This is a genomic window from Curtobacterium sp. UCD-KPL2560 (assembly GCF_001705035.1).
Taxonomy (GTDB): domain Bacteria; phylum Actinomycetota; class Actinomycetes; order Actinomycetales; family Microbacteriaceae; genus Curtobacterium.
Map to the genome: position 1 here is coordinate 56,353 of NZ_MCIG01000004.1, position 41,524 is coordinate 97,876.

Genomic DNA, 41,524 nt, shown 5'->3' on the forward strand with positions numbered 1-41,524 from the left:
GGGCCGCCGCACCGGACGACGCGCACACGCCCGGTGGTGCCGGCGACTCGGCCGGGAACCCGTGGGCCGGGCGGACGTTCGACCACCACGACGAGGCCTACGCCGACGACGACGGCCTGGCCGACCCCGCCGTGGTCGCCGCGGTCCTCGCGTTGCAGCAGGGCGCGTCGCAGCGGGGCGTGGTGGACGCGCTCCGCTCGGCCCGGCTGCTCATCCCGCTCGTCGCGCAGGCCGGCGACGTCGGGCACACGCCCGACGGTCGGCTCGTCGACAAGACCCAGGAGCTGTCGATCGTCACGGTCGCCGGTCCCGACGGCCGCAGCGTCATGCCGGCGTTCACCTCGGCCGAGGCGATGCGGTCCTGGGACCCCGCCGCCCGTCCGGTGCCCGCGGACTCGCGGCGCGTGGCGATGGCCGCGGCGAGCGAGGAGACGCAGCTCGTCGTGCTCGACCCGACCGCGCCGACCGAGTTCGTGCTCCGCCGGCCGGCCGTGTGGGCGATCGGGCAGGACCTGCCGTGGACGCCCTGCTTCGAGGACCCGGAGGTCGCGCAGGCGTTCGCGGACTCGATCGTCGGCGAGGACGCCGTCGCCCGTGTCGAGCTGTCGCCGGGGGACCCGCTCGGCCGGTTCGCGGGTGCCGAACTGACGGTCGGGCTCGCGCTGCGGCCGGGGCTCGACCAGACGGCGGTGCAGCAGCTCGTCGGCCGGCTGCAGGAGCGTTGGACGGCGGACGCCGTCATCGCCGACCGGGTGGACAGCATGCGGGTGGCCCTCCGCCCTGCCTGACGGCCGGCGCGGGTCGCCTCCGGTGGACGGCTCGCCCGACCGTCGGCGCGGGTCGCCTCCGGTGGACGGCTCGCCTGACCGCCGGCCGGGAGGCGCGGGTCGTCCCCGGCGGACCGGCTCTGGTCGGCAGGTGGTGCCGTCCGGTGCGCGTGCGGAAGCCCCGGCGGTGCGCCCGGCGCGGTGCCGGGTCGCCGGTACCATGACGGGGTGAGCACGAACCCGACGACCAGGCCTGGAACCGGCGATCCCGCGGTCGGCCCCACCGGCCGTCCCCGGCGCGAGTTCCCGGTGCCCGAGGAACTCGACGGCCACGGCCCGGCTCGCATCATCGCGCTGTGCAACCAGAAGGGCGGCGTCGGCAAGACCACGACGTCGATCAACCTCGGTGCGGCGCTCGCGGAGTACGGCCGCCGCGTCCTCGCCGTGGACTTCGACCCGCAGGGCGCGCTCTCCGCGGGGCTCGGGGTCCGGACCCACGACATCCCGACGGTCTACGACCTGCTGATGGGTTCCGTGAAGGACCCGAACCAGATCATCCAGCCGACGAACACGCCGGGGCTCGACGTCATCCCGGCCAACATCGACCTGTCCGCGGCCGAGGTGCACCTGGTCAACGAGGTCGCCCGCGAGCAGATCCTGGCGAGCGTCCTCCGCAAGGTCTCGAACGACTACGACCTGATCCTCGTCGACTGCCAGCCCTCGCTCGGGCTCCTCACCGTGAACGCCCTGACCGCGGCGCACGGTGTGCTCATCCCGCTCGAGTGCGAGTTCTTCGCGCTGCGCGGTGTGGCGCTGCTCATCGAGACGATCGACAAGGTGCGCGACCGGCTCAACCCGGCGCTCCGGCTCGACGGCATCCTCGCCACCATGTACGACTCGCGCACACTGCACTCGCGCGAGGTCATGGAGCGCGTCGTCGAGACCTTCGACGACCGCGTGCTCGACACGGTCATCAACCGCACCGTGAAGTTCCCGGACGCCACGGTGTCGGCGCGCCCGATCACCCAGACCGCGCCGGACCACGCCGCCGCGCACGCGTACCGGCAGTTGGCGCGGGAGCTCGTCCAGCGTGGCGCCGTCGCCTGACGCCGCCTCTGCTCGGTCGGCCGACGCGCCGGCCGGCACCACGACGGCGCCCGGTTTCCGGGTGCGGCTGCGCAACTTCGACGGACCGTTCGACCTGCTGCTGTCGCTCATCACGAAGCACGAGCTCGACATCACCGAGGTGTCGCTCGGCGCCGTGACGGGGGAGTTCATCGCCTACGTGCGCCAGGCGGAGTCGGCGGACGAGCTCGACGAGGCCAGCGAGTTCCTCGTCGTGGCCGCGACCCTGCTCGACCTGAAGATCGCCGGCCTCCTGCCGCAGGGCGAACTCGTCGACGCCGAGGACGTCGCCCTGTTGGAGGCCCGCGACCTGCTGTTCGCACGACTGCTGCAGTACCGGGCGTTCAAGCAGGCGGCCGAGTGGTTCGGCGAGCGGTGGCTGACCGAGTCCCGCCGTCACGTCCGCCGAGTGCGCCTGGAGGAACGGTTCCGCGCGCGGACGCCCGAGCTCGTGTGGACCCTGTCGGTGCAGGACTTCGCCGCGATCGCCACGCTCGCCTTCGCGCCGCGTGAGCTGCCGACCGTCGGGCTCGACCACCTGCACGCACCGCTCGTCAGCATCCGTGAGCAGGCCGCCATCGTCGTGTCGATCCTGCGGACGCGCGCCGACGAGGACGTCCCGTTCCGCGAACTGGTCGCGGGCGTCTCGGAGACGGGTATCGTGGTGGCTCGCTTCCTGGCGATCCTGGAGCTGTACCGGAACGCGTCGATCTCGTTCGAGCAGTTCGAACCGCTGGGGGAGCTGACACTCCGGTGGACCGCCGAGGACTGGTCCGACGAGAGCCTCGCCGACCTGGGAGCCGACTATGACGGATGACGCCGTGCCGCACGACGCGGCTGCCGTCGCGCGCCACGGCGGCGCCGGTGCCGAACCCGGGGGAGCGGACGAGGTCGCCGACGCCGCCGCGATCGAGCACGAGCTGCGCGCGGGGGCCGATGCCGCACCCGAGCCGGACCCCGACGAGGGCCGTCGTGCGCCCGTCGACGTCCCCGTCGACCGGCAACTCGAGGCGATCCTGATGATCGCCGACGAGCCGCAGTCGCCCGTCGCCCTCGCGGCCGCGGTCGGCGCACCGGTCCCGGTCGTGCGCCAGGCCCTCGAACGGCTCGTCGCCGACTTCGACGGCGTCGCCGGCACCGTCCGACGTGGCTTCGAGCTGCGCGAGGTCGGCGGTGGCTGGCGCTTCTACGTGCGCGAGGAGCTCGACGCCGTCGTGGAGCAGTTCGTCGAGGCGGAGCGCCCGGCGCGGCTGTCCCAGGCGGCGCTCGAGACCCTGGCCGTCGTGGCCTACAAGCAACCGATCACCCGGTCACAGATCGCCTCGATCCGGGCCGTGAACGTGGACGGCGTGGTCCGCACGCTCGTCGCGCGCGGCCTCATCGAGGAGTCGTTCACCGACGCCGAGACCGGCGCGATCAACTACATCACGTCCGGGCTGCTGCTCCAGCAGCTCGGAATCAACTCGCTCGACGAGCTGCCGCTGATCTCTCCACTCCTGGAGGACGGAACGGGCGGCTTCGGGCAGGACGAAGGGATCCCCGATGGCCGCGTTTGAGGACGGACGACGAGGTGGGCCGCGCGGCGGCTCCGCAGGACGGTCGGGAGGCGCGCCCCGCGACCGCGACGGCGGCTCCGGTCGGTCGGGTGGCCGGCCCGGTGAGGACCGTGGCGGGTACCGCGGACGCGACGAGCGGTCCGGTGGCGACCGTGGTGGGTACCAGGGTCGCGACGACCGCTCCGGCGGGGGCTACCGCGGTCGTGACGAGCGTCCCGCCGGTGGCGGGTACCGGGGTCGTGACGAGCGTCCCGCCGGTGGCGGGTACCGCGGCCGTGATGAGCGTCCCGCCGGTGGCGGATACCGCGGTCGTGACGAGCGTCCCGCCGGTGGCGGGTACCGCGGTCGTGACGAGCGTCCGTCCGGTGGTGACCGTGGTGGGTACCAGGGTCGTGACGACCGCTCCGGTGGCGGCTACCGCGGGCGCGACGAGCGTTCCGCCGGAGGTGGGTACCAGGGCCGCGACGACCGCTCCGGCGGTGGGTACCGCGGACGTGACGAGCGTCCGGCCGGTGGTGGCTACCGGGGTCGTGACGACCGTTCCGGTGGCGACCGTGGTGGGTACCAGGGTCGTGACGACCGCTCCGGCGGTGGGTACCGCGGACGTGACGAGCGTCCGGCCGGTGGTGGCTACCGGGGTCGGGACGAGCGTCCGTCCGGTGGTGACCGTGGTGGGTACCAGGGTCGGGACGACCGTTCCGGTGGCGGCTACCGCGGCCGTGACGAGCGTCCGGCCGGTGGTGGCTACCAGGGTCGGGACGACCGGTCCGGTGGTGGCTACCGGGGTCGTGACGAGCGTCCTGCCGGCGGCGGCTCCCGCGGCCGTGACGACCGTGCCGGCGGCGGCGGCGGCGACCGCGGTCGCTTCGTCGGCCGTGAGGACGACCGACGCGGTGGTGACCGTGGTGGCTTCGTGCGCCGCGAGGACGACCGTGGCGGGTACCGGGGTCGTGACGACCGTTCCGGTGGCGGTGACCGTGGTGGGTACCGGGGTCGGGACGACCGTTCCGGCGGCGGTGACCGTGGTGGGTACCGCGGCCGTGACGAGCGTTCCGGTGGCGGTGACCGTGGTGGGTACCGCGGCCGTGACGACCGCGGCGGCGACCGTCGCCCCACGGGCGGCCGCGACGACCGTCGTGACGACCGCCGGGACCCGGCCCGCGAGGACCGTCGCACGCCCGACGGGCGCCCCAGCACGGTCTGGCACAACGGCCGCCGGTACGTCGGCGGCACCACGACGGCGCGCAACGGCGACCGCCAGGGCGCCTCGGCGCAGCGCGACACCGCCCGCCGCACGACGCCGCGCCCGGAGGGCGCCCGCGACGAGCACGGACTGCCGGTCGAGGGCACGCCCGAGCGGCCGCTGATCCCGGACTGGGACGCGTCCGAGGCGACGTCGACCGCCGGGGGCGAGGCGAGCCTCCAGGCCGACGGTGAGCGCCTGCAGAAGGTGATCGCCGCTGCGGGCGTGGCGTCCCGACGCGTCGCGGAGAACCTGATCGTCGAGGGCCGCGTGACGGTCAACGGCGAGGTCGTGGACGCGCTCGGCCGCCGGGTCGACCCGGCAACCGACGAGATCGCCGTCGACGGTCTGCCGGTGCAGATCGACTCCTCGCGACGGTACGTGCTCCTCAACAAGCCGACCGGCATGGTGTCGAGCCTGCAGGACGAGCGCGGCCGACGCGACCTGTCCGAGTACGTCGACCGCTACGAGGAGCGCCTGTTCAACGTGGGTCGCCTCGATGCCGAGACGTCGGGCCTCCTGCTGCTGACGAACGACGGCGACCTGGCACACGTGCTCGCCCACCCGTCGTTCGGCGTCGCCAAGACCTACATCGCGAAGGTGCACGGCAACGTGAACCCTGCCGTCGTGCAGCGGCTGCTCGAGGGCGTCGACCTCGAGGACGGGCCGATCGCGGCGGACAAGGTGCGGCTCATCGAGTCGTCCCGCGGCGAGTCCCTGGTCGAGGTCACGCTGCACTCGGGCCGCAACCGGATCGTCCGGCGCATGTTCGAGGCGGTCGACCACCCGGTCATCGAGCTCGTCCGGCGGTCGTTCGGTCCGCTCCAGCTCGGGTCGCTGCCGATCGGCAAGACGCGCGAGCTCTCCAAGGTCGAGCTCGGGGGACTGCTCCGCATGGCCCGCGAGGCGAAGGGGACGGCGCAGGACGACGCAGACGAGGAGTCGACGGACTGACGCTCGGTAGGCTGGCGGGGTGACCGACACCCCCGCCGTGCCCGCCGACGTCGACCGACGCCTCCGCGGACCGGTCCGGATCGTCGGCGCCGGCCTGCTCGGGGCGTCGATCGGCCTGGCGCTCCGCGAGAAGGGCGTGGACGTCGTCCTCGACGACGTCTCGCCCGCAGCCCTCGCGCTCGCCGTCGACTACGGCGCCGGCCGACGCCCCGCCGACGGCGACGCCCCCGAACTCGTGGTCGTCGCGGTGCCCCCGGACGTCGTGGCGACGGTCGTCGAACGGGAACTCGCGGCCTGGCCCCGCGCGATCGTCACCGACGTCGCCAGCGTCAAGACGGGACCGCTCGAGCGGCTGCTCGCCGCCGGAGCCGACGTCGGCCGGTACATCGGCTCGCACCCGATGGCCGGACGCGAGCGGAGCGGTCCGACCGCCGCCCGCGCCGACCTGTTCGTCGGACGCCCCTGGGTGATCGCCGGGCACGACGCGATCTCCTACCAGCGTGCGGCGGTCGTCGAGGACCTCGCGCTCGACGTCGGTGCGACGGTCGTGCCGATGGACCCCGAGGCGCACGACCTCGCGGTGGCGTACGTGTCCCACGCCCCGCAGCTCGTCTCGACGCTCATGGCGGCGCGGCTGCAGGCGGCACCGGACGGGTCGCTCGACCTGGCCGGCGGCGGGGTCCGCGACGTCACCCGGATCGCCGCGAGCGACCCCGGCCTGTGGGTGCAGATCATCGGCGCGAACGCGGGGCACATCCGCCCCGTGCTCACCGACCTGCGCGACGACCTCGACCGGGTGATCGCGGCGCTCGGCGACCCGGACGCCGCGGGCGCGCCCCGAACGATCGCCGAGACGATCGCCGCCGGCAACCGCGGGGTCGAGCGGCTGCCCGGCAAGCACGGCACCACGAAGCGCTTCGCCCGGGTGGTCGTCCTCGTCGACGACACCCCGGGCCAGATCGCCGCGCTCCTCGCGTTCATCGGGGAGATCGGCATCAACCTCGAGGACATGCGCCTCGAGCACTCACCGGGCGCACCGATCGGCATCGTCGAGGTGTCGGTCGTGCCCGAGCAGGAACAGCGACTCGTCGAGGAACTCGAGGGTCGCGGATGGAGGATCGCAGCAGCATGGGCCTGAACAACGAGACGACCCCGACCGCGCACGACTCCGGCGTCACCGGCGGTCCGGACGGGCCCGACACCGGGCTGCCGACACCGGGGAACCCCACCGGGCCGCTCGGCGGCGGCGACGTCGCCGGTGGGCTGGACGGGCAGGGCGGCGGCGAGCCCGGCTCGACGAGCGCCCCGGTCCCGTCCGGGTTGCCCGCGGGTGCCTTCGTCGCGAAGACCGTCATCGCCGTCGACGGCCCGGCCGGCAGCGGCAAGTCGAGCGTCTCCCGTGCGGCCGCACGCGTGCTCGGCTTCGGCTACCAGGACACCGGGGCCGCGTACCGCGCCCTCGCCTGGCACGCGCTGCAGCAGCGCGTCGACCTGGACGACCCGGCGGCCGTCCTCGCGAGCTGGGACACCTTCGACTACGCGATCGGCACCGACCCCGACGACTACTTCGTCCGCGTGGGCGACACCGACGTGACCGACGCGATCCGCACGCCCGAGGTCACCGCAGCCGTCGCCCACATCGCGAAGCTCCCGGAGGTCCGCGAGCGGCTCGTCCAGCTCTTCCGCCAGGTCATGCGGAAGGCCGACGCGCAGGGCATCATCACCGAGGGACGCGACATCACGACCGTCGTCGCACCCGACGCCGAGGTCCGGATCCTGCTGACCGCCGACGAGTCGGTTAGGATGGCCCGACGCTCGGCTGAGGTCACGACCCAGTCGGCCGCCGAGACCTCCGCCGCACTCGCCCGACGCGACGCGGCGGACGCGAAGGTCGTCGACTTCATGAACGCCGCGGACGGTGTCACGACGCTCGACTCCACCGACCTCGACTTCGACCAGACCGTCCAGGCGGTCGTCGACCTGGCCCGAGCGGCCACGCACTGACGCGAGACCGGGCGCCGTCCGGTCACCACGACCGGGCAGCCGGTCACCAGGACCGGGCAGTCCGGTCACCAGGACCGGGCAGCCGGTCACCAGGACCGGTTCCCCGGCCACCACGGCCGGGGGACCGGCCCGGCCGGGAACGGCCACCGACACCGCGGCCCGACCGCACACGAGGAAACGACATGGCCCAACAGGACAGCCCCGACAACGACGACTTCCCGGAGTACGACGACGCCCTGGGTGAGCGGCTCGCCGGTCTCGACGAGGCCGAGGCCGACCAGCGGGCGGACGCGCTCCGCGCCGGCCTGGACGAGTACGAGCTCGACGACGAGGACGTCGCGCTCCTCGACGCCGGCACCATCGGCGAGGACGGCCTGCACTACCTGCCTGCCTACCCGGTGCTCGCGATCGTCGGACGGCCGAACGTCGGCAAGTCCGCGCTCGTCAACCGCATCATCGGTCGCCGCGAGGCCGTCGTCCAGGACGTCCCCGGCGTCACCCGCGACCGCGTCTCGTACAAGGCCGAGTGGAACGACAAGCGATTCACCCTCGTCGACACCGGCGGGTGGGAGCCCGACGCCCGCGGCATCAACGCCTCGGTCGCCGCCCAGGCCGAGGTCGCGGTCGACCTCGCCGACGCCGTCCTGTTCGTCGTCGACGTCACGGTCGGCATCACCGCGACCGACGAACACGTCGTGAAGATGCTGCGCGGCACCGACCGCCCGGTCATCGTCGCCGCCAACAAGGCCGATGACGACCGTCGCGACCTCGACGCGTTCGAGCTCTGGAACCTGGGTCTCGGCGAGCCGCACCCGGTCTCGGCGCTGCACGGCCGCGGCGTCGCGGACCTGATGGACCTCATCATCAAGACGCTCCCCGACACGTCGGCCGTCGCCAAGCAGGAGGTCGGCGGGCCCCGACGCGTCGCCATCCTGGGCCGCCCGAACGTCGGCAAGAGCTCGCTGCTCAACAAGGCGGCGGGCGAGGAGCGCGTGGTCGTCAACGACCTCGCCGGCACCACCCGCGACCCGGTCGACGAGCAGATCGAGCTCGGCGGCAAGATCTGGCGCTTCGTCGACACCGCGGGCATCCGCAAGCGCGTGCACCTGCAGCAGGGCGCCGACTTCTACGCGTCGCTCCGCACCACCGCGGCGCTCGAGAAGGCCGAGGTCGCGGTCGTCGTGCTCGACGTCACCGAACCCGTGTCGACGCAGGACCTCCGCATCATCGACCTGGTGCTCGAGTCCGGCCGGGCACTCGTCCTGGCCTACAACAAGTGGGACCTGCTCGACGACGACCGCCGCCGCTACCTGGAGCGCGAGATCGAGCAGGACCTGGCGCACGTCGCCTGGGCCCCGCGCGTGAACATCTCCGCACGCACCGGACGCCACCTCGAGAAGCTCGTCCCGGCCCTCGAGACCGCGCTCGAGTCGTGGGACACCCGCATCCCGACCGGCAAGGTCAACGCCTTCATCGCCGAGCTCGTGCAGGAGCACCCGCACCCGGTCCGCGGCGGCAAGCAGCCCCGCATCCTGTTCGGGACCCAGGCGTCGAGCCAGCCGCCGACGTTCGTCCTGTTCACGTCGGCGTTCCTCGACCCGCAGTACCGCCGCTTCATCACGCGCCGTCTGCGCGAGGTGTGGGGCTTCTCGGGTACCCCGATCAACGTGAACATGCGGGTGCGCGAGCGCCGGAAGCGCACCTGATCCGAGCGGATCCGGACGAGACACGGCGAGTGGCGGTCATCCCGTCACTCGCCGTCGTCGTCCGGGCGGCGGGCGGTGGACCGCGGTCGTCTGCGTGGTCTGCGAACGTCGGGTGCGCGGCGGACGGGAGGCGCGGTGTCGGACCGCCCCGCCGGATGCGGCACCATGGACTCGTGCGTCTCCCCGTCCTCGCCGACCGTCTGTGGTGTCGGCTGCACCTCGACCGCCTGGCCGGCGGTCGCCAGGCCGAGTACGTCATCCGCGAGGACATGCTCGCCCACCCCGACACCGTGCGGTCGTTCCGGTGGATCCGCTGGCTGCTCGTCGGTGAGACCGTCGTCGGGCTCGCCGCCATCGTGATCGCCGTGCTGCTCACCCGTGCGGGTGAGACCGTCGCATGGGCGGTGTGGTTCCGCGCGACCGTGGTGCTGCTCATCACCCTGACGCTCTACGTGTTCGCGTGGCGCGCGCAGTTGGGCTACTACTGGGCGTACCAGCGAGTGCGGCTCTTCAGCCGGATCTTCCCGATCGTGACGCTCGTCGTCGCAGCGATCCCCGGGCTCTACCCGTTCTGGATGGTCATCGAGCAGATCGTCTTCTCGCTGCTTATGATCGGGATCGGCGACGTCCTGACGAGCGACCACATGCGATCGACGTTCCCGAAGCCGGACCGCGCGCGGGTGACGGGTCGGCACTAGTCGTCGCGGAGCACGCCCGCGACGACCAGGGGACAACGGGAGCCAGGTGGGTCCGAGGCGCGCGGAGCAGGGTCGACGCATGACGAACGACACGCTCCCCGGGGGCACGTACGACCTCGGCGACCTCGAGGTCACCCGCTTCGGCTACGGCGCCATGCAGCTCGCGGGCCCGCAGGTCTTCGGACCGCCCGAGGACCGCGACGAAGCCGTCCGGGTCCTCCGCACCGCCGTCGAGCTCGGGGTCACGCACATCGACACCGCGGACTTCTACGGCCCGCACGTCACGAACGAGATCATCCGCGAGGCCCTGCACCCGTACCCGGACGACCTGCACATCGTCACGAAGGTCGGCAGTCGGCGGAACGCGAAGGGACAGTGGCCGCCGGCGCGGAAGCCCGAGCAGCTGGTCGAGGACGTGCACGCGAACCTCGAGCGTCTCGGCGTCGAGCAGCTCGACGTCGTCAACCTCCGCGTCGGCGGCTTCGACGCGCCCGAGCCCGGCAGCATCGCGCCGCAGTTCGAGGCGCTGGCCGAACTCCGGCAGCAGGGGCTCATCCGGCACCTCGGCCTGTCGACCGTCACCGGCGCGCAGCTCGTCGAGGCGCTCGCCATCGCTCCGGTCGTGTGCGTGCAGAACATGTACAACGTCGCGCAGCGAGCCGACGACGACCTGGTCGACCTGACCGCGGCCGAGGGGATCGCCTTCGTGCCCTACTTCCCGCTCGGCGGGTTCTCGCCCATCCAGTCGAGCGCGCTCGACACCGTCGCGGAGCGCCTGGGGGAGTCGCGGCTGTCGGTCGCGCTCGCCTGGCTGCTGCAGCGCTCGCCGAACATCCTGCTCATCCCGGGCACGTCGTCGGTCGAGCACCTGCGCGCGAACGTCGCCGGCGCGGGCATCACCCTGCCGGCGGACGCGCTCGCCGAGCTGGACGCCATCGGCGCCGCCTGACGCGTCGGGGGCGCGGGTGCCGGTCGCCTGCGCCGGTGTGGAACGGCCCGGCACCGACGTCCGCACAACCAGAAGCGCGTCGCACCACGCGATTCCGTGGTGCGACGTGCTCCCGGTTGTGCGGGAGCACTCCGCGCCGCGGGACGGTCATGACGGTGCGCGGGGGCGGTACGCACGGCCGTGCGGACGTCTGCACAAGCGAAAGCACGTCGCGCCACGCGATTCCGTGGTGCGACGTGCTCCCGGTTGTTCGGAAGCATTCCGCGCCGCTGAAGAGCGGGACGGCCGCCGGGCCGACGCGGGATCGAAGGACGGCGGGACGGCGGGAGCGGTCCGGCGGTCACGGGGCGGCGGTCGCCGGGCGGCGCATGCGGCCGTGCGAACGTCCGCACAAGCGAAAGCACGTCGCGCCACGCGATTACGTGGTGCGACGTGCTTTTCGTTGTTCGGGAGCATCTCGCGCCGCGGGACGGCGGGAGCCGCGCGACCGACGAGGACCGCGGGTGGCGCGCTGCCACTGGTGGCGCGCAGCCGGGACCGCCGGGCTCAGGCCACCGTCGCGAGGGCGAACGGCAGCACGGCGTCCGCTCCCGCCCGCCGGAGCTCGCGGCCCGCGACGGTCACGGTCCAGCGGCTGTCGACCAGGTCGTCGACCAGGAGCACCGGGCCCTCGTGCGCCTGCAACGCCGATGCCAGTGCGGGGTCGACCACGAACGTGTCCCAGACGCCGGACAACCGGTAGGCGCTGTTCGTCGCACCGTCCCCGCGCGGCTCACCGCCGTTGCGCCCGAGCGTCCCGAGGAACTGCAACCGCCCGATCGAGGACAGTGCCTGCGCCAGGGACCCGACGAGCTCCGGCCGGGACCGCGAGCTCATCGCGACGACGCCGGTCGGGCGCACGGCCCACGGCCAGTCCTTGAGCGCCCGGATGCAGCCGTCGACGAGTTCGCGCGACACCGGGGCGTCGGGCGTCGACGGCGAGAACAGCGCACGCAGCGGGCCGCCCCAGCCGAGGTCGGTGAGCCTGGCGACGGCACGCCCGGGTTCGACGAGTTCACCGGCCGGGATGCGGCCCTTCACCGGGACGCCGAGGGACGCCATGCCCGACGGCCACTGCGCCCGCGGTGCGATCTCCACGCCCACGGTGTCGAGCGCCGCGGCCGCTCCCGAGGCGTCGGAGTCGGACACCGCCGTCGGGAACCAGACCCCGGCGCAGTTGTCGCACCGCCCGCACGGTTCCGCCGACGGGTCGTCGAGGTCCTGCTGCAGGAGCTGCATGCGGCACGCCGAAGTCGACTCGTAGTCGAGCATCGAGGCTGCCTCGGCCTCGCGCGCCGCGGCGACCCGCTGGTACCGGGCGGCGTCGTACTCCCACGGTTGCCCGGTCGCGACCCAGCCGCCGGCGACCCGTCGCACCGCGCCGTCGACGTCGAGCACCTTGAGCAGGAGTTCGAGCGTGGACCGCTTGATGTCGACGAGCCCTTCGAGCGCGACGGTCGACATCGCCGAGTCGGTCGACAGTGCGCCGAGGACGGCGGCAGCGCGGGACTCGGTCGGCATCGACGCGCTCGCGAAGTACTGCCAGATCTCACGGTCCTCGCGCCCGGGCAGCAGCAGGACGTCGGCGTTGTCGGTGGCGCGGCCGGCGCGACCGATCTGCTGGTAGTAGGCGACCGGCGACGACGGCGCCCCGACGTGCACCACGAAGCCGAGGTCGGGCTTGTCGAAGCCCATGCCGAGCGCGCTCGTGGCGACGAGGGCCTTCAGCTCGTTGCCCTTGAGCTGCTGTTCGAGCTGCTCGCGTTCCTCGGTGTCGGTGCGGCCCGTGTACGCCCGCACCGCGTACCCGTTGTCGCGCAGGAGGCGGGCGATGTCCTCGGCCGCCGAGACGGTGAGCGTGTAGATGATGCCGCTGCCCGGCAGGTCGCCGAGGTGCGCGAGCAGCCACCCGAGCCGCTGGCGGGCATCGGGCAGGGTCAGCACGCCCAGCCGCAGCGACGACCGCGCCAGGGACCCGCGGATCGTGAACACCGGGTCGTCGGGGCCGGCGGTGAGCTGTTCGGCGACGTCCTCGACCACGCGCTCGTTGGCGGTCGCCGTCGTCGCGAGGACGGGCACCCCGTGCGGCAGCGACCGGATGAGCTCGGCGAGCCGGCGGTAGTCGGGTCGGAAGTCGTGCCCCCAGTCGGAGATGCAGTGCGCCTCGTCGACCACGAGCATGCCCATCCGCGCGATCAGCGTCGGGAGTTGTTCGTCGCGGAACCGCGGGTTGTTGAGGCGTTCCGGGGAGACGAGCAGCACGTCGACCTCGTCACGGGCGAGCGCCGCCTGTGTGTCGGACCACTCGTGCGCGTTCGCGGAGTTGATCGACACCGCACGGACGCCCGCGCGTGCTGCGGCGGCCACCTGGTCGCGCATGAGCGCCAGCAGCGGCGAGACGAGGACGGTCGGGCCACCCCCGCGGCGCCGCAGCAGCAGCGTGGCGAGGAAGTACACGGCGGACTTGCCCCACCCGGTGCGCTGCACGACGAGGGCCCGCTGCCGGTGCTCGACGAGGGCCGAGATCGCCTCGAGCTGTCCGGGGTGGAACACCGCGTCGGCGCGGCCGGTGAGCGCCGCGAGCGCCTGCTGGGCCTCGGCGGCGATGTCTGCGGAGGGCGGGGCGGTCGGTTCCATGCCCCCATGCTGTCAGGACCCGCCGACGCGACGCATGTCGCGCCTCCCGGCTGTGGACGGAACCGACCGCCCAGCGAGCTGTGGAGGACGACGCTGCCGAACCAGCAGCCGAAGCCGCGGCCGCAGCCCTCAGAGGTGGAAGCCCGCCCGCTCCAGGTCTGCCCGGAACGTCGCCGCGAGCACCTGCTGCCCCGCGACCGTCGGGTGCTCGCTGTCCGCCTGCAGCCAGTCGGCGTGCCCGGCGAGCGGCTGCCCGACGTCGATGTACGTGCCACCGACGCTCGTCACCGCCTGCTGCAGCGCCGAGCTCGTCTGGGCGACCTCGGCGGGCACGTCGCCGGGCTGGTCCCACAGGGTGCTGAGCCCGACGATCGTGGCGCCCGGCATCGCCTGGTGGATCTGCGCGACGGTCTGCTGCGTCGCCTGTGCGACGGTCGTCGGGTCGGAGTCGAAGTCGTTGTCGGAGGACTGCACGACGACGAGCTCGGGCTTCGCAGTGACGGCGCGCGGCACCAGTCCGGCGAAGTCGGTGCCGCAGTCGCCGACCGAGACGAAGCCAGCGCCGCTGCACGAGTCGTTCGCGACCTGCGCGCCGGTCTGCTGCCCGAGGACCGCCGGCCAGGCGTCCGCGGCGTCGTCGAGGCCGTACCCGGCCATGATCGAGTCGCCGATCACCACGACGTCGGAGTCGATCGTGAAGGGCGCGAGGGTCGGGGTCGGTGACGCCGTCGGGCTCGCCGAGGCGATGCGCTCCGCGGACGCGGCGGCGACGTGCCCCGAGGCGGCGTGCCAGCCGACCACGCCGAGCACGGACACCGCGACCGTGACGACCACGGCGGCGAGGAACGGACGGGTGAGGGGCACGTCATCGACTGTAGATGCGTGTGCGCGCCGGTGCCCGGCTCCTGTGACGACTGCTGGGAGCCTCTGACCTGCGTCATGGGGAGCGGGGGACACGCGGCGGTCCTGGGAACGCGACGGTGGCCGTCTCGTAGACAGGGAGCATGCAGGACGCCCCCAATGCCTCGGACGACCCGGCCGACCCTCCGGTCATCGGGCCGGTCGACGCGCCCGCCGTGCACTGCGTGACGCTCAACCTGCGCCGCCGCGTGCCGCGGCCGGCCGGGCACCCGGACGCGTGGGAACGACGACGGGACGCGGTGGCCGCGCTCGTCACCTCCGAAGCGCCCACCGTCCTCGCCGTCCAGGAGGCGCTGCCCACCCAGGTCGCGGACCTCACGGCCCGCACGGGGTCGCGCTGGGAACCGGTCGTCGTCGGGCGCGGTGCCCGTGGTGGCGGCGAGGCGGTCGGGCTCCTGACCGACCGCGAGCGCGTCCGCGTCGTCGAACAGCGTACGTGGGCACTGTCCCGCACGCCCTCGCGGCCTGGGTCTCGTTCGTGGGCCACGGCCTTCCCACGGCACGCCGTCGGCGCCGTGCTCGACGACCTGGCGACCGGGACCCGGTTCCTCGCCGTCGCCACCCACCTCGACGTCGTGTCACCGTGGGCGCGGCTGCGCGGTGCGCAGCTGCTCGGGCGGATCGTGCGGGACGGCGGCCTGCCCGCCGTCGTGATGGCCGACTGGAACTGCCCGGCCGGTTCCGCGCCCTGGCGGGCACTGGCGGAGGCGGGCGTCACGGACACCTGGAGCCGCGCCTCCCGGGCGGTCACCGAGCCCTACGGGACGTACCCGCACTACGGGAGTCCCCGCGTCGGAGGGCCGCGCATCGACGGTGTGCTGGCGACCGGCGACGCCGTCGTCGAGCGCGCCGCGGTCTCGACGCGGCGACCCGGCGGCGCCTGGCCGTCCGACCACGCCGCCGTGCACGCCGTCCTGCGGTGGACACCGTGATCGCGACGCTCGGCACGACGTTCCTGCGCCCGAGGTTCCTGCCCGCCGACGTCGTGCGCGCGCTGACCCTGGTGAGCCTGCCGATCGCGACGATCGGGTGGGGGAGCACGTCGTTCGCGGTGATGTCGCTCGCGCTGTTCGGGGTCGTGCTGCCGCGGATGCTCGGCCTGCGACAGGCGTTCGACGTCGCGGTGTGCCTGCTCGTGCTGCTCGCCGGGTGGTCGAGCGCGCTCGAGTGGTACACCTCGGTGTTCCTGTGGGACAAGTTCGTGCACGTCGTGCTGACCGGGCTGCTCGCGGCCCTGCTCGCGGTCATCGCGGCCGACCTGCGGCTCGTCCCGCACGCGCCCGACGCCGGCCGGGTGCCGGTGGCGCTCCTGGTGTTCTCGGCCGGGCTCGCGATCGGGGCGGTGTGGGAGATGGGGGAGTGGCTCGGGCACAACTACGTCGACTCGCGGATCTACGTCGGGTACGACGACACGATCGGCGACCTGGCGGCGGACGGGCTCGGTGGGTTGCTCGTCGGGTTCGCGCTGCCGTGGTTGGCGGACCGGCGGGAGGTCGTGCGGCCTGCCGCTGGGTCTGGCGCGGGGCCTGCCGGGCCTGCCGGGCCTGCCGCGTCCGCCGGGCCTGCCGCGTCCGCCGGGCCTGCCGGGTCTGCCGGGTCTGCCGGGCCTGCCGGGCCTGCCGGGTCTGCCGGGCCTGCCGGGCCTGCCGGACGGCCTGGTGCGCGGCCCGTCACGCGGTCGGAGGGCTCGCGGCGGGGGTGAGTGGGGTGCCCGCGACGCGCCGTGGCGCGGAGGGGCTCCGGGGTCCGCTATGCTTGACGGGCTGCTCACGCTCCGGTCGGACGTGGGTGGTGGAGTCCCACTCGTGGGGTTCCCGGTCCGCTTGCGGACCTACGGGCTGTGGCGCAGCTTGGTAGCGCACTTGACTGGGGGTCAAGGGGTCGCAGGTTCAAATCCTGTCAGCCCGACCGGAAGGTGTCGTGAGACACCGCAACGACGAGAGGCCCGCAGCCGGATGGCTGCGGGCCTCTCGTCGTCCACGGGACGTGCGGGCTGCAGTGTGGTCGAGCGGTGCATGCCGCCGACGGGCGTCCGCGCCGGTTCGTCCGAGCGCGGTCAGCGTCGCGAGAAGCGGTGGTCCGGTTCCGGCTTGTCCGTCGTGCCCGTGGAGAACCCGAGCGAGAAGGTCTTCGCGGTGAAGCCGTCGAAGTCCCGGTACGCGACGGCGAAGAGGTGCCCGTCGCTTCCCGGTGGGCGTGCCGGCACAGGCGACGAGCGCCACCGAGGCCAGGAGGATCGTGAGGACCGCCAGCGTCGTCTTGCGCCTCAGCACGTGGTCGTCTCCGTCCTGGCGCACTCGCGGTCCGCTCTCGTCGCAGCACGATAGCCGCCGTTGAGATCGAACCGTGCGGGGTCAGTGCGGCCGGTCGAACGACCGGATGCCCTGCGGCACCGCCGACACCGAACCGCGAACCCGGACGGGCATCGGCACGAGGTGCTCGTCCGGCGCCATGTCCGGCTGCAGCAGCAGGCGGACGGCCAGGGCGCCCATCTCCTCGTACGGCAGGGCCGCCGTCGTCAGGGTCGGTTCGAGGTAGAGCGCGATGTCGTCGTCGTCGAACGAGACGACCGAGACCTCGTCGGGGACCGAGATCCCGGCCTCGGCCAGGGCGCGGTACACCCCGAACGCCAGGCGGTCGTTGAGCGCGATGACGGCCGCCGGGCGCCGACCGCCCGCGAGCAGGTCCCGCATCGCGACGTACCCGTGGTCGGGGTCCCACGGGTGGCAGTCGACCTCGGCGACGGGGACGACCCCGTAGGCGTCGAGCGCGGTCGTGATCCCGTCCAGGCGTCGCTCGATCGCGGCGGTGCTCCACTCGACCGAGCTCGCACGGTCGCGACCGATCACGACGACGTCGTCGGTGTGGCCGGCCCCGAGGAGCAGGCGGACGATCTCCTCGCCACCGGCGCGCTCGTCGGCGAGCACGGTCGTGGTGGGGCGGGTGGCGACGGCGTTGAGCATCACGGTCGGGATGCCGCCGCCGACGTCGGGCAGGTCGACCGGGTGCGGGCGGATGGAGGCGTACACGAGGCCGTCGACCTGGTGGTCGATGAGCACGCCGAACGCCGCGGCCATCGCGTCCTGCTGGTCCTCGGTCTCGGTGATGAACAGCACGTGGCCCTGGCGCTTCGCCTCGGCCAGGGCACCGCGGATCATGCCGCTGCCGAAGCGGTCGGTGGTGATCGCCTCGGACACGAGTCCGATGACGCCCGACCGCCGGGTCGTGAGCGAGCGGGCCGTGAGGTTCGGGCGGTACCCGAGTTCGCCGGCCGCAGCTCGGATGCGCGCTGCCGCGTCGGCGGAGACCCGTGACGCGGGGTGGTCGTTCAGGACCTGGGAGACCGCGGCCTTCGACAGGCCGACCTGCTGCGCCACGTCGGAGAGCGTGACGCGTCGCGCACTCACGGCACTTCCGCGGACTGTTTGCGCATTCGCTCATCATACGGGCTTGACAGCAGGTGGTGAACCGGTACACCATTCGTGATCAACCGGTTCACCAACGCGGGTGCAACCGATGACGACCTCGATGAAGAGTGGTGCCGAGCAGTGACTGACCTCCTCCTGACCGACAGCGTCCGTCCGTGTGGTGCGACGTGCTGAGGGTCCCCGACCACTGGGTGTGGGACTTCTGGTTCGCCGACGACGGTGCGCAGCACCACGTGTTCTTCCTGCAGGCGCCGACCTCCCTCGGCGACGAGGGGCGCCGCCACCGCGCGGCCCGCATCGGCCACGCCACGAGCACCGACCTCGTGCACTGGGAGCCGGCCGAGCAGCCGTTCGGACCCGGGTCCGCCGACGACTTCGACGCGACGACCACCTGGACCGGCAGCGTCGTCCGTGGCGACGACGGCCTGTGGCGGATGTTCTACACGGGCACCCGGTTCCTGGCGGACGAGCCCGACCACACGAACGTCGAGACCGTCGGCGTCGCCGTGTCGGAGGACCTCCGCACCTGGCACAAGCGTCCCGGCCCGGTGACCCGTGCCGACGCGCGCTGGTACGAGACGCTGGGCACCGCGCCCGACGCCGACGGCGCGGTGTTCCGCGAGGAGGCCTGGCGCGACCCGTGGGTGTTCCGCGACCCGTCGGGCGACGGCTGGCACATGCTCGTCACCGCCCGGACGAACGACGGCACGCTCGACGAGCGCGGCGTCGTCGGTCACGCGGTCTCCCCGGACCTCGAGCACTGGGAGGTCCGGCCGCCGCTGAGCACGCCCGGCTCCGGCTTCGTGCACCTCGAGGTCCCGCAGGTCGCCGAGGTGCAGGGACAGTGGTTCCTGCTGTTCTCCTGCCCGCGAGAGGCCCTGAGCCCCGCGCACCCCGCCGTGCACTCGACCCCCGGCACGTGGTCGATGCCGATCGACGGCCCCACCGGCCCCTTCGACGTCACCCGTGCGGTGCCGCTCACCGACGCGACCCGGTACTCCGGCCGCCTGGTGCAGCACCGCGACGGGTCGTGGGCGCTCGTGACGTTCGAGAACGGCCCCGCCGGCGGCCCCCTGCTGGGTGTGCTGACCGACCCGGCCCCCGTGGACGTCGTCGACGGACAGCTCGCCCTGCGCGCTCCCGCCGTCGCCACCACCCCCTGATCCCGCGGCGAACCCGCGTCACCCCGAAGAACCCTTCCCGAGGAGAACCATGAACACCAAGCTCACCGCCCGCCGAGCGGGGGTGGCCGTCGCAATGCTCGCGGTCGCCGCTGCCGCCCTCACCGGTTGCTCCGCCGGTTCCGGATCCGGCAGTGCTGCCGGCGACGGCACCGGGGACATCGTCGTCTGGGGCCACCAGGGTCAGGACAGCGAGGTCAGCGCCATCCAGGACACCGTCAAGTCGTTCAACGCGTCGCAGAAGAAGGTGCACGTCACCCTCAAGCTGATCTCCGGTGACACCTACACGAGCACCGTCACGAACACGCCCACGAACAAGCTCCCCGACGTGCTCGAGATGGACGGGCCGACGCTCGCCAGCTACGCGTACAACGGCAAGCTCGCGCCGCTGACCGGCTCCGTGTCGAAGTCGACCGTGTCGAACGCGACCGACGGCTCGATCGCCGAGGGCACGTACGACGGCAAGCTCTACGGCCTGGCCCAGTACAGCTCCGCGATGGGCCTGTACGGCAACAAGAAGATGCTCGAGGCGGCCGGGGTGTCCATCCCCAGCTCGCCGTCCGAGGCGTGGACCCCGGACCAGTTCTCGGACGCGCTGAAGAAGCTCGCCGCCGCGAACGCGTCGGGCAAGTCGCTCGACCTGTCCGAGTCGGCCCTGAACGGCGAGTGGGGCACGTACGGCTTCTCGCCGATGCTGCAGTCCGCCGGGGGCAACCTCGTCAAGGGCGACAAGGCGTCCGGCGTGCTCGACTCGTCCGACTCGGTCAAGGCCCTCGAGGACATCGCGTCCTGGAAGCCCTACGTCGACTCGAACACCGACGGCAACGCCTTCCCGAACGGCCGTGTCGCGCTGAGCCTCAGCGGGCACTGGAACTACCCGACCTACTCGAAGGCGGTCGGCAGCGACCTGGTCGCCCTGCCGCTGCCGAACTTCGGTGACGGCGAGAAGGTCGGCGCCGGTTCCTGGACCTGGGGCATCGGTTCCGCGACGAAGCACGGCAAGGCCGCCGGTGCCTTCCTCGACTACCTGCTCAACGACGCGAACGTGAAGGCCATCACCGACGCCAACGGCGCACCCGCGGCGACCAAGTCGGCGTTCACCGCGCAGAGCGTCTACCAGTCGGGCGGCGCGCTCGCCCTCTGGGGCAAGCAGCTCGAGGCGTCCTGCCCGGCGACCGCGATCACGAAGGACTGCATCGCCGTCTACCGTCCGGTCACCCCGGGCTACCCGGTCATCACGTCGAAGTTCTCCAGCGCCCTGTCGGCCGTCTGGGGTGGCGCCGACGCGAAGGAGCAGCTGACCACCGCTGCGAAGTCGATCGACCAGGCCTACTCGGACAACAACGACTACAAGTGATCGGCCGTGGCGGCGTCGGACCCCGGCGCCGCCACCCCGGTCCTCCCGCAGAACCAGGAGACCAGGAGTCCTCGTGACCACCACGACCACCCCGCAGCCGGCCGCGCCGGCAGCACCGTCCGCCGAACGGCGCCGTCGGGCACCCCGGCAGCTCCGCCGGCAGCGCAGCGACCTCGTCGCCGGTCCGCTCATGGCCCTGCCCGCGATGGCCGGCATCGTCCTGTTCATCGCGGTGCCGTTCGCCGCGGCCATCGGGCTGTCCTTCTTCAACGTGCAGCTCGGCTCCCCGCGTCCGCCGACGTTCGTGGGGATGAGCCAGTACGTCCGGCTGTTCACGGACCCGGTCGAGGCGCCCCAGTTCCTCCGGGCCCTCGGGAACAACCTGTTCTTCGCGGCGGTCGTCATCCCGCTGCAGACCGGTCTCGCCCTGGTCTTCGCCGTGCTGCTCAACCAGCAGCTCAAGGGCATCCGGTTCTTCCGCACCTTCTTCTTCATGCCCGTCGTGTTCCCGATGGCGCTCGTCGCGGTCATCTGGCGCGTCATCCTCGACCGCAGCGGCAGTGGCCTGCTGAACAGTGCCGTCGACGCGGTGACCGGGGGAGCGGTCGGTCCGCACGACTGGCTCGGCTCCGGCGCGACCGCGATGCTGTCCGTCATCGCGCTGTCCGTCTGGCAGGGCGTCGGGTTCCAGATGGTGATCATCCTCGCCGCGCTGCAGGAGATCCCCGAGGAACGCTACGAGGCGGCCCGGCTGGACCGGGCGAACGGCTTCCAGCAGTTCGTGCACATCACCGTCCCTGGCGTGCGCAACACCCTGATCTTCGTGGTGTTGCTCACCACGATCTTCGCGTTCCGCGTCTACGACCAGGTGTACATCCTGATCACCACGGCCGGGGGCAACGAGAACGCCCTGCGCACCGTCCTGTACCAGGCCACGAACGCGATCATCACCGAGAACAGCGTCGGCCGTGCCACCGCGATCTCCGTGGTCCTGTTCGTGATCATCGTCGTCATCGCGCTGGTCCAGCGGGCCGTGCTCCGACAGAGGAGTGAGAGTTGACCACCATCCGCCCGCGCCGTCTGGCGTCCAAGACCGGCTCCTACGCGATCCTGATCGTCCTCTCGGCGCTCATGTTCGCCCCCGTCTACTACCTGCTCCTCGGCAGCTTCAAGCCGAGCGGCGAGGTCCTCGACGGGTTCACCGGCTTCCTGCCGACCCACCTGTCGCTCGACAACTACCGCGGCGTGTTCGCGGCGCTCGACTCCGACGCCACCGGGTACTTCTGGCAGTTCATGACGAACTCGGTGCTCATCTCGCTCGTGGTCGTCGTCGGCGGGCTCGTCGTGAACGCCATGGCCGGGTACTCGTTCGCGCGGCTGCAGTGGAAGGGCAAGAACGCCGTGTTCCTGCTCGTGGTGCTGCTCGTCATCGTGCCGTTCGAGTCGGTCGCGGTGCCCCTGCTGTACCTGCTCAACGGTCAGCGCGACACCCTGGCCGTGCAGATGATCCCGTTCATCGCGAACGCCTTCTCGATCTTCTTGTTCTACACGTTCTTCCTCAACCTGCCGAAGAGCGTCGAGGAGGCCGCACGGCTCGACGGACTCGGGGCCTTCGGCACGTTCGTCCGCGTGGTGGTGCCGAACGCCCGCCCGGTGTTCGCGACGGTCGCGATCCTGACGTTCCTCAGCTCGTGGGGTTCGTACCTGTGGCCCTCGATCGTCACCTCCGACCCGACCGCCCGCCCGCTGCCGCTCGAGATCAGCGTGTTCTCGGGCCAGGAGCCCGTCGACTGGGGCCAGACGTTCGCGTTCGGCACGCTGCTCGTGCTCCCCGTCCTGATCGTCTTCCTCGCCTTCCAGCGGTACTTCATCCAGAGCGTCGCCGGCTCGGCCGTCAAGGGATGACGCCGGACCCGGTGACGCCCGACCCGACGACGCTCGACCCCCAGGTCGTCGCCCTCCTCGCGCGGCTCGCCCGCGACCCGTCCGGAGGGGGAGCCGGCGGGCCCGCGACGGTGGCCGGCCAGCGCGCGCAGGCCGCCCGGTTCGCGGCGCTCGCTGGACCCGTGGTCGCGGTCGGGATGGTCGAGGACCGGACGCTCCCGACGGCGCACGGCGACGTCCCGGTCCGCCTGTACGTCCCGGACGCGGTGGAGGCCCGTGGCCCGCTGCCCGTCACCGTGTTCCTGCACGGTGGCGGGTGGGTGCTCGGCGACCTCGACAGCCAGGACCACCTCGCGCGGGTCGTGTGCGCGCGGGCACGGTGCCTGGTCGTCTCGGTCGACTACCGGCTCGCGCCCGAGCACCCCTTCCCGGCCGCGGTCGACGACGCGGAGGGCGCCGTGGCCTGGGTCCTCGACCACGCCGACCAGCTCGGCGGCGACCCCGAGCGCGTCGTGCTGTTCGGCGAGAGCGCCGGAGCGACCCTCGCGGCGGTCGCGGCCCGTCACGCCCGCGACCGCGGTGGCCGACAGCCGGTCCTGCAGGTCCTCGTCCACCCGGTGACCGACCACGCCGACGACTCCGGTTCGATGCGCACCTTCGCCGACGGCCCGGTCCTCACCGCGGCGCAGATGCGATGGTTCTGGGACACGTACCTCGGCGACGCGGACGGGTCCGACCCGCGCGCGTCACCGATCCGCACCCCCGACCTGCACGGCGTCGCCCCGGCCCTGGTCGTCTCGGCCGCGGTCGACCCGCTGTTCGACCAGGGCGTGCGGTACGTCGAGGCCCTGCGCGCCGCCCGGGTCCCGGTCCGCCACGAGGTCGTGCCCGGCGTCCCGCACGCCTTCCTGTCGTTCACCGGGGAGGTCGAGCGGTCGGCCGCGACCCTCGACGCGATCGCCGACGCGATCCGGACGGCTGTCCGCCGCTGACGGAGGGTCGGGGTGCCACGGAGCGGACACCCGTTCCCCGTCCCACTACCATCAGCCCGTACGGGGGTACCCACAAGTGGTGGACGCGCGCATCGTCGCCGCCGGGAACACGGGCGATCGGCCTGAGGACCTCCACGACGGGGAGGGCAGGTCGCAGTGCCGCGGTACCGACGACCAGCACTCGGCGTCGCCACGGTGCTCACCGCGGCGCTCGTCGCGGGTCTGCTCGCGGGCTGCTCGGGTCCGCTCCCCGGTGGGGCCGGCGGCTCGACCGGCACCGGACACGGGAGCGAGTCCCGCGTGATCCACCACGGACCGACCCCGACCGCGATGCGCCACGAGGACGGCGTCGAGGTGTGGGACCTCACCGGACCGCCGACCGTCGAGGCCTTCGGCATCGACACCCGCGGGCGCGCGCCGCTTCGCGGCGCCACCGGGGCCTACAGCTCGACCCCGGAGCGGCAGGTCCGGCTGCTCCTGCCCGGCGGGCGGTCCGTCGACCTCGCGGCGGGGGAGGTCATCTTCGAGGCGTCGGACTCCGAGGAGGCGGTGACCGACCCGGACAGCGGCGAGGTGATCATCCCCCAGGGGCGCCGGTTCTTCCTGCGCGTCGACGGCGTCACCGAGGAGGGCGTCGACGCCGGGGTCGGTGCCTTCCGCGACGCGCTGCAGCGAGCTGGCCTGCCGACGACGAAGGCGGACGAACTGCGGGACCGGGCGACCGAGCCCGCCGCGACGGCCGACACGATGAGCACGAAGCGCATCGGCGAGAGCGTTGAGGTCCCCGGCGTGCAGGGCGCGACGGCGTCCGTCAGCTCGTCGTTCGGGCCCCGGCCCGACGTGCTCGTCTTCCAGCTGCAGGTCTCCGTCGCGTGGGACCCGGTCCCGATCCCCTGAACGCCCGCGACCGCGACCACAGCCGCGACCGCGGCTGCGACAGCGACAGCGACCGCGACCACAGCCGCGACCGCGACAGCGACAGCGACAGCGACCGCGACAGCGACCGCGACCGCGACAGCAACCACGCCCGCGCCCGCGCCGCCGCCCTGCGGGAAGTCGCACCTCTGCGCGGCTTCCCGCACCCCCGGCCCCTGCCGTCCGCCCGTCTCCGGCGTCGAGTTAGCGTCACATGACCGACCGACCCGCAGCACGGTGAACAGGGGCCCCATGCTCATCTCGACCGACACGACCGCAGCCGCTCCCGCGCAGCCGCCGCGGTCGGCACCGCACCCCTTCGACGTCACGCTGCTCGACGGCCTCGCCGCCGTCGCCGAGCGACTGCCCGACGCCCTCGCCCTGACCGACGAGCACACGTCGTTCACGCACGCGGAGCTGGACCGCACGGCCCGGGCGCTCGGGGCGATCCTGCACGAGCAGCTCACGCCGGACGACCACAGCGGTCGCGGCGTCGGCCCCGAGCCCGGGGGAGCGTCGGTCCCCGTCGGCGTGATGGTCGCGCACGGCCACGGCTCGGTCGTGGCGCTGCTCGGGCTCGTGCACGCCGGACGGATCATCGTCGCCCTCGACCCGTTCCTCCCCGAGGCCCGGCTGCAGCACGTGATGGCGCTCGCCGGGATCGTCGACGTCGTCGCGGACGACGAACACGCCGACCGTGCGCGCGAGCTCGTCGCCGCCCAGGGCCGGGGCGGCCGGGTCCTGCCCGCCGCCGACCTGCTGGAACGAGCACGAACGGCCGCGACCACCGCCGACCTGCTCGAACGAGCACGAACGGCCGCGACCACGGCCGACCGGTCGACGGCTACGGCCCACCAGGCGACGAACGGCGCGACCGCCCCGATCCCCACCGTCCCCGGCGCCCGCGACCGCACCGGCCAGGACCCCATGGTCATCATCTTCACCTCGGGCTCCACCGGCGCCCCCAAGGGCGTCACCATGTCCCACCGTCAGATCGTCGTCGACACCGTCGCCCAGCGCGAGGCGTTCCGGTTCGGCCCCGACGACCGCGTCGCCTCGGTCCTCCCGCACGGCTTCGCCGCGGGCTTCACGCTCGTCCTCTCCGCCCTGCTCGCGGGCGCGTCGGTGCACGTCGTCGACCCGCGGAGGACCGGCGTCGACCGGCTCGTCACCTGGGTCCGCGACGCCGCACTGACCACGCTGCACACCACACCGCACCTGGTCCGGTCGATCACGGCGGCGCTCGACCCCGCCGACGACCGTCTCCGCGGGCTCCGCATCGTCGCCACCGTGGGTGAGGCCGTCACCGGTCCGGACATCACGGCGCTGCGTCCGCTGCTCGGCTCCGCGACGTCGTTCTGCAACTGGACCGGCTCGAGCGAGACCGCCGTCTACGCCGTGAACGAGATCCGGGCCGAGGACCCGATCCCGGAGCGCAGCGTCCCCTCGGGCCGGATCGTCACCGGGAAGCGCATCGAGGTCCGCCGCCCGGACGGCTCGGTCGCCGACGTCGGCGAGAGCGGTGCCGTCGTGTGCATCTCCGACGCCATGACGATCGGCTACTGGGGCGCCCCGGAGGTCACCGCGACCCGCGCCGGCGTCGACCCGGACGGCACCCCGACCTGGTCGATCGGCGACCTCGGCCGCTTCGACGCCGACGGTCGGCTCACGCTCCTCGGCCGCGCCGACGACGCCGTGAAGGTGCGCGGCTACCTGGTCGAGCCGAGCGAGGTCGAGGCCGCGTTCCGCACGGTCGACGCCGTGCAGGAGGCCACGGTCGTCGCGGTCAAGGCCCCGCCCGCGCCGACCCGGCTCGTCGCCTACGTCGTGACCCGCCCCGGGCGTCGGTCGCCGTCGCCCGCTGCGCTCCGCAAGGCGCTCCGCGACCTGCTGCCCGACTACATGGTGCCGACGGCGATCGTGCCGATGGCGGCGCTGCCCCGGAACGAGCGCGGCAAGGTCGACCGTGCCGCCCTGCCCGAGGCACCGACGGTCGAGGCCGGGCTCGAGCTCGACGCGGACACCTACGACCAGTGGCAGCTCGCCGTCGGGCAGATCTGGGCGGAGGTGCTCGGCCTCCCGACGGTCGGTCCGCTCGAGCTGCCGGCCGTCGGACTCGACAACGACTTCGCGGCGCTCGGTGGCGACTCGCTGTCGGCGGAGGAGATGCTCGCCGCCGTGGGCGACCGCCTCGGCGTCACCCTGCCCTCGACCGAGCTCCTCGAGCACCCCACGCTCCGGACCTTCACCGAGCGCATCCGGCGCGGTGCCGCGGCGACCCCGAGCCACCCGGACGTCGTCGCGCTCGCCGACCGGGCCGGACTCGACGCAGACCCACTGTTCTGCATCGCCGGGGCCGGCGCCCTCGCGTTGACGTACGTGCCGCTGACCCGTCGGCTCGGGGACCGCCCGGTGTACGCCTTCCAGCAGCACGGCATGGAGCGGCGCGCGGTCCCGGACTGGAGCGTCCGCGCGATGGCGAAGCGGTACATCGAGCTCATGCGCATCGTGCAGCCCCGCGGCCCGTACACGCTCGTCGGGCACTCGTTCGGCGGGATCGTCGCCCTCGAGATGGCCACGATCCTCACGGCGGCCGGCCAGGAGGTCCGCCGTGTCGTCCTGCTCGACACCTACCTGCCCGACCAGGCCGCGGAGCAGGCCGGCGTCGTCGAGTTCGGTGAACTCGACCCGGTGGCACCGGCCGCAGCGGGTCGCCCGCGGGCAGGCGCGCTCCGGCGCGTGGCCGCGCGGACGAGCGCCTTCCGCGAGCGGGTCGTGACGCCGATGGGCCAGCTCGGGCGCCGTGCGCGCGCCTACGGCGCCGGGGTGTTCCGCTGGCAGGGCCAGCAGCAGTTCCGCGCGTTCTTCGACCACGCGCTCGTCGTGTCCCGCGGGCACCGCCTGCCCGTCTACGGGGGAGCGGTGACACTGGTGATCGCCGACGGCAACGAGTCGGGTGCGGCCCGGTGGGCCCCCTACCTGCCCGGCGACGTCGACGAGGTGCGCATCCACGCGGAGCACACCTCCGTCCTGCGGGAACCGCACGTCGCCGAGCTCGCGACGGTCCTGGCGGCGCGGCTCGCAGCCGACTGACGTCGGGAGGGGACGGACGGGAGGCGCGGCACCGGCGGGTGGCGCGCCTCCCGTCCGTCCCGTCCCGCGTCACGGACCGGTGGCCGCCCCGACGAGCAGGCGACCGCCCGTCAGGTCGCGCCGGGCGACCGCCCGGACCGGCGGACGACCGCACCGCGGCGCGCGCAGCGCCGACGGGGGCCGGTGCCGTCGACGGCGGCCACCGGACCGCCGGAAGGCGCACGTGCGCGACCAGGTTGCGCAGGACAACCGCGCTCCGGACCCCGATCGGGGTACAGCACACCGCGGGAATCCGCCGATCCTGGGGAATCGCTCGGAACGGAACGGGGGACGTGACGAACCTCGGTGACAGCCCGTCTCATCCGTGAACAGCATCCGCTGGGCACGAGCCCGGCGGGTCCCCATCGGAAGGAGCACACCCCATGGCTGACACCACCACCACGACCTCTGCGACCACCCCGGCCGCCGCGCGCACCGCCGGCACCAAGCCGTCGTCCGCCAACGGCAAGACCACGATCGACGACACCGTCGTCGAGAAGGTCGCCGGCATCGCCGCCCGCGAGGTCAACGGCGTGCACTCCCTCGGCAACGGCGCCGCCCGTGCCATCGGCGCCATCCGCGACGCCATCGGCCAGCGCGACCACGGCCAGGGCGTCAAGGTCGAGGTCGGCGAGAAGCAGGTCGCTGCCGACGTCGTGATCGTCGCCGAGTACCCCGTGCCGCTGCAGCAGCTCGCCGACGGCGTCCGCGCCTCGGTCAGCCGTGCGCTCGAGCAGATCGTCGGCATGGACGTCGTCGAGGTCAACGTGACCGTCCAGGACGTCTACATCCCGGGCGACGACGACGACAACGAGGACAAGAAGGAGTCGCGCGTTGAGTAACACACTGGTCGGCGCCCTGATCGGCGCGATCCTCGCCGTCGTGGCACTGCAGTTCGGGTTCTGGGGCTTCGTCCTGGTCATCGTGTTCGGCCTGATCGGCGCCCTCGTGGCGGCCCTGTCGACCGGCAAGATCGACCGCGGCGCCCTGACCGACGTGCTGACCGGACGCCGGAGCTCCCGGTGAGCGCCGGCCCGGACGTCCCGGGCCGCGTCGAGATCACCGCTCGTGCACTGACCGCGTTGTCGCGGGCGGTCGCAGCAGAACGGCTCGGCGCTCCCGCGAAGCGTCTCCGAGTCGACCTCGGTGACCACGACGGCATGCTGTCGCTCGAGGTCACCGGCCCGATCCGGGCCCAGGACGACGTCATCGGTGCGGCCACGGCCGCTGCCGAGCGCATCCGGGCCCGGGTCGGGGAGTTGTCCGGCCGGAAGGTCGGACGCGCCCACATCGAGTTGACCGGCATCGTGCGTGAGCACGAGGGCCGGGTCCGGTAGGAGGAACCATGAGCACCAGCAGCATCGAGCGGCGCCTGCGTCGCCGGAGCGTGCACCGGTCCCGGTCCACCGCCGTGTCCGTGGCCCTGGTCGTGACCGCGCTCGTCGCGGCGTGGATCGGCACTGAATCGGTCCTGAAGGCGATCGGTCAGGCACCCCTGCTCGCCGACCCGCAGACCGTCGTCGACACCGCCCTGAAGCCCGACGCGGCGTTCACGACCATCGCCGAGGTCATCGCCGCGGTCCTCGTGATCGCCGGGATCGTCCTGGTCGTCCTCGCCCTCAAGCCCGGCCGGATGTCGCGCTCCGCGATCGATCACGACCGCGGTGCCGTCGTGATCGACACCCGCATCCTCGCCTCGACCGCAGCCAACGCCGCAGCATCCGCCGCGCACCTGCCCGAGTCGAACACCTCCGCCACCGCCCGCGGCCACCACACCGAGGTGCGCGTGGTGCCCCTGTCCGGCATCCCCGTCGACCAGGCAGCCGTCCGCGACGCCGTCCAGGAACGCCTCGGCCGGCTCGGCGGCAAGCACGGCACCCGCGTGAGGGTGCACGTGGAACAGAAGGGAACCCTGTCGTGACGACCACGAACCGCACCCTGAACCGGATCCTGCTGTTCCTGCTCGGCCTGGTCGCGATCATCGTCGGCGTCGTCATCGGCGCCGGGGTCCTCACCCCCGTCCGCGACGCCGTGGAGCCGTACGTCACGTTGCCGTCGAAGGTCGACGTGCCGTCGCAGGCGTTGTGGATCATCGCCGCCGTCTGCGCGGTCGTGATCATCCTGGCGTTGGTCGTGGTGTTCACCCGTGGTGGTGGCGGCACCTCGGTCGCGGCCCGGGAACGCACGGGCGATGACCAGGTCACCGTGAACGTCGCGCTCGTGCGGGACGTGGTCGACCACGAACTCGCCGACGTCCACGACGTGGTCGCGGCGAAGGTCGACACGTACCTGGTCCGGAAGCAGCGGGCCGCGCGGATCAAGGTCCACGTCCGTCGTGGTGGGGACGCGGTCGGTGTCCTGACCGCGGTCGAGCACGCCGTCGACACCCTCGACCAGACCCTGGGCCGCCAGCTCCCGGTCCTGGTCCACCTCACCGGAGGCACCCGCACCACCCTCGCAAAACCCGCCCGCGTCCACTAGCCGGACCCGGACGAACCGCCACCGCACGACCCACGTCCAGCAGCAAGGAGTCCCCATGCGCAATCGCATCATCGTCCTCGGTGTCGTCGCCCTGATCGCCGTCTGGCTCGGTTCGCGGTCGAACCGGCCGGTCGTCAAGAAGACGAGCACCGCGGAGACCCTCCGCATGGCGTGGAACGATCCGCACGCCCGCAAGCAGCGCGCGAAGCTGCGGAAGAAGGTCGCGAAGGCGGCCCAGGGTCACTGATCCGAGCAGGCGACCCACGACGGACGGGAGGCGCGGTGCCAGCTGGCACCGCGCCTCCCGTCCGTTCGTCGTCCGTACCGACCGCGATCCGGGCCGTCCGTCGTCAGCGGCGTCCGTCTCGTCCGCCGTCCGTCGTCACCGTCGGATGTCGTACCGGTGCATGACGACGCCGTTGTCGAACGACCGCGTCTCGAGCAGGTCGAGCAGCAGCGGCGGCCGCGTCCCCGACGCCGGCGGGTCGAACAGCGGCCGACCGCGGCCGAGCACCGCGGGGTGGACGAACAACAGGAGCTCGTCGAGCAGGCCGGCGTCGAGCAACTGCGTCGCGACGTTCGCACCGCCGACCCCGACGTCGCCCGACCCCTCCTCGCGGATCTGCGCGAGTCGTTCGATCGCGTCACCGTCGGCGCCGATGACCGTCGTGTCGTGGTCGGCACTGGTGCGGCTGCGTGACACGAGCACCTTCGGCTGGGTCGTCCAGATCTCGCCGTACTCCCGTTCCACCGGGAGGGCGGACTCGTCCGTCCGGGCGTCGGGCCAGTAGGGGTCCATCATGTCGCGGACGACGCGGCCCTCGACCGACATGGTCATCGCCCGGGCCCGGTCGTTGAACTCCTGGTGCAGCTGCTCGTCGATGCGGATCCAGCCCGGCGCGTCCGGGCCGCCGTGCTCACCCGGCTCGGCCTCGATGTAGCCGTCGACCGAGACGTTCATCCAGTACACGAACCGTGCGGGCATCGGGACTCCTTCGTCGCGTGTGCGGTGGCGCCGATGCTAGTGCCGCGGGTCCCCGTGCGACAGTCCCCGGGGCGGTCCCGGAGGCCTCACGGCCGAGGGTGTCACTCCCCGGTCAACGCCGCCGCGTACGCCCGCACCGACCGGTGGTAGCGCGGCAGCGTCGGGACGAGTGCCTCGATCGCGACCCGCAGCGCCTCGTCACCGCGCCCGGCACTGTGCAGCGCCAGGGCGAGGAACACCCGCGGCGCCGCCCCGGTCGCCGGGTGCTCGGGGGCGTCCCGCAGCATGGCGATCGCCTCGTCGACCCGGCCGAGGTTCCGCAGGGTGGACGCGTGCTGCACCACCATCCGGGCGGCCCGGTCCGGGTCGACCTCGTCGAGTCCCGCCGCGGTCGCCGCCGCGTACTGCTCGTGTGCCGCCGCCTCCTGCCCGCCCGAGTCGAAGGCCCCGCCCAGCTCGAACGCGCCCAGGGCGGGGTGCGGCGCGGCCACCGCGAGCACGTGCATGCGCGCGATCCGCTCCTGCCCGTCGACGGCCGCGTCGTCCCACAGGGCGGCCACCTCCGCCTCCCAGGTCGCGTCCGTGGGTCGGGGCGGGACGGACGGGAGGCCCGTGGCGGCGCCGCCACGCGCCTCCCGTCCGCCGTCCCGGCCGGTCGCGTCGTCGCTCGAGTGCGTCATCTGGCCACCGTAGCGGCGTGTCCGCCCCCTGCCGGGGCGTCGCGGGCGATGAGTGCACCGGGCGGCGTGTCGGGATGCGAAGATGCATCGTTGCCCCCCGGACACGAAGAGGAACGCATGGGACACGACGACGCGGCGCCGCTCCTCGACGGGCGGTACCGGATCGAGCAGGCCATCGGCCGCGGCGGCATGTCCGTCGTGTACCGCGCGACCGACGAGGTGCTGCACCGTCAGGTCGCGGTCAAGGTCTTCCACGCGGGGTCGGTCGACATCGCCCGGCAGGACGCCGAGCTCGGCGTCCTCGCCTCGCTCGAGCACCACAACCTGGTCGGGCTGCTCGACACCGGCGTGCTCACCACCAAGGACGGTGTGGCGCAGCGGTACCTCGTGATGTCGCTCGTTGTCGGCCAGGACCTCGAGGCGCGGCTGTCCGCCGGCCCCCTCGCGTCGCGGCACATCGGCGAGATCGGCTACGACATGGCCGAGGCGCTCGACTACATCCACGCCCGCGGCGTCGTGCACCGGGACATCAAGCCGTCGAACATCCTGCTCGTCGACTACGGCAACGGCTCGGAGCGCGCGCGTGCACGGCTGACGGACTTCGGCATCGCCCTGGCCGCCGGGGTCGAGCGCCTCACCGCCGACGGCGTCACGACCGGCACCGCCGCCTACCTCAGCCCGGAGCAGGCCCGCGGCGCCGACGTCGGACCCGCGAGCGATGTGTACTCCCTCGGGCTCGTGCTGCTGCAGTGCTTCACGCGACGGCAGGAGTTCCCCGGCTCCATCGTCGAGTCGGCGATCGCGCGCCTGTCCCGCGGCCCGGTCCTGCCGGAGCCGCTGCCCGAGCACTGGAAGCACCTGCTCCGCGCGATGACCGCGCAGACCCCGGCCGACCGTCCGGTCGGCGGGCAGCTCGTCGCGATGCTCCGCGACGTCGTCATCGCCGAGACGGCCAGCAGCGACCCGTCCGGCGGTCAGTCGCCCGGGTCGACCGACGGCGGCCGCACCACGACCGCCGAGGGCACCCGTCCCGCGACCGCCGACGGCACCCGCCCGGCGACCGCCGAGGGCACGCGCCCCGCGACGCTCGACGTCCTGCCCGAGGAGTCGCTGCAGCGCACCGTCGCGATGGCCGCCCGGCTGTTCGACGCCCCGATCGCGCTGGTCGACGTCCTCGACGAGGACCGCGAGTGGTCGCAGTCGTGGATCGCCGAGGGCGTCGACGAGGCCGCGCGCAACATCACCTTCCGCAACGGCTTCGCACCCGTGCCGGTGCCCGTCGTGATCCCGGACGGCTCGACCCACCCCGAGATGCGCGAGAGCCCGCTCGTCACCGGCCCGCTCGGCCTGCGCTTCTACGTGAGCGTCCCCCTGCTGCGCCACGACGGCACCGCGGTGGGCACCCTCGCGGTGCTCGACACGCACCCGCGCGAGGCCTCGGAGGCCGACCTGGCGAACCTCCGGGACCTCGCGGCGCTGGCGGTCACGCAGCTCGAACTCCGGCAGGAGTCGCTGCGCACCACGAACGACGCGCTGCCCCTGGACGCGCACGGCGCCTGAGCGAGCGCGGCCCGGCGCGGCCCGACACGGTCAGGTCCGACCCGGTCAGGCCGGCCCAGCCCGGACCGGTCCGGTCGGTCAGCTCCGCCGACGCAGCAGCACCACGCTGTCGGCCGTCTCGTGCGTCGTCCCGTCCGGGGCGGTCGCGGTCCGCGGTCGGAGCTCGGCGTGGCGGACCTCCCACGCGTCACCGTCGTCGCCCCGAAGTGCGGCCAGGTCCTCCTCGGGCGTCGGGAACCGGTACGACCGCATCTCCTCGGGCAGGTCGCGGTGCGGGGGCGCGGCGTGCGCGGTGACCAGGACGTGCCCGCCGGGTGCGACGAACCCGGCGGCCCGTCGCAGGATCGCCGCGCGCGGGATCTCGACCGGCCACGACTGCAGGAACGACGCCGTGACGAGGTCGTACCGCTCGCCCGCCGGGGGCACCCAGGTGGCGAGGTCCGCAGCGGCGAACGCGGTGCGGTCGGCCACCCCGGCGGTGGCCGCGGCGGCTGCGGCACGGGCGACCGCCGTGGGGGAGAGGTCGACCCCGGTCGCGTGCCAGCCCCGCCCGGCGAGCCAGACGACGTCACCGCCCTCGCCGCACCCCAGGTCGAGAGCCGTGCCGCCCGGCAGCTCCGCGGCGACGGCGGCGAGGACGGCGTTCACGCGGCCCGACCAGATGCCGTCGCGCTCGGCGTAGCGCTCCTCCCACCAGGTGCGGGCGTCGCGCTCGTCGACCTGGGCGCCGCGCTCGTCGGCTCGGGCGGCAGCGGTGTCGTGCTCGTGCATCCGGTCAGTCCACCGCGCGGCTGCGCCGCTGCGCAAGCCGCGTTGCCGGTCCGGCAACGATCCGGCCGGGAGGCGCGTGGCGGCCCCGCCCCGTGCCTCCCGGCCGCCACGGCCGACCGACGGGAGGCGCGTGGCTGGCCGCCCCGTCCCTCCCGTCCGCCCACGACGGAGGGGAGGCGCGTGGCGGCCCCGCCCCGTGCCTCCCGGCCGCCGCTCGTCGCGTCCGCCGGCCGGCCGGGTCAGGCCGCGCGTGCCTCGAGCAGCGCCCCGAGCGTGGCGGCGGCCTCGGCCGCCCCGTCCACGGTCACCAGGCGGGCGCCGCCACCCACTGTCTCGACGACGAGCCCCGGTCCCGATCGCGAGACGTACGCGACGCCCCGACCGCTGAACCGGTACCCCCAACCGCCCCACTGTCCGGGGGAGACGTCCTCCCACCCGCAGGACCGGACCTGGTCGAGCGGGACGCGCATGAGCGGGAGCCGGGTCACGGCGGAGGTCACCCGGAGACCACGGCGGTCGACGGTGACCTCGACCCGGGCGAGCACGAGCACCGTGAGGCCGACGAACACGGACACCCCACCCGTGATGACCGCGGTCCCGGTGGCGTCCGCGCCGACGCCGACCATCACCGCCGCGACCACGCCGATCACCGTGAGCAGGACCCCGAGCACCGCGAACCAGCGGCTCCCGGCACGGCCCCGCCACGCGACCCGGGCACCGGGCGGCACCGCCAGCGGCGCGACCGCGCGACGGGGGACCGGGCCGGCCGTCCGCCAGAGGGCGACGAGCGGGACCGCCCCGGCCACGACCGCGACCGGCACGATGACGAGCGTCGCGGCGACGGGCAGGGTGGGTTCGGCGGACCGGTTCACGACCGCCAGCAGGATCCAGGTGACGACGAGCACCGAGGCGAGCAGCTCCGTGACGAGCACGACCATGGCGGCGGTCCGTCGGTCGGGGAACCGGGGTACCGCGAGGGCGACGCCGAGCGCGACGACCGCGGTCGCGAGGGCCCCGCCGAACACCGGCCACGGCGACCCCCACCCGTTCGCGGTGCCGGCGGCGTCGAAGTGCTGCGCGATGCGGGCGGGCAGCTCGGGCCCGAGGGCCACCGCCGCCACCAGGAGCGCGAGGAGCAGCACCGCCGCCGGTGCGGTCACCGCCGTCCGTGTCGCTCGGCTCATCGGTCGTGTCGTCATCGTGCCCCCTTGATCATGGTGAACAGGTCGTCGAGCGGGACCCCGAGGGCCTCCGCCTGGTCGCGGAGTTCGCCGACCAGCGAGCGCAGCTGGTCGAACGAGGCGTTGCCGGACCGGAGCACGGTGGCCCCCCGGCCGCGACGGAGCTCGATGAGCCCGTCCTCCTGCAGCCGCGCGTAGGCGCGCAGCACCGTGTGCATGTTCACGTCGACCGCCGCCGCGAGGTCCCGCGCGGACGGCAGCTTCTCGCCCTCCCGGAGCTCCCCGCGGGCGATCGCGGTCCGTACCTGCGCGGCGATCTGCTCGGCGAGCGAGGCCCGCGCTGCGGGGTCGACGGTGATCAGCATAGTTCGCATAGTAGGCGAACAATGCACTCCGGAGAAGGGGATCCGAGACATCCACCATGCGCGGATCTGACCCGGCGGACGGGACGCCGCCGCGTACCGTCCGGGACACGACGAGTCCGCAGTGCGTCGGCGTCGCACGGACGATCCGCAGGGGGTCGGACGGGGCGGTGCAGCGGCGCCGTGATGCAGGGAGCACGACGATGTCGAAGTACGAGACCGACCAGCACGTCCAGCAGGTCCACGTGACCACCTACCGCCACCTCCGGCGGGCCGCCCGTCGCGGGTGGGAGCTCGCGGAGCCGGTGGCCACCCCGTCGCTCGCCGACCTCGTCGGCACACCCGTGCCGCGGAGACCGGAGCACCGGTGACCGCCGCGCAGGCGGACGTCGGGCCGCCGACACACGCGCCGACGCACGCCGCGACGCCGCGCACCGTCCACCGCGGTGGGAGCGACCCGGACGACGCCCGCGCCCTCTACGAGGAGGTGTACGACGCCCGCGACGTCACCTTCACGACCGACCCGCACGCCGGTACCGGCACCGGCACCGACCCGCACGCCGGCACCGACCACCCGGCACGCACTCCCACGGCCCCGTTCACCTTCCGCTACCGCTGCACGGGCGACGACCACGTCACCCTCCGCACCTCGTCCGTGTCGGCGCACCGGTCCGGTGTGCTCGCCCCCGACCGGCAGTACGTCCTCGCCTGGTCCGTCGAGGGCGGCGTCGTCATCGACCCGGACCGCGAGGACGGCGTCACCCTCCGCGCCGGCGTCCCCGTGATGTGCCCGGCGGGTCGGCCCTTCGCCGCCACGGCACCGCCCGGGACGGTGCACCTCGTGCACTTCGACGCCGACTTCCTCGAGGCGGTCGCGGTCGTCGAGGACGGCAACGCCCCGGTCCCGCTCGCCTTCCCGGTCTCGGTGCCCTCGAGCCACCTCGCGCCCCTGCAGGCGGTGCTCCGCGAGGTCGCCGCCCGTCTGCTCGACGAGACCGTGGTCGACGGCGAACGCGCGGCACTCGACCTGCGGCTCGCCGAGGCCGTCCTGCAGGCGTTCCGCCCCGAGCGCGACGGCGGACCGCCCGACGTCCCGGTCGGCACGATCGTTCGGGCGAAGTCCTTCATGTACGCGCACTTCGCGCGGCCGCTCGCCACCGCGGACATCGCCGCGGCGGCCGAGGTCAGCGTCCGCACGCTGCAGGAGACGTTCCAACGCCGCGAGGGCACGACCCCCACGGCCTTCCTCCGGGACCTCCGCCTCGAGAAGGCCCGGCTGGCACTCCAGCTCGCCGACGTCCGCGAGACGTCGGTCGCCGCCGTCGCGCACTCGTGCGGCTTCCGGCACATGGGCCGCTTCTCCGGTGCCTACGCGGCGCAGTACGGCGAGTTCCCCGGTGCCACCCTCCGCGGCCAACGACGGCTCGTCGGGGTCGGCGGACCGGTCCGCAGGGCGTCGGCCCGCCGTGCCGGGTGACCGTCCACGAGGTGGTCGGCAGACCGGCCGGGAGGCGCGGCTCGTCCCCGACCCGCACCCCCGGCCCGTGACGTGGTCGCCTGGGTACCGTGGAGTGATGCAGCCCGGATCGTCCCCGACGACCGACACCGACGGTGTCGCCGCCACCGTGCGCGGCGCGGGATCGCCGGTGCTCGTGCTGCACGGCACCCCGGGCGGACTCCGCACCGCCGAGGTGATGGGTCGGTTCCTGCCCGCCGACCGCTTCCGGGTCGTCTCCGTGGCGCGCCCCGGGTACGCCGGAACGTCGCTCCTGCCGGGACGGTCCTCGCTCGACGACGAGAGCGACCGGTACGTCGCACTCCTCGACCGGCTCGGAATCGACCGCGTCGCCGTGCTGGCCTGGTCCGGCGGGGGACCGGCTGCCTACCGGCTCGCCGTCCGGCACCCCGACCGCGTCTCCGCACTCGTCGTCGCCGCCGGACTGTCGGGTCGGTGGACGCCGCCGCGCCCCTCGGTGGCCGAGTGGATCGTCTCGCGGACGCGGCTGGGGTCCCGGCTCTCGGCGCTCGCCGCCCGCGTCCTGCCCGGCGTCGTGGTCCGCGCCGCGTCGGAGGGCGTCAGCTCCCTCCGGGGTGCGGCGCTCCGGGACCACGTCGCCGACGTCATGCGCGACCCGTTGCGTCGCGGGTTCGTGCTCGACCTCGCGACGGGCGGCAACGCCTCCGGTGGACACCGTGGCGGGTGGGACAACGACGTCCGGGTGCTGGGTGCCGTGGAGGACCTCGAGCTCGGTGCCGTCCGGGCTCCGACCCTGCTCGTGCACGGCGACGCCGACACCGACGTGCTGCCCGAGCACAGCGCCCGCGTCGCCGCTGCGGTGCCGGACGTCGAGCTCGTCACCCTGCCCGGCGGGACCCACTTCGCACTGTGGGACCACCACGACGCCGCAGCCGTGCAGGCACTCGTGCAAGCGCACCTCGACCGCTCCTGACCGCCAGGTCGGCCGCGACGACGGCGAGCGGGGCGGGGGACAGACCGGGGGACACCGGCGAGTGCTCTCCTCGGTGTCGGCTGCAGGTTGCGCCCGAAACTGAGACGACCCGCAGGGAACGGCCGCCGCTGCCCAGTCGGACCCAGCTTCGTTACCAATACGTTGTCTTCTCGAGCCACCCGCTCGACCCGGAAGGAACCATGGGACGTCACGCCCTCCCCGCAGCACCCGACGCCACCGTCCTCGACCGCAGCACCACCGCACGCCGCGTCGAGACGGAACCCGCACCCGTCGTCCTCCCGTCCGTCGACCGCACCTCGGCCACCCCCGTGCCGGACGCCCACCGCGCCGCCGGGGACGCTGCGCTGATGCGTCGCCCCCGCGGTCGCCGATCGGCCCTCGGACCGGCCGCAGACGCCGCCGCCGTGCAGACGCCGGTCCCGACCGGGGCGACCGAGCGCGTGGCCCCCGTCACCCGGACGCTGACGTCCGCACCCCAGCAGAGCCGCACGGTCCCGACGCCCGTGGTCGCAGCCCCGGTCGAGTCCGCACCGACCACCGGCGCACCGACCGTCGGCGTGCAGGCCCCCGCCGTGGCCCACGGCCACGCCCGCCGCCACCGCGACGAGCGCACCCGCCGCGCCGCCGCCGCGCGCACGGTCGTCGTCGTGCCACCCGTCGCCGGGACCGTCGTCCTGTCCCGGTCGGCCGCCCTCCGTGCCGAGCGTGCCGTCGACCCGCGCCACATGCGCCGGGCGGCCACCGCCAAGCGCGCCGCGATCCTGCTCGCACCGGCGCTCGCCGTGACCTCGAGCCTCACGCTCTCCCTGCCGGCGACCGCCGCACCGCTCGACGACGCCGGTCAGCCCGTCTCGTCCTCGGCGCCGTACCGCTCGCAGTCCTTCACCGTCGCCCGCGACGTCGAGGTCCCGGTCGTCTCGACCGACGGCATGACCACCACCACGACGGTCGTCTCCTACCCGACGATCGTCACGAAGTGGGGCGTCACGACGGAGCAGGCCGAGCAGGCGATCTCCGCTGCGCTGTCGTCCGGTGGTCCGCGCGCGACGATCATCTCGACCGCCCTGCAGTACATGGGTGACCCGTACGTCGAGGGCGGCGCGAGCCACCAGGGCATCGACTGCTCCGGACTGACGATGGTGGCGTACGCGGCCGTCGGCATCCCGCTCGCGCACTACGTGCCGACGCAGGACGACGCCGCGACGACCATCCCCGCCTCCGAGGCGAAGCCCGGCGACCTCGTGGTGTTCGACGACCAGGACCACGTCGGGATCTTCCTCGGCGACGGGCTCGTGCTGCAGGCGCCGCACCCGGGCGACCCGGTCGACATCGTGCCGGTGTACCCGAACGCCCACCACTTCGCCCGGCTGCTGCCCGCCGGACAGTGACCCTCGGTGCGCGTCGGGCGAACCCGGTGCGCACCACGGACCCGGGACCGAGGCGCGAGACCGCGTGCGCCAGCCCCGCGCCGGCGGACCGGCCGCGCGCCTCCGGTCCTGACCGCGCGCCTCCGGTCCTGACCGCCGCCCGAACGGGACGCGACCACCTGTCGGTAGTGACCCGACCCGCCGAGCCGGCCCGCGCCTCCCGTCCGCTCCGCCGTCCACACGGCCACGCACCCCGCGCGACGGAGGCCTTGCGCGCCTCCCGTAAACTGGAGTGATGGCCACCGAGACCCGCACCCCGTTCGAAGAGCAGCGTTCTGCTCGTCCGCAGGTGCGGCCGCGCACCGAGGGCTGGACCCAGGCGCAGGACTCCGAGGGCCGTCCCCTCCTGCAGTTCGCGTCGCCCAAGCGGGGCAAGCCGCCGGAGCACCTCGCCGACCTGACCGTCGAGGAGCGTGTGGCGAAGGTGCAGGAGCTCGGACTCCCCGGCTTCCGTGCCAAGCAGCTCTCGACGCACTACTTCACGCACCACACCTCCGACCCGGAGCGGATGACCGACCTGCCGGCCGCACAGCGCGAGCAGCTCGTCGCCGGGATGCTGCCGCCCCTGCTCACCGAGACCCGACGGTTGGCGACGGACAAGGGCGACACGATCAAGTTCCTCTGGAAGCTGCACGACGGCGCCCTCGTCGAGTCGGTGCTCATGCGCTACCCCGGTCGCATCACCCTCTGCGTCTCGTCGCAGGCGGGCTGCGGCATGAACTGCCCGTTCTGCGCGACCGGCCAGCAGGGGCTCACCCGCAACATGTCCACCGCCGAGATCATCGAGCAGATCGTCCGGGCGAACGCGGCCATCGCGGCCGGCGAACTCGGCGGCGACCCGCGCAAGGGCGGCAAGGACCGGGTGGACGCCGAGCGCGTCACGAACATCGTGTTCATGGGCATGGGGGAGCCGCTCGCGAACTACAAGCGCGTGATGGACGCCGTCCGCACGATGGTGGCGCCGCAGCCGCACGGCCTCGGCATGAGCGCCCGCGGCATCACGATCTCGACCGTGGGCCTGGTGCCGGCGATCAAGAAGCTCGCCGACGAGAACATCCCGATCACCTTCGCGCTCTCGTTGCACGCCCCGGACGACGAGCTCCGCGACGAGCTCATCCCGGTCAACTCGCGCTGGAAGGCCGACGAGGCGATCGACGCCGCGTACGAGTACTACGCCAAGACCGGCCGCCGGGTCTCGATCGAGTACGCGCTCATCAAGGACATGAACGACCACGCCTGGCGTGCGGACCTGCTCGCCGACAAGCTCAACGCGCGCGGCAAGGGCTGGGTGCACGTGAACCCGATCCCGCTCAACCCGACGCCGGGCTCAGTGTGGACCTCCTCCGAGCCGCACGTGCAGGACGAGTTCGTCCGACGGCTCAACGCGGCCGGGGTCCCGACCACGCTGCGCGACACCCGCGGCAAGGAGATCGACGGGGCGTGCGGGCAGTTGGCCGCCGCCGACGAGACGGACGTCTGAGCAGACGCTCGTCCAGGACGATCGTCGATCGACGCGTCCCGAGGAGCGGACGGGAGGCGCGGTGCGGGTTCGCACCGCGCCTCCCGTCGTACCGGGGGAGCGCTGGTACCCCTGCTTCCCCGTGTTCCCGGGGAAGTCGGGGTACGACACGCCCGGGATGTCAGCGCTGTTGGCGGTGCTGTTCACCTCTGCGTAAAGTAATCACTCGTTGCCGCTGAGGCGGAGAACGGAACGGCCGGGACGGTCGCCAGGTCATCGACTTGGGGATCTCGTCCGCCACGGTTCTTCCCCGGGTAACGAACCAGCTCCTTCGTGAAGCGCCCTGTTGGGTGTGGAGTGTTGGGTGCGTCTGGTCCTTGAGAACTCAACAGCGTGCACATTGTCAATGCCAATTTATTGACCCCGTGCCTGGCTGGCCTTTTGGTTGGTCGGGTCGGAGACAATTCCTTTTGGATTGAAGATTGTCCAGTGGACAGTCGACAGTCAGTTTCAACTCGCTGACACTTCGGTGTTGGTTGTAATTTTTTTACGGAGAGTTTGATCCTGGCTCAGGACGAACGCTGGCGGCGTGCTTAACACATGCAAGTCGAACGATGATCAGGAGCTTGCTTCTGTGATTAGTGGCGAACGGGTGAGTA

Annotated in this window: 41 protein-coding genes, 1 tRNA gene and 1 rRNA gene (1 of these 43 cut by a window edge); 33 read left to right on the forward strand and 10 right to left on the reverse strand. The window is 73.3% G+C overall.

Annotated features, from left to right (window positions below; translation table 11 throughout):
* The 4 genes from BEP24_RS02330 to BEP24_RS02345 all read left to right on the forward strand — a co-directional run.
* A protein-coding gene (locus tag BEP24_RS02330) for an SseB family protein (RefSeq protein ID WP_065959854.1) crosses the window boundary here: on the forward strand, window positions 1-788 show its 3' portion. 85 nt of this gene lie to the left of the window's left edge; 788 of the gene's 873 nt are visible here — the last part of the coding sequence; its start codon lies off the left edge, out of view; the stop codon is at window positions 786-788.
* 207 nt (window positions 789-995) lie between these two features.
* A complete protein-coding gene (locus BEP24_RS02335) occupies window positions 996-1,874 on the forward strand; it encodes a ParA family protein (protein ID WP_065959856.1) in 879 nt (292 codons plus the stop codon).
* Window positions 1,875-1,935: 61 nt separating this feature from the next.
* Window positions 1,936-2,709: a ScpA family protein gene (locus tag BEP24_RS02340; protein ID WP_171898700.1), complete on the forward strand. Its 774-nt coding sequence runs from the start codon at window positions 1,936-1,938 to the stop codon at window positions 2,707-2,709.
* A complete protein-coding gene (locus BEP24_RS02345; protein WP_083230007.1) occupies window positions 2,699-3,448 on the forward strand; it encodes an SMC-Scp complex subunit ScpB in 750 nt (249 codons plus the stop codon). Before BEP24_RS02340 ends, BEP24_RS02345 begins: the two co-directional genes overlap by 11 nt.
* Here BEP24_RS02345 and BEP24_RS17910 read toward each other — a convergent pair.
* Window positions 3,351-4,655, reverse strand: a complete 1,305-nt coding sequence (locus tag BEP24_RS17910; RefSeq protein ID WP_253181534.1) for a hypothetical protein — start codon at window positions 4,653-4,655, stop codon at window positions 3,351-3,353. The genes BEP24_RS02345 and BEP24_RS17910 overlap by 98 nt on opposite strands.
* 234 nt (window positions 4,656-4,889) lie before the next feature.
* Between BEP24_RS17910 and BEP24_RS17915 the strand changes: the two genes are divergently transcribed.
* The 6 genes from BEP24_RS17915 to BEP24_RS02375 all read left to right on the forward strand — a co-directional run bounded on the left by BEP24_RS17915 (window position 4,890) and on the right by BEP24_RS02375 (window position 11,002).
* A complete protein-coding gene (locus tag BEP24_RS17915; RefSeq protein WP_065959940.1) occupies window positions 4,890-5,645 on the forward strand; it encodes a pseudouridine synthase in 756 nt (251 codons plus the stop codon).
* Between the two features lie 19 nt (window positions 5,646-5,664).
* A complete protein-coding gene (locus tag BEP24_RS02355) occupies window positions 5,665-6,783 on the forward strand; it encodes a prephenate dehydrogenase (protein ID WP_253181536.1) in 1,119 nt (372 codons plus the stop codon).
* 182 nt (window positions 6,784-6,965) lie between these two features.
* A complete protein-coding gene (cmk, locus tag BEP24_RS02360; protein WP_253181540.1) occupies window positions 6,966-7,649 on the forward strand; it encodes a (d)CMP kinase in 684 nt (227 codons plus the stop codon).
* Window positions 7,650-7,831: 182 nt separating this feature from the next.
* Complete coding sequence (gene der, locus BEP24_RS02365) at window positions 7,832-9,355, forward strand: ribosome biogenesis GTPase Der (RefSeq protein WP_065959859.1); 1,524 nt, start codon at window positions 7,832-7,834, stop codon at window positions 9,353-9,355.
* Window positions 9,356-9,528: 173 nt separating this feature from the next.
* Entirely contained in the window at window positions 9,529-10,053 is a 525-nt protein-coding gene (locus BEP24_RS02370) for a hypothetical protein (protein WP_253181537.1), read from the forward strand.
* A gap of 79 nt (window positions 10,054-10,132) precedes the next feature.
* A complete protein-coding gene (locus BEP24_RS02375) occupies window positions 10,133-11,002 on the forward strand; it encodes an oxidoreductase (RefSeq protein ID WP_065959862.1) in 870 nt (289 codons plus the stop codon).
* A gap of 546 nt (window positions 11,003-11,548) precedes the next feature.
* On the opposite strand, the gene BEP24_RS02380 is transcribed toward BEP24_RS02375, so the two are convergent.
* Window positions 11,549-13,678, reverse strand: a complete 2,130-nt coding sequence (locus BEP24_RS02380; protein ID WP_065959864.1) for an ATP-dependent DNA helicase RecQ — start codon at window positions 13,676-13,678, stop codon at window positions 11,549-11,551.
* A 129-nt stretch (window positions 13,679-13,807) separates the two neighbouring features.
* Window positions 13,808-14,542: an SGNH/GDSL hydrolase family protein gene (locus BEP24_RS02385; protein ID WP_065959867.1), complete on the reverse strand. Its 735-nt coding sequence runs from the start codon at window positions 14,540-14,542 to the stop codon at window positions 13,808-13,810.
* A 140-nt stretch (window positions 14,543-14,682) separates the two neighbouring features.
* Here BEP24_RS02385 and BEP24_RS02390 point away from each other — a divergent pair, with 140 nt between their 5' ends.
* From BEP24_RS02390 to BEP24_RS02400, 3 genes are all read left to right on the forward strand, one after another.
* Window positions 14,683-15,531 carry an endonuclease/exonuclease/phosphatase family protein gene (locus BEP24_RS02390; protein ID WP_065959868.1) on the forward strand — a complete coding sequence of 283 codons (849 nt, stop codon included), beginning with the start codon at window positions 14,683-14,685 and terminating at the stop codon, window positions 15,529-15,531.
* Window positions 15,519-16,301 carry a hypothetical protein gene (locus tag BEP24_RS17785; RefSeq protein WP_065959869.1) on the forward strand — a complete coding sequence of 261 codons (783 nt, stop codon included), beginning with the start codon at window positions 15,519-15,521 and terminating at the stop codon, window positions 16,299-16,301. The genes BEP24_RS02390 and BEP24_RS17785 overlap by 13 nt, the downstream gene beginning before the upstream one ends.
* A 132-nt stretch (window positions 16,302-16,433) precedes the next feature.
* Window positions 16,434-16,507: transfer RNA gene (locus BEP24_RS02400), tRNA-Pro, on the forward strand.
* Window positions 16,508-16,655: 148 nt separating this feature from the next.
* Here BEP24_RS02400 and BEP24_RS17350 read toward each other — a convergent pair.
* Window positions 16,656-16,805, reverse strand: coding sequence for a hypothetical protein (locus BEP24_RS17350; RefSeq protein ID WP_171898701.1), 150 nt, complete (start codon window positions 16,803-16,805; stop codon window positions 16,656-16,658).
* Between the two features lie 148 nt (window positions 16,806-16,953).
* The gene (locus BEP24_RS02405) at window positions 16,954-17,976 is read right to left on the reverse strand and encodes a LacI family DNA-binding transcriptional regulator (RefSeq protein ID WP_171898702.1); all 1,023 of its coding nucleotides are present in this window, start codon (window positions 17,974-17,976) and stop codon (window positions 16,954-16,956) included.
* 218 nt (window positions 17,977-18,194) lie between these two features.
* Between BEP24_RS02405 and BEP24_RS02410 the strand changes: the two genes are divergently transcribed.
* From BEP24_RS02410 to BEP24_RS02470, 13 genes are all read left to right on the forward strand, one after another.
* A complete protein-coding gene (locus BEP24_RS02410) occupies window positions 18,195-19,190 on the forward strand; it encodes a family 43 glycosylhydrolase (RefSeq protein ID WP_065959947.1) in 996 nt (331 codons plus the stop codon).
* Between the two features lie 49 nt (window positions 19,191-19,239).
* Window positions 19,240-20,565 carry an extracellular solute-binding protein gene (locus BEP24_RS02415; RefSeq protein WP_065959874.1) on the forward strand — a complete coding sequence of 442 codons (1,326 nt, stop codon included), beginning with the start codon at window positions 19,240-19,242 and terminating at the stop codon, window positions 20,563-20,565.
* A gap of 73 nt (window positions 20,566-20,638) precedes the next feature.
* Window positions 20,639-21,625 carry a sugar ABC transporter permease gene (locus tag BEP24_RS02420; RefSeq protein WP_253181538.1) on the forward strand — a complete coding sequence of 329 codons (987 nt, stop codon included), beginning with the start codon at window positions 20,639-20,641 and terminating at the stop codon, window positions 21,623-21,625.
* Window positions 21,622-22,470, forward strand: a complete 849-nt coding sequence (locus BEP24_RS02425; protein WP_065959875.1) for a carbohydrate ABC transporter permease — start codon at window positions 21,622-21,624, stop codon at window positions 22,468-22,470. The genes BEP24_RS02420 and BEP24_RS02425 overlap by 4 nt, the downstream gene beginning before the upstream one ends.
* Entirely contained in the window at window positions 22,467-23,441 is a 975-nt protein-coding gene (locus BEP24_RS02430; protein ID WP_065959877.1) for an alpha/beta hydrolase, read from the forward strand. The genes BEP24_RS02425 and BEP24_RS02430 overlap by 4 nt, the downstream gene beginning before the upstream one ends.
* 156 nt (window positions 23,442-23,597) lie before the next feature.
* Window positions 23,598-24,338: a hypothetical protein gene (locus BEP24_RS17355; RefSeq protein ID WP_065959880.1), complete on the forward strand. Its 741-nt coding sequence runs from the start codon at window positions 23,598-23,600 to the stop codon at window positions 24,336-24,338.
* A gap of 270 nt (window positions 24,339-24,608) precedes the next feature.
* Window positions 24,609-27,449 carry an alpha/beta fold hydrolase gene (locus tag BEP24_RS02440; protein ID WP_065959882.1) on the forward strand — a complete coding sequence of 947 codons (2,841 nt, stop codon included), beginning with the start codon at window positions 24,609-24,611 and terminating at the stop codon, window positions 27,447-27,449.
* 422 nt (window positions 27,450-27,871) lie between these two features.
* The gene (locus tag BEP24_RS02445; protein WP_065959883.1) at window positions 27,872-28,330 is read left to right on the forward strand and encodes an Asp23/Gls24 family envelope stress response protein; all 459 of its coding nucleotides are present in this window, start codon (window positions 27,872-27,874) and stop codon (window positions 28,328-28,330) included.
* Complete coding sequence (locus BEP24_RS02450) at window positions 28,323-28,514, forward strand: DUF2273 domain-containing protein (protein ID WP_065959885.1); 192 nt, start codon at window positions 28,323-28,325, stop codon at window positions 28,512-28,514. The genes BEP24_RS02445 and BEP24_RS02450 overlap by 8 nt, the downstream gene beginning before the upstream one ends.
* Window positions 28,511-28,825, forward strand: a complete 315-nt coding sequence (locus tag BEP24_RS02455; RefSeq protein WP_065959887.1) for a hypothetical protein — start codon at window positions 28,511-28,513, stop codon at window positions 28,823-28,825. Before BEP24_RS02450 ends, BEP24_RS02455 begins: the two co-directional genes overlap by 4 nt.
* A gap of 8 nt (window positions 28,826-28,833) precedes the next feature.
* Window positions 28,834-29,409 (forward strand): DUF6286 domain-containing protein, encoded by a 576-nt coding sequence (locus BEP24_RS02460; protein ID WP_065959888.1) that lies wholly within the window; start codon window positions 28,834-28,836, stop codon window positions 29,407-29,409.
* Window positions 29,406-29,969 carry a hypothetical protein gene (locus tag BEP24_RS02465; protein ID WP_065959891.1) on the forward strand — a complete coding sequence of 188 codons (564 nt, stop codon included), beginning with the start codon at window positions 29,406-29,408 and terminating at the stop codon, window positions 29,967-29,969. Before BEP24_RS02460 ends, BEP24_RS02465 begins: the two co-directional genes overlap by 4 nt.
* A 55-nt stretch (window positions 29,970-30,024) precedes the next feature.
* Window positions 30,025-30,216: a hypothetical protein gene (locus BEP24_RS02470; RefSeq protein WP_065959893.1), complete on the forward strand. Its 192-nt coding sequence runs from the start codon at window positions 30,025-30,027 to the stop codon at window positions 30,214-30,216.
* Window positions 30,217-30,351: 135 nt separating this feature from the next.
* Here BEP24_RS02470 and BEP24_RS02475 read toward each other — a convergent pair whose 3' ends face one another.
* The gene (locus tag BEP24_RS02475; protein WP_065959895.1) at window positions 30,352-30,954 is read right to left on the reverse strand and encodes a dihydrofolate reductase family protein; all 603 of its coding nucleotides are present in this window, start codon (window positions 30,952-30,954) and stop codon (window positions 30,352-30,354) included.
* 101 nt (window positions 30,955-31,055) lie between these two features.
* Window positions 31,056-31,634 carry a tetratricopeptide repeat protein gene (locus BEP24_RS02480; protein WP_083230011.1) on the reverse strand — a complete coding sequence of 193 codons (579 nt, stop codon included), beginning with the start codon at window positions 31,632-31,634 and terminating at the stop codon, window positions 31,056-31,058.
* 117 nt (window positions 31,635-31,751) lie between these two features.
* Here BEP24_RS02480 and BEP24_RS17360 point away from each other — a divergent pair, with 117 nt between their 5' ends.
* Entirely contained in the window at window positions 31,752-33,194 is a 1,443-nt protein-coding gene (locus BEP24_RS17360; protein WP_065959897.1) for a GAF domain-containing serine/threonine-protein kinase, read from the forward strand.
* A gap of 78 nt (window positions 33,195-33,272) precedes the next feature.
* On the opposite strand, the gene BEP24_RS02490 is transcribed toward BEP24_RS17360, so the two are convergent.
* The 3 genes from BEP24_RS02490 to BEP24_RS02500 all read right to left on the reverse strand — a co-directional run bounded on the left by BEP24_RS02490 (window position 33,273) and on the right by BEP24_RS02500 (window position 35,511).
* Window positions 33,273-33,965 (reverse strand): class I SAM-dependent methyltransferase, encoded by a 693-nt coding sequence (locus BEP24_RS02490; RefSeq protein WP_083230012.1) that lies wholly within the window; start codon window positions 33,963-33,965, stop codon window positions 33,273-33,275.
* Window positions 33,966-34,204: 239 nt separating this feature from the next.
* Window positions 34,205-35,149, reverse strand: coding sequence for a DUF1648 domain-containing protein (locus tag BEP24_RS02495; protein ID WP_141693324.1), 945 nt, complete (start codon window positions 35,147-35,149; stop codon window positions 34,205-34,207).
* Window positions 35,150-35,160: 11 nt separating this feature from the next.
* Window positions 35,161-35,511 carry a GntR family transcriptional regulator gene (locus tag BEP24_RS02500; protein WP_065959901.1) on the reverse strand — a complete coding sequence of 117 codons (351 nt, stop codon included), beginning with the start codon at window positions 35,509-35,511 and terminating at the stop codon, window positions 35,161-35,163.
* A gap of 200 nt (window positions 35,512-35,711) precedes the next feature.
* On the opposite strand from BEP24_RS02500, the gene BEP24_RS17365 reads away from it, so the two are divergent.
* The 6 genes from BEP24_RS17365 to BEP24_RS02525 form a co-directional block, all read left to right on the forward strand.
* Window positions 35,712-35,879, forward strand: coding sequence for a hypothetical protein (locus BEP24_RS17365; RefSeq protein WP_171898703.1), 168 nt, complete (start codon window positions 35,712-35,714; stop codon window positions 35,877-35,879).
* A complete protein-coding gene (locus BEP24_RS02505; protein WP_065959902.1) occupies window positions 35,876-36,985 on the forward strand; it encodes a helix-turn-helix domain-containing protein in 1,110 nt (369 codons plus the stop codon). The genes BEP24_RS17365 and BEP24_RS02505 overlap by 4 nt, the downstream gene beginning before the upstream one ends.
* 97 nt (window positions 36,986-37,082) lie before the next feature.
* A complete protein-coding gene (locus BEP24_RS02510; protein ID WP_065959904.1) occupies window positions 37,083-37,958 on the forward strand; it encodes an alpha/beta hydrolase in 876 nt (291 codons plus the stop codon).
* Between the two features lie 200 nt (window positions 37,959-38,158).
* Entirely contained in the window at window positions 38,159-39,367 is a 1,209-nt protein-coding gene (locus tag BEP24_RS17920; protein ID WP_065959906.1) for an NlpC/P60 family protein, read from the forward strand.
* Window positions 39,368-39,641: 274 nt separating this feature from the next.
* A complete protein-coding gene (gene rlmN, locus BEP24_RS02520) occupies window positions 39,642-40,886 on the forward strand; it encodes a 23S rRNA (adenine(2503)-C(2))-methyltransferase RlmN (protein ID WP_065959908.1) in 1,245 nt (414 codons plus the stop codon).
* Window positions 40,887-41,411: 525 nt separating this feature from the next.
* Window positions 41,412-41,524, forward strand: a 16S ribosomal RNA gene (locus BEP24_RS02525); the annotation flags it as partial.

Excerpts from the sequence above, each read along its gene's own strand:
- BEP24_RS02375 (WP_065959862.1), top strand. The coding sequence starts at position 10,133 with ATGACGAACGACACGCTCCCCGGGGGCACGTACGACCTCGGCGACCTC.
- BEP24_RS02500 (WP_065959901.1), bottom strand. The coding sequence starts at position 35,511 with ATGCTGATCACCGTCGACCCCGCAGCGCGGGCCTCGCTCGCCGAGCAG.
- BEP24_RS17365 (WP_171898703.1), top strand. The coding sequence starts at position 35,712 with ATGTCGAAGTACGAGACCGACCAGCACGTCCAGCAGGTCCACGTGACC.
- BEP24_RS02380 (WP_065959864.1), bottom strand. The coding sequence starts at position 13,678 with ATGGAACCGACCGCCCCGCCCTCCGCAGACATCGCCGCCGAGGCCCAG.
- BEP24_RS02390 (WP_065959868.1), top strand. The coding sequence starts at position 14,683 with ATGCAGGACGCCCCCAATGCCTCGGACGACCCGGCCGACCCTCCGGTC.
- BEP24_RS02495 (WP_141693324.1), bottom strand. The coding sequence starts at position 35,149 with ATGAGCCGAGCGACACGGACGGCGGTGACCGCACCGGCGGCGGTGCTG.
- BEP24_RS02480 (WP_083230011.1), bottom strand. The coding sequence starts at position 31,634 with ATGACGCACTCGAGCGACGACGCGACCGGCCGGGACGGCGGACGGGAG.
- BEP24_RS02470 (WP_065959893.1), top strand. The coding sequence starts at position 30,025 with ATGCGCAATCGCATCATCGTCCTCGGTGTCGTCGCCCTGATCGCCGTC.
- BEP24_RS02440 (WP_065959882.1), top strand. The coding sequence starts at position 24,609 with ATGCTCATCTCGACCGACACGACCGCAGCCGCTCCCGCGCAGCCGCCG.
- BEP24_RS17360 (WP_065959897.1), top strand. The coding sequence starts at position 31,752 with ATGGGACACGACGACGCGGCGCCGCTCCTCGACGGGCGGTACCGGATC.
- rlmN (WP_065959908.1), top strand. The coding sequence starts at position 39,642 with ATGGCCACCGAGACCCGCACCCCGTTCGAAGAGCAGCGTTCTGCTCGT.
- BEP24_RS02490 (WP_083230012.1), bottom strand. The coding sequence starts at position 33,965 with ATGCACGAGCACGACACCGCTGCCGCCCGAGCCGACGAGCGCGGCGCC.
- BEP24_RS02510 (WP_065959904.1), top strand. The coding sequence starts at position 37,083 with ATGCAGCCCGGATCGTCCCCGACGACCGACACCGACGGTGTCGCCGCC.
- BEP24_RS02460 (WP_065959888.1), top strand. The coding sequence starts at position 28,834 with ATGAGCACCAGCAGCATCGAGCGGCGCCTGCGTCGCCGGAGCGTGCAC.
- BEP24_RS02475 (WP_065959895.1), bottom strand. The coding sequence starts at position 30,954 with ATGCCCGCACGGTTCGTGTACTGGATGAACGTCTCGGTCGACGGCTAC.
- der (WP_065959859.1), top strand. The coding sequence starts at position 7,832 with ATGGCCCAACAGGACAGCCCCGACAACGACGACTTCCCGGAGTACGAC.
- BEP24_RS17920 (WP_065959906.1), top strand. The coding sequence starts at position 38,159 with ATGGGACGTCACGCCCTCCCCGCAGCACCCGACGCCACCGTCCTCGAC.
- BEP24_RS02445 (WP_065959883.1), top strand. The coding sequence starts at position 27,872 with ATGGCTGACACCACCACCACGACCTCTGCGACCACCCCGGCCGCCGCG.
- BEP24_RS02345 (WP_083230007.1), top strand. The coding sequence starts at position 2,699 with ATGACGGATGACGCCGTGCCGCACGACGCGGCTGCCGTCGCGCGCCAC.
- BEP24_RS02415 (WP_065959874.1), top strand. The coding sequence starts at position 19,240 with ATGAACACCAAGCTCACCGCCCGCCGAGCGGGGGTGGCCGTCGCAATG.
- BEP24_RS02430 (WP_065959877.1), top strand. The coding sequence starts at position 22,467 with ATGACGCCGGACCCGGTGACGCCCGACCCGACGACGCTCGACCCCCAG.